At 34.6% G+C, this 57,671-nt stretch carries 52 protein-coding genes (2 of these 52 running past the window's edge); 31 read left to right on the forward strand and 21 right to left on the reverse strand.

Going from position 1 to position 57,671, the window contains the following annotated elements:
• The 3 genes from FLAK523_RS00530 to FLAK523_RS00540 form a co-directional block, all read right to left on the reverse strand.
• Window positions 1-695, reverse strand: the 5' portion of a protein-coding gene (locus tag FLAK523_RS00530; RefSeq protein ID WP_248905249.1) for a CbbQ/NirQ/NorQ/GpvN family protein. 85 nt of this gene lie to the left of the window's left edge; the window shows 695 of its 780 coding nt (coding positions 1-695); it begins with the start codon at window positions 693-695; its stop codon lies off the left edge, out of view.
• Window positions 696-807: 112 nt separating this feature from the next.
• Window positions 808-2,223, reverse strand: coding sequence for a cbb3-type cytochrome c oxidase subunit I (locus FLAK523_RS00535; protein ID WP_248905251.1), 1,416 nt, complete (start codon window positions 2,221-2,223; stop codon window positions 808-810).
• Window positions 2,224-2,326: 103 nt separating this feature from the next.
• Window positions 2,327-2,761, reverse strand: a complete 435-nt coding sequence (locus tag FLAK523_RS00540; RefSeq protein ID WP_248905253.1) for a cytochrome c — start codon at window positions 2,759-2,761, stop codon at window positions 2,327-2,329.
• 317 nt (window positions 2,762-3,078) lie between these two features.
• On the opposite strand from FLAK523_RS00540, the gene ric reads away from it, so the two are divergent.
• The 11 genes from ric to FLAK523_RS00595 all read left to right on the forward strand — a co-directional run bounded on the left by ric (window position 3,079) and on the right by FLAK523_RS00595 (window position 13,675).
• Window positions 3,079-3,810: an iron-sulfur cluster repair di-iron protein gene (gene ric / locus FLAK523_RS00545; protein WP_248905255.1), complete on the forward strand. Its 732-nt coding sequence runs from the start codon at window positions 3,079-3,081 to the stop codon at window positions 3,808-3,810.
• A 39-nt stretch (window positions 3,811-3,849) separates the two neighbouring features.
• Entirely contained in the window at window positions 3,850-5,958 is a 2,109-nt protein-coding gene (locus FLAK523_RS00550) for a ribonucleoside triphosphate reductase (protein WP_248905257.1), read from the forward strand.
• 243 nt (window positions 5,959-6,201) lie between these two features.
• Window positions 6,202-6,369 carry an anaerobic ribonucleoside-triphosphate reductase gene (gene nrdD, locus FLAK523_RS00555; protein WP_248905259.1) on the forward strand — a complete coding sequence of 56 codons (168 nt, stop codon included), beginning with the start codon at window positions 6,202-6,204 and terminating at the stop codon, window positions 6,367-6,369.
• A complete protein-coding gene (locus FLAK523_RS00560; RefSeq protein WP_248905261.1) occupies window positions 6,350-7,039 on the forward strand; it encodes an anaerobic ribonucleoside-triphosphate reductase activating protein in 690 nt (229 codons plus the stop codon). Before nrdD ends, FLAK523_RS00560 begins: the two co-directional genes overlap by 20 nt.
• 689 nt (window positions 7,040-7,728) lie before the next feature.
• Entirely contained in the window at window positions 7,729-8,199 is a 471-nt protein-coding gene (locus tag FLAK523_RS00565) for a hemerythrin domain-containing protein (protein ID WP_248905262.1), read from the forward strand.
• Between the two features lie 216 nt (window positions 8,200-8,415).
• Window positions 8,416-8,850 carry an Rrf2 family transcriptional regulator gene (locus FLAK523_RS00570; protein WP_248905264.1) on the forward strand — a complete coding sequence of 145 codons (435 nt, stop codon included), beginning with the start codon at window positions 8,416-8,418 and terminating at the stop codon, window positions 8,848-8,850.
• Between the two features lie 902 nt (window positions 8,851-9,752).
• Window positions 9,753-9,941, forward strand: coding sequence for a hypothetical protein (locus FLAK523_RS00575; RefSeq protein WP_248905267.1), 189 nt, complete (start codon window positions 9,753-9,755; stop codon window positions 9,939-9,941).
• 10 nt (window positions 9,942-9,951) lie between these two features.
• Complete coding sequence (locus FLAK523_RS00580) at window positions 9,952-11,298, forward strand: tetratricopeptide repeat protein (protein WP_248905268.1); 1,347 nt, start codon at window positions 9,952-9,954, stop codon at window positions 11,296-11,298.
• 418 nt (window positions 11,299-11,716) lie between these two features.
• Window positions 11,717-12,199 carry a Hachiman antiphage defense system protein HamA gene (locus FLAK523_RS00585; RefSeq protein ID WP_248905270.1) on the forward strand — a complete coding sequence of 161 codons (483 nt, stop codon included), beginning with the start codon at window positions 11,717-11,719 and terminating at the stop codon, window positions 12,197-12,199.
• Window positions 12,200-12,283: 84 nt separating this feature from the next.
• Window positions 12,284-12,838: a transposase gene (locus FLAK523_RS00590; protein ID WP_248905272.1), complete on the forward strand. Its 555-nt coding sequence runs from the start codon at window positions 12,284-12,286 to the stop codon at window positions 12,836-12,838.
• Window positions 12,839-12,916: 78 nt separating this feature from the next.
• Entirely contained in the window at window positions 12,917-13,675 is a 759-nt protein-coding gene (locus tag FLAK523_RS00595) for a hypothetical protein (protein ID WP_248905274.1), read from the forward strand.
• Between the two features lie 325 nt (window positions 13,676-14,000).
• On the opposite strand, the gene FLAK523_RS00600 is transcribed toward FLAK523_RS00595, so the two are convergent.
• Window positions 14,001-15,800, reverse strand: a complete 1,800-nt coding sequence (locus tag FLAK523_RS00600) for a hypothetical protein (RefSeq protein ID WP_248905276.1) — start codon at window positions 15,798-15,800, stop codon at window positions 14,001-14,003.
• Between the two features lie 222 nt (window positions 15,801-16,022).
• Between FLAK523_RS00600 and nadA the strand changes: the two genes are divergently transcribed.
• From nadA to FLAK523_RS00620, 4 genes are all read left to right on the forward strand, one after another.
• Entirely contained in the window at window positions 16,023-16,952 is a 930-nt protein-coding gene (gene nadA, locus FLAK523_RS00605) for a quinolinate synthase NadA (protein WP_248905278.1), read from the forward strand.
• On the forward strand, window positions 16,952-18,502 hold the full coding sequence (nadB, locus tag FLAK523_RS00610; RefSeq protein ID WP_248905279.1) for an L-aspartate oxidase: 1,551 nt from the start codon (window positions 16,952-16,954) through the stop codon (window positions 18,500-18,502). The genes nadA and nadB overlap by 1 nt, the downstream gene beginning before the upstream one ends.
• A 163-nt stretch (window positions 18,503-18,665) precedes the next feature.
• Window positions 18,666-19,259, forward strand: coding sequence for a Crp/Fnr family transcriptional regulator (locus FLAK523_RS00615; protein ID WP_248905281.1), 594 nt, complete (start codon window positions 18,666-18,668; stop codon window positions 19,257-19,259).
• Window positions 19,260-20,492: a hypothetical protein gene (locus tag FLAK523_RS00620; RefSeq protein ID WP_248905283.1), complete on the forward strand. Its 1,233-nt coding sequence runs from the start codon at window positions 19,260-19,262 to the stop codon at window positions 20,490-20,492. It abuts the gene before it with no gap.
• A 350-nt stretch (window positions 20,493-20,842) separates the two neighbouring features.
• Here the strand turns inward: FLAK523_RS00620 and FLAK523_RS00625 are convergent, their stop codons facing one another.
• Window positions 20,843-21,328 (reverse strand): cytochrome c family protein, encoded by a 486-nt coding sequence (locus FLAK523_RS00625; protein WP_248905285.1) that lies wholly within the window; start codon window positions 21,326-21,328, stop codon window positions 20,843-20,845.
• A gap of 184 nt (window positions 21,329-21,512) precedes the next feature.
• Here FLAK523_RS00625 and FLAK523_RS00630 point away from each other — a divergent pair, with 184 nt between their 5' ends.
• The gene (locus tag FLAK523_RS00630; protein ID WP_248905287.1) at window positions 21,513-21,926 is read left to right on the forward strand and encodes a hypothetical protein; all 414 of its coding nucleotides are present in this window, start codon (window positions 21,513-21,515) and stop codon (window positions 21,924-21,926) included.
• A gap of 44 nt (window positions 21,927-21,970) precedes the next feature.
• On the opposite strand, the gene hemL is transcribed toward FLAK523_RS00630, so the two are convergent.
• The 4 genes from hemL to FLAK523_RS00650 all read right to left on the reverse strand — a co-directional run bounded on the left by hemL (window position 21,971) and on the right by FLAK523_RS00650 (window position 27,036).
• Window positions 21,971-23,257, reverse strand: coding sequence for a glutamate-1-semialdehyde 2,1-aminomutase (gene hemL / locus FLAK523_RS00635; RefSeq protein ID WP_248905289.1), 1,287 nt, complete (start codon window positions 23,255-23,257; stop codon window positions 21,971-21,973).
• A gap of 88 nt (window positions 23,258-23,345) precedes the next feature.
• Entirely contained in the window at window positions 23,346-24,227 is an 882-nt protein-coding gene (locus FLAK523_RS00640) for a glucosaminidase domain-containing protein (protein ID WP_248905291.1), read from the reverse strand.
• Entirely contained in the window at window positions 24,220-25,116 is an 897-nt protein-coding gene (locus FLAK523_RS00645) for a 1-aminocyclopropane-1-carboxylate deaminase/D-cysteine desulfhydrase (protein ID WP_248905293.1), read from the reverse strand. The genes FLAK523_RS00640 and FLAK523_RS00645 overlap by 8 nt, the downstream gene beginning before the upstream one ends.
• Window positions 25,117-25,206: 90 nt before the next feature.
• Window positions 25,207-27,036, reverse strand: a complete 1,830-nt coding sequence (locus FLAK523_RS00650) for a T9SS type A sorting domain-containing protein (RefSeq protein ID WP_248905295.1) — start codon at window positions 27,034-27,036, stop codon at window positions 25,207-25,209.
• A gap of 1,182 nt (window positions 27,037-28,218) precedes the next feature.
• Between FLAK523_RS00650 and FLAK523_RS00660 the strand changes: the two genes are divergently transcribed.
• The 6 genes from FLAK523_RS00660 to FLAK523_RS00685 all read left to right on the forward strand — a co-directional run bounded on the left by FLAK523_RS00660 (window position 28,219) and on the right by FLAK523_RS00685 (window position 38,039).
• Window positions 28,219-33,231, forward strand: a complete 5,013-nt coding sequence (locus FLAK523_RS00660) for a GEVED domain-containing protein (protein ID WP_248905299.1) — start codon at window positions 28,219-28,221, stop codon at window positions 33,229-33,231.
• 217 nt (window positions 33,232-33,448) lie between these two features.
• Window positions 33,449-33,628 (forward strand): DUF5522 domain-containing protein, encoded by a 180-nt coding sequence (locus tag FLAK523_RS00665; RefSeq protein WP_248905311.1) that lies wholly within the window; start codon window positions 33,449-33,451, stop codon window positions 33,626-33,628.
• A 239-nt stretch (window positions 33,629-33,867) separates the two neighbouring features.
• A complete protein-coding gene (locus FLAK523_RS00670; protein ID WP_248905313.1) occupies window positions 33,868-35,850 on the forward strand; it encodes a urocanate hydratase in 1,983 nt (660 codons plus the stop codon).
• Between the two features lie 49 nt (window positions 35,851-35,899).
• Window positions 35,900-36,433 carry a DUF4136 domain-containing protein gene (locus FLAK523_RS00675; RefSeq protein WP_248905315.1) on the forward strand — a complete coding sequence of 178 codons (534 nt, stop codon included), beginning with the start codon at window positions 35,900-35,902 and terminating at the stop codon, window positions 36,431-36,433.
• Between the two features lie 59 nt (window positions 36,434-36,492).
• Complete coding sequence (locus tag FLAK523_RS00680; RefSeq protein WP_248905317.1) at window positions 36,493-36,900, forward strand: group III truncated hemoglobin; 408 nt, start codon at window positions 36,493-36,495, stop codon at window positions 36,898-36,900.
• 8 nt (window positions 36,901-36,908) lie between these two features.
• Complete coding sequence (locus tag FLAK523_RS00685) at window positions 36,909-38,039, forward strand: esterase-like activity of phytase family protein (RefSeq protein WP_248905319.1); 1,131 nt, start codon at window positions 36,909-36,911, stop codon at window positions 38,037-38,039.
• A 60-nt stretch (window positions 38,040-38,099) separates the two neighbouring features.
• Here FLAK523_RS00685 and FLAK523_RS00690 read toward each other — a convergent pair whose 3' ends face one another.
• The gene (locus tag FLAK523_RS00690; RefSeq protein WP_248905321.1) at window positions 38,100-38,393 is read right to left on the reverse strand and encodes a type II toxin-antitoxin system RelE/ParE family toxin; all 294 of its coding nucleotides are present in this window, start codon (window positions 38,391-38,393) and stop codon (window positions 38,100-38,102) included.
• On the reverse strand, window positions 38,390-38,644 hold the full coding sequence (locus tag FLAK523_RS00695; protein WP_248905323.1) for a hypothetical protein: 255 nt from the start codon (window positions 38,642-38,644) through the stop codon (window positions 38,390-38,392). Before FLAK523_RS00695 ends, FLAK523_RS00690 begins: the two co-directional genes overlap by 4 nt.
• A gap of 344 nt (window positions 38,645-38,988) precedes the next feature.
• Here FLAK523_RS00695 and FLAK523_RS00700 point away from each other — a divergent pair, with 344 nt between their 5' ends.
• A complete protein-coding gene (locus FLAK523_RS00700; protein WP_248905324.1) occupies window positions 38,989-39,495 on the forward strand; it encodes a hypothetical protein in 507 nt (168 codons plus the stop codon).
• Here FLAK523_RS00700 and FLAK523_RS00705 read toward each other — a convergent pair.
• Both FLAK523_RS00705 and FLAK523_RS00710 read right to left on the reverse strand, forming a co-directional pair.
• Window positions 39,462-39,998 carry an IS630 family transposase gene (locus FLAK523_RS00705; protein ID WP_248902447.1) on the reverse strand — a complete coding sequence of 179 codons (537 nt, stop codon included), beginning with the start codon at window positions 39,996-39,998 and terminating at the stop codon, window positions 39,462-39,464. The genes FLAK523_RS00700 and FLAK523_RS00705 overlap by 34 nt on opposite strands.
• A complete protein-coding gene (locus FLAK523_RS00710; protein ID WP_248905327.1) occupies window positions 39,991-40,554 on the reverse strand; it encodes a hypothetical protein in 564 nt (187 codons plus the stop codon). The genes FLAK523_RS00705 and FLAK523_RS00710 overlap by 8 nt, the downstream gene beginning before the upstream one ends.
• 88 nt (window positions 40,555-40,642) lie before the next feature.
• On the opposite strand from FLAK523_RS00710, the gene FLAK523_RS00715 reads away from it, so the two are divergent.
• Entirely contained in the window at window positions 40,643-41,050 is a 408-nt protein-coding gene (locus FLAK523_RS00715) for a hypothetical protein (RefSeq protein WP_248905328.1), read from the forward strand.
• A 431-nt stretch (window positions 41,051-41,481) separates the two neighbouring features.
• Window positions 41,482-43,239, forward strand: a complete 1,758-nt coding sequence (locus FLAK523_RS00720) for an aromatic amino acid hydroxylase (protein ID WP_248905330.1) — start codon at window positions 41,482-41,484, stop codon at window positions 43,237-43,239.
• A gap of 61 nt (window positions 43,240-43,300) precedes the next feature.
• Here FLAK523_RS00720 and FLAK523_RS00725 read toward each other — a convergent pair whose 3' ends face one another.
• The 4 genes from FLAK523_RS00725 to alaS form a co-directional block, all read right to left on the reverse strand.
• The gene (locus FLAK523_RS00725; RefSeq protein WP_248905332.1) at window positions 43,301-43,921 is read right to left on the reverse strand and encodes a DUF4230 domain-containing protein; all 621 of its coding nucleotides are present in this window, start codon (window positions 43,919-43,921) and stop codon (window positions 43,301-43,303) included.
• Window positions 43,922-43,923: 2 nt separating this feature from the next.
• Window positions 43,924-44,880, reverse strand: a complete 957-nt coding sequence (locus tag FLAK523_RS00730) for a GSCFA domain-containing protein (protein ID WP_248905334.1) — start codon at window positions 44,878-44,880, stop codon at window positions 43,924-43,926.
• A gap of 32 nt (window positions 44,881-44,912) precedes the next feature.
• Window positions 44,913-45,683: a hypothetical protein gene (locus FLAK523_RS00735; RefSeq protein WP_248905336.1), complete on the reverse strand. Its 771-nt coding sequence runs from the start codon at window positions 45,681-45,683 to the stop codon at window positions 44,913-44,915.
• A gap of 156 nt (window positions 45,684-45,839) precedes the next feature.
• Window positions 45,840-48,476, reverse strand: a complete 2,637-nt coding sequence (gene alaS / locus FLAK523_RS00740) for an alanine--tRNA ligase (protein WP_248905338.1) — start codon at window positions 48,474-48,476, stop codon at window positions 45,840-45,842.
• A 326-nt stretch (window positions 48,477-48,802) separates the two neighbouring features.
• Between alaS and FLAK523_RS00745 the strand changes: the two genes are divergently transcribed.
• The 6 genes from FLAK523_RS00745 (at window position 48,803) to FLAK523_RS00770 (ending at window position 52,586) form a co-directional block, all read left to right on the forward strand.
• Entirely contained in the window at window positions 48,803-49,780 is a 978-nt protein-coding gene (locus FLAK523_RS00745) for a M23 family metallopeptidase (protein WP_248905340.1), read from the forward strand.
• 61 nt (window positions 49,781-49,841) lie between these two features.
• A complete protein-coding gene (locus FLAK523_RS00750) occupies window positions 49,842-50,174 on the forward strand; it encodes a MerR family transcriptional regulator (protein WP_248905342.1) in 333 nt (110 codons plus the stop codon).
• Between the two features lie 12 nt (window positions 50,175-50,186).
• Window positions 50,187-50,774, forward strand: a complete 588-nt coding sequence (locus tag FLAK523_RS00755) for a LemA family protein (protein WP_248905343.1) — start codon at window positions 50,187-50,189, stop codon at window positions 50,772-50,774.
• Between the two features lie 153 nt (window positions 50,775-50,927).
• On the forward strand, window positions 50,928-51,365 hold the full coding sequence (locus tag FLAK523_RS00760; protein WP_248905345.1) for a TPM domain-containing protein: 438 nt from the start codon (window positions 50,928-50,930) through the stop codon (window positions 51,363-51,365).
• Window positions 51,365-52,180 (forward strand): YgcG family protein, encoded by an 816-nt coding sequence (locus FLAK523_RS00765; RefSeq protein ID WP_248905347.1) that lies wholly within the window; start codon window positions 51,365-51,367, stop codon window positions 52,178-52,180. Before FLAK523_RS00760 ends, FLAK523_RS00765 begins: the two co-directional genes overlap by 1 nt.
• Before the next feature lie 169 nt (window positions 52,181-52,349).
• On the forward strand, window positions 52,350-52,586 hold the full coding sequence (locus tag FLAK523_RS00770) for a hypothetical protein (protein ID WP_248905349.1): 237 nt from the start codon (window positions 52,350-52,352) through the stop codon (window positions 52,584-52,586).
• A gap of 84 nt (window positions 52,587-52,670) precedes the next feature.
• On the opposite strand, the gene FLAK523_RS00775 is transcribed toward FLAK523_RS00770, so the two are convergent.
• From FLAK523_RS00775 to FLAK523_RS00790, 4 genes are all read right to left on the reverse strand, one after another.
• Window positions 52,671-55,457 (reverse strand): outer membrane beta-barrel protein, encoded by a 2,787-nt coding sequence (locus FLAK523_RS00775; RefSeq protein WP_248905350.1) that lies wholly within the window; start codon window positions 55,455-55,457, stop codon window positions 52,671-52,673.
• A 287-nt stretch (window positions 55,458-55,744) separates the two neighbouring features.
• Window positions 55,745-56,308 carry a DUF4468 domain-containing protein gene (locus FLAK523_RS00780; protein WP_248905352.1) on the reverse strand — a complete coding sequence of 188 codons (564 nt, stop codon included), beginning with the start codon at window positions 56,306-56,308 and terminating at the stop codon, window positions 55,745-55,747.
• Between the two features lie 145 nt (window positions 56,309-56,453).
• The gene (locus FLAK523_RS00785; RefSeq protein ID WP_248905354.1) at window positions 56,454-57,017 is read right to left on the reverse strand and encodes a TM2 domain-containing protein; all 564 of its coding nucleotides are present in this window, start codon (window positions 57,015-57,017) and stop codon (window positions 56,454-56,456) included.
• 134 nt (window positions 57,018-57,151) lie between these two features.
• Window positions 57,152-57,671, reverse strand: partial view of a hypothetical protein gene (locus FLAK523_RS00790; protein WP_248905357.1) — the 3' portion only. The gene runs 41 nt beyond the window's last position; only the last 520 of its 561 coding nucleotides appear in the window; the start codon falls outside the window, past its right edge — the gene reads right to left on this strand; it ends in the stop codon at window positions 57,152-57,154.

The raw sequence follows: 57,671 nt of genomic DNA on the forward strand, positions 1-57,671 counted from the left end.
GATAATCTTTTTGGCAGTCCGCTTTTAATAATTTTGGCGGCATCGACTAACAAACGGGTAGAAACCGTTTCGGTCAAACCTAATTCGGTTAAGTTTCTGATTTTATTTCCTATGGCAACCAGTTTTTTAGCAATATCGTGTTCAATTTGAGTTTCGTTAACCAAAATTTCGATTTCGATTTTCGACTCTGGATATTCAAATGAAACTGCAATAAAACGTTGCCTTGTGGAAGGTTTTAATTCTTTAAACCCTCTTTGATAACCCGGATTGAAAGAAGCGACAAGCATAAAATCTTCATGTGCTTTTACGGTTTCGCCTAATTTGTCAATGAAAAGTTCGCGTCTGTGATCTGTCAAAGAGTGAATTGCCACAATTACATCGGGACGTGCTTCGGCTACCTCATCAAGATAAATAATCGAACCTTCTTTCACTGCCGTTGTTAAGGGGCCATCAAGCCACGCCGTTTCGGCTCCTTTGATAATGAAACGACCAATTAAATCAGTAGAAGAAGTTTCTTCATGACAGCTAATTGTAATGATTTTTTTATCTAATTCGTGAGCCATATATTCTATGAAACGAGATTTCCCGGTTCCTGTGGGCCCTTTCAATAAAAAAGGGATTTTGTTTTTATAGGCATGTTCAAAGACTTCTTTTTCTTTGCCTACAGCGTGGTAATATGGAATTTTTACTGACATAATTCTGTTTTTAAAAACGAAACCCATTCTACTTTCTACAGGCAATGGCAAGTGCTGTATTCAATAGTAATGGGTTTCGTTAGCTTATTATAAAGTTTTAAAGTGATCTATTTTATTTTTCAGACAAAACACCTTTTTTATTGGATATATGATTGTCTCCTATTTTTATTTTCGGAAAAGAATCACTTTCATTATTCGGTCCTTCATAGGCTTCATCTGTAGGTCTGCCATATTTAATGAAATCATAAATAAATAGCGCAATTCCAGTGGTAAACATAGTGGCACAAATAAGCAAGACTACAAAGTGAATCGCAATTTCGTCTTGGACTTCCATGAATTCCATTTTCAGTTTACGTTCCATATACACTTGAACAACACCAGCAACCCCAAAGGCAACTGTCATTCCTAACATCCCGATATTCGATAACCAGAACGCAAGATTTCCTTGTGTACTATTGTAACGTTTACGACCTGTCAAGTTAGGAAGTGCATAACTAATAATTGCCAAAACAATCATTGCATAAGCTCCCCAGAAAGCGTAGTGACCATGCATTGCCGTAACTAATGTTCCGTGAGTATAAAGGTTTGTTTGTGGTAATGTGTGCGCAAAACCTAACAATCCAGCACCAACAAACGAAACGATAGACGCACCAATTGTCCAGAATAAAGCAATTTTATTAGGATGGCTTTTTTCTCCTTTTCGGTACATATTCACTGCAAATAAAGCCATAGCCAAGAAAGCTAAAGGTTCTAAAGCTGAGAAAATTCCACCTACAACTAACCAAATTTTATTTACTCCAATGTAGTAGTAGTGGTGACCTGTTCCTAGAACTCCTGAAAGGAAAGTAAGACCAACAATTACGTACAACCATTTTTCGATAACTTCTCTGTCAACACCTGTTAATTTGATTAACAAGAAAGATAAAATACCTCCCATAATTAATTCCCAAACACCTTCAACCCATAGGTGAACAACCCACCAACGGAAGAATGAATCCATTACTTGGCTATCAAACCAAATCATTCCGGGGATATACAGTAAAGCGGCAAAGAATAAACCCATTACGAGTACTATTGCTGTAGTTGTTTTTTGTTTTCCTTTGTAAAGGGTTCCAATAATTAGAAACAAGAAAAGCAACACATTTACAACTACTAAATAGTCTAATTCTCTTGGAATTTCAAGAAATTTTCTTCCTTCCCAGTGGTTAAAGTGAAAACCAACAATGGCCAAAACCCCTACAACTGCCAAAGAGATCAATTGAACATAAGCCCATTTTACGCTTATTAATTCATGTTGTGCTTCTTCTGGAATAATATAATAAGCAGCACCCATAAAACCGGTTAACAACCACAACACTAATAAATTAGTATGCACCGCTCTCGCCACGTTAAAAGGAATAATCTCGTGTAATCCTTGTATTCCTATTCGGTCAAAGCCCATGATAAAGCCGTATATAATCTGTAACGAAAACAGAAGCATACATAAGCCAAAAAACCAATAGGCTACTTTTTGTGATTTATATTTCATATGTAGATATTTATTGTTTTTTTAAAGGTCATATGTAATTCACATAGATTCATCCGTGTTTCCATCGAGATTCAGTTATGCTCATTTCATATGTGAATTTTTATTAATTATTATCTTTTGAAAGTGGTGAAACTACTCTGTCGAATCCATTTAAATCAAGATTCCCAATCCATTTAAAATAAGCGACCATTGCATCAGCATCAGCATCATTCATTTTATAAGCGACCATTTTTCGTCCTCTTGGTGCCCAAGGCACTGGTGACATTAAAACGGCCTTGACATAACCTTCGCCACGACGGTCCAGGACTTTTGTCAACTCAGGAGCATAATAGCCTCCTTCTCCCATAATGGTATGACAACCCATACAATTGTTGGATTCCCATATTTCTTTTCCCCTCACTACCTCTTTGGTAATCTCGCTGTAATTGGTTTGATCGTTTCTAGGCATAAACGAATAAATAGTCAGCCCAATGAAAATTAAAAAGGTGACTAACGTTCCTCCTAAAAAAAATGCTCTTGCCTGTGATTTTGAAAGCATAAGTATCTGTTTTTATTAGTTAATAAAAGTTTTTGGTTTTCAATAAAAGACAAAAATATCTTTTATTAGTATCATGCAAATTACGACCTAAATAAAATGTCAAAATATGATAAAAATCATATTCTTATATTTCTTTAAAAAAAGGATATTTCGAGAATGAAAAAACTATAAAATATAAAAAAAACAATACGCTACAACACTGACAGCAATGATTTTATGAAAAACAAACGGTTAATAATTTTATTTCGGATAAATTTATCCTTTATTAAAAAATAAACGTACATTTGTACTGTTAATACAAATTAAAAAAACACATTATGGAAACTTTAGATACAAAAACAATAGGCGAATATGTCGCACAAGATTTTAGAACAGCAGCCCTTTTTTCAAAATACGGAATTGATTTTTGCTGTAAAGGAAATAGATCAATTGAAGAAGTGTGTGAGAAAAAAGACGTTAGTCCTGAAGATTTATTCAATCAAATAACTGAAATATTGGCAACCAAAAACGAAAACAACATCGATTTTAAATCTTGGCCATTAGATCTATTAGCTGATTATATTGAAAAAACACACCACCGTTATGTGGAAGAAAAAATTCCGGTTTTGCTTCAGTTTTTAAACAAATTGTGTAAAGTACACGGAGCGACACATCCAGAATTGTTTGAAATCAATGAACTCTTTATAGGTTGTGCTGGAGAATTGACACAACACATGAAAAAAGAGGAACTGATTTTATTTCCTTTCATTAAGAAAATGGTAAAAGCTAACCTTAGTCATGAAACCATTCAAGCGCCTGGTTTTGGAACTGTCAACAATCCAATCGCAATGATGATGGAAGAACATGAAGCCGAAGGAGATCGTTTTGTAAAAATTGCAGACTTGACTAACAATTATACGCCACCTGCTGATGCGTGCAACACTTACAAAGTGACTTTCTCCATGCTGAATGAATTCGAACAGGATTTACACAAACACATCCACTTGGAAAACAACATTTTGTTCACAAAAGCAGTTGCTTTAGAAAAAACCTTCACAGAACAAGTATAAAACGAGTTAAACAATGTAAAACACAAATCATCAAATGCTATGGAGAGATACGTTATAAAAAGAAAAGGCGAATACAAGCCTCTTGAAAATTACAAAATTAAGGATGCCATTGTAAAAAGCTTTTCAAGTGTCGGCATAGCATTTGACGAAAGTGTATTTGAAAACGTAATACAAGAATTGCAGTCAAAAAAATTCTGGGCTGTTGAAGAAATACAGGATTTAATAGAGAAAAGTCTTTTTGACAAAGGCTATTTTGAAGTCATGCGTTCGTTTATGTTATTTAGACATACCCGAAAATTACAACGAGAACATGTTCACGGATTAAATGACGATACCACTTATGTAGATAGCACGCAAACTATCGAAGAATATATAGAACAAACAGATTGGCGTATCAATGCCAATGCAAACACCTCTTATTCTAATGCGGGTTTGGTTAATAACGTAGCGGGAAAAATCATTGCTAATTATTGGCTGGACAAAGTATACACTAAGGAAGAAGGCTATGCGCATCGCAATGGTGACATTCACATTCACGATTTGGATTGTCTTACCGGTTATTGTGCCGGCTGGAGTTTGCGCGTATTATTGAACGAAGGATTCAATGGCGTACGTGGTCGTGTGGAAAGCAAAGCACCATCCCATTTCAGGGAAGCGCTGGGACAAATGGCAAATTTCTTGGGGATATTGCAAAGCGAATGGGCCGGAGCGCAAGCTTTCAGTTCGTTTGACACCTATTTGGCTCCTTATGTATTTGCAGATGATTTGGATTTTGATGATGTATTGAAAGCCGTGCGTAGTTTTGTGTATAATTTGAATGTTCCCGCACGTTGGGGACAATCACCTTTCACTAACATCACTTTAGACTGGATTGTTCCGGATGATTTGAAAGAGCAAATCCCGACGAAGAATGACTTGCATTTTTTCGAAAACGAATTTAGTTATGATCTCTTTCTTAGAACCAAAGAACGCGGTGTTGCTAAACCAACCGATTTACGATACGAGCATTTCCAAAAAGAAATGAACCTCATCAATAAAGCCTATTATACCGTAATGACCGAAGGCGATGCTAACGGACAGCCTTTCACCTTCCCTATTCCGACAGTGAATATCACGGAAGAATTTGATTGGAACGGAGAAAACACCGACTTGCTTTTTGAAAATACCGCCAAAATAGGTTCTTCCTATTTCCAGAATTTTATTGGAAGCCAATATAAATTGGACGAAAACGGTAATAAAGTCGACAACCCAGAAGCTTATAAACCCAATGCGGTTCGGAGTATGTGCTGCCGTTTGCAACTCGATTTACGCGAATTATTGAAACGGGGTAATGGTCTTTTTGGTAGTGCCGAAATGACGGGAAGCATAGGAGTAGTGACCATAAATATGGCGCGTTTGGGTTATTTATTCAAAGGAGACAAAGAAGAATTGTACCTGCAATTAGATAAATTATTGTTGGTTTCCAAATCCACTTTAGAAAAGAAAAGAGTCTTTATTCAGGAAATGTATGATCGCGGTTTGTATCCGTATACTAAAAGATACCTGCAACATTTCAGGAATCATTTCTCGACTATTGGTGTCAATGGAATGAACGAGATGATCGCAAATTTCACGGAGAATCAAGATGATATAAGTTCTTCTACAGGAATTGCTTTTGCTTCGGAAATTCTTGATCATATTCGGGATCGAATGAAGGAATTCCAGGAAGAAACAGGAAATCTATACAATCTGGAAGCCACACCGGCCGAAGGAACCACTTACCGCTTTGCCAAAGAAGATAAAAAACGTTTTCCTAATATCATTCAAGCGGGACAGGACAACAACATCTATTATACTAACAGCTCACAAATTCCGGTGGACTTTACCGAAGATCCTTTTGAAGCCTTGTATTTACAAGACGGATTGCAATGTAAATATACTGGCGGAACCGTTTTACACCTGTACATGAGCGAAAAAATCAGTTCGCCTGAAGCCTGTAAACAGTTTGTCAAAAAAGTGTTGTCGAATTTCAAATTGCCTTACATCACCGTTACTCCAGTGTTTAGCGTATGTCCCGTACACGGCTATTTGAACGGGGAACATAAATATTGCCCAAAATGTGATGATGCACTTATTGAAGAAAATAAACATTTAACGGTAACAATTTAAAAACCATTAAGGCATTAAGGTTCATTTAGATTTTTACTTAATTTTCTTAATCTCTTAATGGTTAAATTATTGATTGAAGAGAGAAAGCAATAGCAATTTAAAACCATTAAGGCATTAAGGTTCATTTAGATTTTTACTTAATTTTCTTAATCTCTTAATGGTTAAATTATAGTTTCAAGTTAAGCATCTACGTCAAACTTGAAACCTGAAACTTTAAACTCTTAATCCTTTAAACTAATAAACATGAAAACATCCACAAATTCAATTCTGGAACAAAACAATCATTTGAGAACCAAATGTCTGGTGTACACTCGAGTAATGGGTTACCACAGACCTGTAGAGAGTTTTAATATTGGTAAAAAAGGGGAACACAAACAGAGAACCCATTTCGATGAAAGAAAATGCAGTTAAGCCCATTTTTAGCATAACCCCTTTCACCTTATTGGATTATCCGCATAAATCAGCCTGTATCATTTGGTTTGCAGGCTGCAATATGCGGTGTTTGTATTGTTATAATCCCGAAATTGTCCTTGGCAAGGGAACCGTTTCTTATGAAAAGGCAATCACTTTTCTACAATCACGCCAGAATTTATTGGATGCCGTGGTTTTTAGCGGAGGCGAATGCTTGTTGCACAAAGACATTGTTTCGTTGATAGATAAAGTCAAAAAAATGGGGTTTCTGGTTAAAGTGGACACTAATGGCTCTAAACCGGAAATGATCCAAAAACTAATCGAAAAAAAGCTAATCGATTATGTGGCACTCGATTTTAAAGCAATGCCTTCAACCTTTGAAAAGATAACCCAATCCAATTTTTTCGTACCTTTTGAAAAATCATTGCATTTATTGCTCGACAGTGGTATTTCATTTGAAGTGAGAACCACCGTCCATTCAGATTTGATAAATGAAAAGGAAGTTGAGATGATGATTGATTATTTGGAAAAAGCGAATTATAAGGGCGATTATTACATTCAACATTTTATCAATGATGTTGTTACATTAGAAAAACTGGGCTATTCTTCTAAACAACTAAATGCCGATTCCCTTTCCACCAAGAATATAAAAGTACACCTAAGAGGGTAATGAAATTAATTAAACATATAAGTCATATAAGCTTTAAATGGTTTAAAAACATACGGGTTTTAATAGTTTATTACGCTTTACAAAACATAAAAAAACTTAAACATATAAGTAATATAAGTTCATATAAGAATTAGCACTTATTAAGTATAGCTTAAATGACCTTAAATGCCTTATATGGTTTAAAAAACTGCGGGATTAATAGTTTGTTACCGCTTAATAAAAAAATTAAACATATAAGTAATATAAGTTCATATAAGAATTCGCACTTATTAAGTATAGCTTAAATGACCTTAAATGCCTTATATGGTTTAAAAACATACGGGTTTTAATAGTTTATTACGCTTTACAAAACATAAAAAAACTTAAACATATAAGTAATATAAGTTCATATAAGAATTCGCACTTATTAAGTATAGCTTAAATGACCTTAAATGCCTTATATGGTTAAAAACTGTGAAATTAGTAGTTTGTTACGCTTTATAAAACTTAAACCTATAAGTAATATAAGTTCAAATAAGAATTGGCGGTTATTAACTTAAATGACCTTAAATGCCTTATATGGTTAAAAAACTGCGGGATTAGTAGTTTGTTACGCTTTACAAAACATAAAAAAATTCAATTAAACATATAACTTAAATGACTTATATGTTTAAAAAAAAACCATTCACATTATAAATAAATTTCACAAAATGATTTCAACTAAACCTTTAAAAAGAGCACCCGAATTACAGCCGTTAAGCCATGATCATCATCACGGATTACAACTGTGTTGGAAAATACGAACAGGATTCTCTAAGAATATTGAACCAGCTCGCATTAAATGCTATGCCGACTGGTTTTTTGAAAACCATCTCAAGCCCCATTTTGAATTAGAAGAGAAATACATTTTTACTATTTTGGACAAAGACGATGAATTAATAAAACGAGGATTAACGGAACACCGTCGCCTGAAACGTCTCTTTAAAGAAACGTCAAATTTAGAAAAAACTTTGGGCCTAATTGAGGAAGAACTGGAAGCACACATTCGTTTTGAAGAACGCATCTTGTTTGCCGAAATTCAAAAAATGGCGACAGTGGAGCAGCTAGCCAAAATTAATGAAATACATACCCCAGAAGTTTTTGTAGAAAAGGAAGACGATCCTTTTTGGAAATCAGAATAAAATTGAACAACATAGCAACATTGAAAAAAGATTAGGATAAATCTATTCTTGGTTTTGCATCGCCTGTTCGACCTTATGTCTCGAGGAACAAACCTATGATTTACTATAATTAAGTGAAACGACTTGATAAAAACTATGTTTCTATGTGGCTAAAAAAAATCAAATTGAATTACAACCAACGGCATATTTTAATATAAATTTGTAAAAAAACTGAATATGTTTTCTAAAACCTGTGAATACGGAATTCGGGCAGCGATTATCATTGCTTCCGAATCCTATCAAGACAATAGAATTGGCCTAAAAGAGATTGCCAAAAAGATCGATTCTCCGGAAGCCTTTACCGCCAAAATTTTACAAATACTTTCCAAAAATAATATTATTAAGTCCATTAAAGGTGTTGGTGGCGGATTTGATATCCCCAAAGAAACGATGAGCCAAATCAAACTAATACAAATCGTATCAGCAATTGATGGCGACCGTGTATTTACAGGTTGCGGACTGGGATTGAGCCATTGCTCTGAAACTCACCCCTGCCCTGTTCACGATAAATTCAAAGAAATCAGAAACGGATTAACCGAAATGCTTGAAAACACCAATCTAGAAGAACTGGCAATGGGAATTAAATCCGGAGATACTTTCTTGAGGTATTAGTTATTCATAAGCGCCTGCAATAGTTAGCAAACAAAAAAGTCATACGTAATTGTATGGCTTTTGTTGTTTTATAAAGAAACTGGAATACACATTCAAAGCGTCAGTTCGAGGCATAGTTTTTATTCTTAAAAATGCAATATGCTATGACGTTTAGTTTATGGAGTCGTCAGTTCGAGTGTTTTTCGGCTTGAAAATCGTGAATTAGAATATGTAACTTGAGTAAGCCAAAAATGTATCGAGAACCTTAGCGAGTGGTTCTCGATACATTTTTTAAAGCTTGAAAGTCCTTTTAAACTAAAAGGTTTTTGGAAGCTTTAAAAAACACTCGAACTGACGGCGCAAACAAAAAATGTCAATGGTAGTGTTTTTTGTGTAGTAAAACGAAACAAAAAATGTATCGAGAACCGTTTTTGATGCTATTTACTTCTTACAAAACTCTTTTCAGGAGCTGTTCCTGTTATTCGTTTCAAACGAAGTTCACTGAACTCCTATAAAAATAAAAGTATAGTGAAGTAATCTTCTCGGTTTCAAACCCTTTTTCTAGGACGTGGCAGGAGCTTCCTCCGGTCGCTCTGCCACCGCAAGAAAAAAGCGGTTTTCCCCTCTCAAAGGCTTTTCACTGCTACCAGGGCTAAGAAATTGTGCTAAAAAACAGCGTTTACGGTTTCCCGTAAAATCCTTACATAATAATGGGTTACATTTGAAAAATAGTACTAAAAACTAAATTCAATTTATCAGATTTTTCTACTATTAATTTATACATTTGAGGGAATGGAAAATGCGGAGCAAAGTTTCGTATATACACCTTAATTTAGGTAGATTGGCGAAACAAACTTTTGTGTATTTACTAGTTTTGTGATATTTTAAAAGAAAGACAATCCTCAATTTAAACAATATCAATTATGAGTAACAACGACGACGGGACAAACATTTTAATGATAATCGGATATATTTATCTGACAATAAGCCAAATTATGACATTGTATTTTTGGTGGCTTTGGGCACAAGACCACGGATTTTGGAGTTCTATTTTACTTGGACCACTTCTAGGAGAATTTAAAGGGCTACTTTGGATATTTTTTGTTTGGTAAATTTAACGATATGAAAATAAATATTCTACTCCCTTTAGTGTTAATAATAATAGCATCTTGTAGTAACCCAATACAGGACAGAAAAAATGCTAACCGTTTTTTTAAAGACAAAAATTATGAAAATGCTTTATTCGAAATTAATAAAGTAATTTATGCCGAGCCTGATAGTGTTAGTCACTACGCATTTCGTGTAATGATTTATGATGCAATGGGTAAATACAAAGAAGAGATGTTTGATCTCAATACAATAATTGACCTCGATAAGAAAAAGAATATTAAATCTCTTACTGCTTATCATCAAAGGTCCATTGTTCAAACTCAATTAGGTCTATATAGGAACGCTCTGTCGGACATCAATTACTTTATAGCAAATAGAGATACCGTTGGTTCTTTAGCAGAGGCTTATACTAATAAAGCTTCAATATTATATAAGTTAGGCGATTATAAAAACTCTCAAAAATATTATGAATTATCCGTAAAAAACATTACAAAAAAAGAAATCGTAATCGAATCACAAGCACTTGTAGGCTTAGCAAATTTATCGAAATCCGCGAAAGGAGCATTAATCCTATTAGATAAAGCAATTTCTATTGATGCAAAAAATCCAATCGCTTATGGCGCTAGAGCTGCAATAAATATTGACTTAGGAAAAATTAAAGAGGGATATGCGGATTCTAAAAAGGCAATTTCATTAAATCCAAATGACCCAATGATTAATTTTAATATGGGCCAACTTTTCATAAACATTATCAATAATGCTGATTCAGCAGTTTTCTATTTTGAAAAAGCTATTAAATTATCGCCACAATCTCCTAAAAATGACGTAATATACATGAATCTAGCGGTTTTAAAACATCGCTCAGGAAAATTGGAAAGTGCGTTAAGTGATTTTCAGAAAGCAGAAATAATCAATCCCAAAAATGATTTGCTTTTATATAATTTAGCAATGCTTTTATCGGATATGGGAAAACAAGAAGCAGCTCTTGATAAAATTTCTAAAGCCATAAAACTTAATTCAAAGGATGCTGAATATTTCAATTTGAAAGGGTCAATCCTCATAGAATTATCTTTGTATGAGGATGCTACGAAAGAATTTTTAACTGCAATTAAATTAAATCCAAATTATGGCGGGGCTTTCTACAACTTGGGATATCTTTATGGAGAACAAGATAATCATAATCAGTCTATTAAATATTACAGTAAGGCAGTAATGTTGAAGTTCGATTTAAAAGCAACTTTAGTTAATTTGGCATTACAAAAGATTAAAATCAATAAAAGTCCTTGTGATGACTTAAAAACCGCATACAATCTTGGCAGAGAAGATATTAAGCCTTTAATTAATAAATATTGCAACTAAATTACATTAACTTCGTTCCGCAAAGTGTTCTTTAAAAAATATAATTTGCTGTGTATGCTCCGCAAAAGTCTCCTGACTTTGCGTAATTTACATTAAATAAATAAATAAATCGCTCTGCCAACGCAAGAAAAAAGCGGTTTTCCCCTCTCAAAGGCTTTTCACTGCTACCAGGGCTAAGGATTTGTGCTAAAAAAAAAGCGTTTACGGTTTCTCATAAAATCCTTACAACATAAGGGGTTACTTTTGAAAAATAGTGCTAAAAACAAAACTAAATTTATCAGATTTTACGGTATAATTCTATATATTTGAAGGAATAATAAAACAGAGCAAATTATTACTTATCACTCCTAATTTGGGTGTATATACGAAGGTTTGTTTCGTAAATACAAAAGTAGGCGTCTTTATAAAAAACCGTAGAATGAAATTCGAAATTATACTAAATGAAATATTTGATGACGTCAAACTAGATGACACATTAAATCCGACTGATAATAAATCAGTTCTCGGAATAATTAATGACTTTGAAAATGGTGAATGGAGATATGAAAAATTTCAAAATTTTGTCTGGAATAACATAAAGGAAACTGCTTTAAGTCATAGTGAACGTAAAGCCCTTCTAGAAGATGGTGAAGGTTCAATTCTATCAGAGTCAGCTAAAAAATTGAGATTAATTGAATCTGTAGATGCTATAGGTAGAGGAAGTGAAATTGCTGAAATTGTATTATACGGAATAATGAAAAATCATTATTCCGCATTACCAATTGTACCTAAGATATTTTACAAACAAAATCTTAGAGATGAGGCGAAAGGCTCTGATAGCGTTCACATTGTTATTGAATCAGAAGACCCGATAGCGCGGATTTGCAATCCGTGCCCACAAAGAATTTTGCAAAGCAGATAACTAAAAACTTAGCACAAATCGATTATCTAAGATGTTCAGGAGGTTAGCTAACTAAATTAAACTATTCTAGTAAATTTAAAAACGATGTCTACTAAATACAAAGCCACAACTACCGAAGAAGCATTTTTTATTACAATAACTACTGTAGGCTGGGTTGATCTATTTACGAGACTAAATCAAAAAATCATTATAACCGAAGCTTTAAAACATTGTCAAGAATATAAAGGTTTAGAAATTTATGCATATTGTTTAATGAGTAGTCATTTACATTTATTTTGTAAAGCAACAAATGGATTTGTTTTATCGGATGTAATTAGAGATTTTAAAAAATTTACTTCTAAAAAAATAATACAAACAATTAAAGACGAGCCTGAAAGCAGAAGAGAATGGATGTTAGATTATTTTAAAAAATCATGCGAACATTTGAAAAGAGATCAGCAATATAAAGTATGGCAAGATGGTTACCATGCGGAACATATTTATAGTAATTCATTTATTAAAGAGAAAGTAGAATACATTCATAATAACCCCGTTAAAGACAAAATAGTTTCTCTTCCAGAAGATTATTATTTTAGTTCAGCCAGAAATTATGCTAGTTTAGAGAGCGAATTAGAGGTGGTTTTATTAGATTTATTTTGATATCCTTTACGGGCACGGATTGCAAATCCGCGCTATCGGTATTAATATGTTGTTCTTCAATTAAAAATTAATGTTTGTATGGGAATTTTAAAATGGCTTTTTAGTAAGAAAAACAGAGATTCTATAGAAACTCAAAGTAAAGTAAGTAATGATTTTTTAGATACAAATGTTGAAAGTGAAGCAGTATGTCCTTATTGTAAAAAGAAATTAAATAAGTTTCCTCTGAGGAAAACAAAATGTCCCCACTGTGAACAATTTAACTTGGTACGCAATTTATCGAATTTAAAAATTAAAACACTTCTAACGGAGGAGCAAGTTAAAGAAATTGAAATCGAACAAACAAACAATTATTTAAAGTTTAAAGGATTTAATAAGTTACAATCTTTTGGGGTTACGGAGGATGAATTTCTTAAGCGTAAAGAAAAATTATATCTAAAAACTGGGATTGAAAATAATAACAGTGATGTTATTTGGTCAATATTTAATGAGTTATTGCTTAAAAATGCTGGAAACCCTGATAAATTGGCAATGATTTATTATTCGATGGCTATTTTTCTAAAAGAAGAAGGAAAGAATAATTTTAAATTATTACAAGAATGTGCAAAATCAAGATTAGATAGCTTTCAGTTATTGGGCTTTGATGTTACAGTTGAAATCTTAGGCTGTTCTGATTCATGTGAAGCTTGCAAAAAAAGTCATGGAAAAATTATTTCAATGAAAGAAGCTTATTTACTCCCTATTCCTTGTGAGAATTGTAACCATACGATTGGTTTCTGTAGGTGTTATTTCGCAGCTACTTCTCTCAGAGATGATGAAGGGATGCTAATACTTAAATAATATAACCAGCTAGCGCGGATTTGCAATCCGTGCCCACAATACCGGCAAATAAAGTAAAAAGCCAAACTGGATGTGATTGCTTTCGCCCCGGCGAACAGGTCGTTCCTCGCAATGACAAATTGGGGCGAACAAAAATCATACTTAATTCCCCCAATCGTCATTTGTAGCCCCGATAGAAACGGCATCCTTTTTATCTTGAACTTGTTTCAGGATCCTGAAACAAGTTCAGGATAAAAAGATATAGTGGATAGCGGGATTTAGCTCCATAAAAAAACCCGCTCAAAAAATCGAGCGGGTGCTACTTGTTGGTTTTCTTAGGGAATCATTAGGCCAAAACTGGAATTTTGATTTCCTGTATTTCCTCTTTATAAAAATGAAGTAAGTATTGCGCCTTGGAATTATCAGCCATTGAAGCGGTTGTGGATACAAACAAATTTTGATAATACCCGATTCCTTCTTCCAAATTGTGTTTAAATAAATTCCATTTTTTAATTTGGCCAGCGGTAATCTCTTCGGAAACTGTGGCGATTTCATTCTTCAAATAATCCACATACATATTCAATTCCTTGACAAACATATTGGGACGGTTTGTAGCAGTCAATACCGAAGCATTTCCGTAAATGTGTTGCACCATATTAGAAAGGGAAACTTCCTGATCGAAATAGGCCATATTAGGTCCGGGACAAATGACTACGCCCTGAGCTTGTCCTTTGATTTTCATATCATTCTCTAAATAGGAGGCGTTTGCCAAACCTACACAAAGACAAGATTTCTCCGTGATTTTGTTTTTAGCGTTTTCGAACATTGCAGTCGTCAACGTATCTTTCTTAGCGTCCAATTCTTCCAATTTCAAGTCTTGGAATTTTTTGGAAGCAGAGCATATTCCTTTAGCGCCAAATTCTTTGCTTAACGCCAAAAACTTTTTAGGACACGAACTTCCCGCATTGTTTTCCTGGATACGTTTTTGTTTGAGCGCCTCATTTGTTGTGCCTCTCAACGTATTAAAAGGAATTCCCAATGGAGATATATGACTCAAATACAAATCGGATTCTTTGGCATTTGCCAATAATTTACGTGTTGCAACATCGACTGATGTGGCTTCAGGAACCAACAGGAAAGGCGAACCCCAACCCACAGAATCCACTTCGTAATGGTCTAATAAGAAGTCGTGCTCTTCGGCAGTTCCCACTCCGCCCTGAACGGTGATTTTTAATTCCAATGGATTTTCGGGAATGTGTTTTCCTTTAATGGTCAAGGATTTCACCATTAAATCGTGAGCCGAAGTGATCAATTGCTCTTTTTTGGCTTTGAATTCTTCCAAAATAGGTCCAAGCAAATAACCATCAGTTGCAAAGGCGTGACCTCCGCAATTCAAACCCGATTCGATTCTATATTCGGAAACCCAAAGTCCTTTTTTGGCCAGGAAATTCCCTTGTATCATAGCCGATCTGAAATCGCTTACTTTAAGGATAATTTTCTTGTTCAACTGATTTTTTTCATCCGGGAAAAAGACATCGAAGTTTTCAAAATAGCTATACAATCTCGGGTTCATACCCGCAGAAAGCACCACCGATGAAGTCAAAGTACTGTTAGCAAAACCACGAAGCGAGGCGTGCGCATCATTAAATTCCGTAGGCAATTGCTCGTCTTTAATGAAGTTGTCCTTATCGACTTTGGTCATGATGTTAACATCAATTTCCCCTGGAGCAAGATTCGTGTCAAGATAATTCATAACCGCTTCCTTGCCTTCTTCCATCAGGTTTTGCAACCCTTGCTTGATTTCGGACTTGTTAGGCAGCATAGCGATATAATTCTCTAATGCTTGTTTGCTTTCGGCCAATTCGTTTTTGAAATTTTCGAATTTATCTTTTACAATTTTGTCAACCAAATTCAGATAAGAAGTAACACGCTCAGCGCGATAGTCGTGTATTTTTTGGGTGATTTCTTGATAAGGAATATCAAATTTCTCACTGTAAAAGGCATTCATCTTCTCTATTAAATCATCATCTATAATTGATATCACTGAGGATATTCCATACTTAGCCACTCGAATAGGACTGTCTATTGTATAGGCAAGTCCCATTACAGGAATATGGAAAGTGTGTAACGGTTTAGTAAGTGTCATACAATTTATTTTATTTAAACAATCCGCAAATATTGTAATTATCAGGGATTTAAAAGCTGATAAATATCATACCTTTTTGTCCTTTATTGAAATACTTTTACATTCTTAAAAGAAAAACCCTTCTAAAATCAGTAAATACCACTTTGTTCATTATGGATATAGCGCTTAAAATGAGGTTCTTTTAAAAACAGAAATAATACAATATCAAAAACGATTAGAGGAATGAAAAATCTCAAAGAACAAATACTAGGCTTAAAAAAAGAGAAAAACGCAGTTATATTAGCGCATTATTATCAAGAAGATGCAATCCAAGATATCGCAGACTATGTAGGGGACAGTTTAGGATTGTCACAGGAAGCAATGAAGGTGGATGCGGATATTATCCTTTTTGCAGGCGTGCATTTTATGGCGGAAACGGCCAAGATTTTGAATCCGTCCAAAAAAGTGATTCTGCCGGATTTGAAAGCCGGTTGTTCCTTAGCCGAATCCTGCCCTCCGGATTTGTTCAAGAAATTCATTGACCAGCACCCAGATCATATTGTCATTACCTACGTGAATTGTTCGGCTGAAATCAAGGCTTTGAGTGATATCGTTTGCACCTCATCCAATGCGGTGAAAATTGTGGAATCAGTACCGAAAGACGTCCCGATTATTTTTGCTCCGGATAAAAACTTAGGAAAATACATTATCAGTAAAACAGGTCGTGATATGGTGTTGTGGGACGGTTCCTGCGTCGTTCACGAAGCTTTTTCATTAGACAAACTGATTGAAGTCCACAAACTGCATCCAGATGCCGCTATCATTGCGCATCCCGAGTCAGAAACTCACATCCTTGAAACGGCAAGCTATATAGGTTCTACCGCTGGAATGATTGATTATGTCGTTACAAATCCCAACACTAAATTTATTGTCGCTACTGAAGTGGGAATCCTTCATAAAATGCAACAATTGGTACCTAATAAAATATTAATTCCGGCTCCTGCCAAAGAAGACAATACTTGTGCCTGCAGCGAATGTGGTTATATGAAAATGAACACTTTGCAGAAAGTGTATGATTGCCTGCTCAACGAATCTCCGGAAATTATCGTTCCAGAGGATATTAGAAAAAAAGCGTTACTTCCTATCGAACGAATGCTTGAATTGTCCAAATAATGATCACAACAAACTACTTAATCATAGGTTCAGGAGTGGCAGGATTGACTTTTGCCATCAAAATTGCAGATCGTTTCCCGGACAAAAAAGTTACTATAATTACCAAGTCGGCTGAAGACGAATCGAACACCAAATATGCTCAAGGCGGTATCGCCATTGTTCTTGACGAAGACGAAGACTCCTATCAAAAACACATTCAGGACACCCTGATATGCGGTGACGGACTCTGTGATGAAGCCGTGGTAAAAATGGTCGTTACTGAAGGTCCTAAACGATTGAAAGAACTCATAGAATGGGGAGCCAAGTTTGATAAAAACACCAAAGGAAAGTATGATTTGGGCAAGGAAGGCGGTCATTCCCAAAACAGGGTAGTCCATCACAAAGACCAAACAGGGTTCGAAATTGAGCGCGCTATCTTACTTGAAGTACATAAAAAAAAGAACATAACGGTTTTAGACCATCATTTTGCCCTTGATTTAATTACAGAAAATAATTGCTGTTACGGCGCTTATGCCTTAAATCAAAAAACAAATGAAATCCTCACTTTCCAGTCGGATTTCACATTGCTTGCCACTGGTGGAATTGGGCATCTTTACGGACACACGACAAATCCAATTATTGCAACTGGAGACGGAATCGCGATGGCAAACCGCGCAAATGCAGTTACCAAGGATATGGAATTCATTCAATTTCATCCAACGGCTTTGTACGAAACCACAAGCGGTTCCAAATTTTTGATTTCGGAGGCGGTTAGAGGTTTTGGCGCTTATTTGCGAACCAAAGAAGGCATCCGTTTTATGCTGAATTATGACGAAAGAGGAGAACTGGCTTCCAGGGATATCGTTTCGCAAAGCATCGATTTGGAGCTTAAAAAAACGGGAGAAGAGTGCGTGTTTTTAGATTGTACCCACTTGGATCTAATCGAATTCAAAAAACACTTCCCTACCATTTATGAACGTTGTAGGAGCATTGGGATTGACATAGCCAAAGATTGGATTCCTGTAATTCCTGCACAGCATTATTTATGCGGGGGAATAAAAGTGGATCAAAACGGAAAAACAAGTGTTGCCAATTTATTTGCCTGCGGCGAATGTTCCCAGACCGGCCTGCATGGCGCCAATAGATTAGCCTCTAATTCCTTATTGGAAGCCTTGGTGTATTCGGATAAAATTTATACTTATTTGGCGAATAAAACCCTAGAAAGTGCGAAACCAAAACAGCCCGTAACGGAGTACAAGGAAATCTCAAAACCAGTGATGAAAACGGCTTACATTTCTAAAATGAAAGAAGATTTACAACATTTGATGCACAAGAATGTTAGTATTGTTCGTTATGAAACTGATTTACTGGAAGCCTTGGAAGAATTGAAACAATGGCAATATGAAATTGAATTAATCAACAGGAATTTCCAAATAAGCACTGCCATTTGCGAACTGAATAATATGATTACCATTGGTACACTTATCATTCAGCAGTCCATTAGCCAAAAAGAAAACCGTGGCGGTTTTATGAAATTCAACTCTTTTGAAATTGAAGAATATGCCAATTAAAAAGAGTCGTCTAAAATAGTAAGCAACGAAGAATTCAATTGTTTAATAAAATATCACAAGGTTGTTCTTTAGATTTCTATATATGATTAAAGTCATCTTTTTAATCAATTAACAACTTTAGCTTTGTAGGTACATATTGTACTTTAATAGTCAATAAAATAATATGCAATTAGATATAGATTTACTTTATTCCTGGGGAGCTGTTGTTAAAATTTATAATAAAAACGAAGTGATTTTTGATGAAGACGAAATGGCTTATTTTTATTATCAAATTATTGATGGAAGTGTACGTATGTATAATTCAAATACGGAAGGAAAAGAATTTACACAAGGCTTGTTTTATAAAGGAAATGGATTTGGCGAACCTCCATTGTTTATCGACGAAACATATCCTTCAAAAGCAATTGCATTAGAAGAAAGTAGTATTATTAAGTTATCAAAAGACAAGTTTTTAAAGATATTAGATGAATACCCGTCACTTCAAAAACATTTCTTGACCGTGCTGGCTAAAAAAATTCACGCCAAAACAAATACCTCTAAAGAAATTATAAATCAAAAACCAGAACATCGAGTTCATGCTTTTTTAAACTCATTCAAAAAGAAATCTGGAACTCCAACAGAAAGAATTATAATTCCTTATACCCGTCAAGAAATTGCCAATCTAACTGGTTTAAGAGTAGAAACCGTAATTAGGGTATTTAGCAAAATGGGTAAAAACAACAAGGTAGATATCATCAATCATAAAATATATTATTAAATGGCATTCAATATAAAACCATGGCTTAAACTTTCCTTGCTGAATCTTTGCATTGTCGCCTTTCTTGGCGTTTTGATGCGTTATAAAATAGGCTTTGAGTTTCCGTATCTGGATCAAAAACACCTGCAACATTCCCATTCCCATTTTGCCTTTTCAGGATGGATTACCCATACTTTGATGACGCTTATGATCTATTTTCTTCAAGCCAAAATAGTGGGTTTTTCCGGTAATAAATACAACAAAACTATTATTGCTAACTTGATTTGTTCTTACGGAATGCTTATTTCCTTTATCATTCAAGGGTACGGAATGTATTCCATATTTTTCACCACGTCAACCATTGCAGTTTCCTGTTTTTTTGGTTATCAATACTTTAAAGATTTGAAACGTATTGACAATGATTCTCTTTCAAAAAACTGGTTTAAAGCCGCTTTAGTCTTTAATGTTTTTTCGTCCATTGGCACCTTTTATTTGGCCTATATGATGGTAACAAAAAACGTCATTCAAGATTTATATTTGTCTTCTATCTATTTTTATTTGCATTTTCAATACAACGGTTGGTTTTTCTTTGCCTGTATAGGTTTGTTTATTGGACTTTTAGGGCTTAAGAAAACGGATCATCCCTTTTATGAAACCACTTTTAAACTGTTTGCTTTATCCTGCGTACCAGCCTATTTTTTATCGGTATTATGGCTAGAACTACCTTTATGGTTGTATCTAATCACGGTTGCTGCCGCAATTATCCAAGTGTATGCCTGGTTTAGATTTATTACAATCGTTATTAAAACGAAAACTAAAGTTTTTGAAAACTATCCCGGTTTCCTTCGATACATTTTAATTTTTGCAGGCGTTGCATTAGGTCTAAAACTACTACTGCAGCTGGGCTCGACGATACCTTCATTGAGTGAGATGGCTTTTGGGTTCCGACCCATAGTTATTGCTTATTTACACTTGATATTATTAGCGGTGTACTCCTTATTCCTTTTGTTTTACATCTATGTTAAACAAGTATTTATCATTTCAAATAAAATAAAAACGGGGGTATTGTTATTTGCTATTGGCGTTTTTTTAAATGAAATTGTATTAGCGATTCAAGGCATAGCTGCCTTTAGTTATACATCAATACCATATGTAAACGGAATGCTTTTTTCTATTGCATTGCTTTTATTTTTCAGTATTGGATTTACGCTTGTCTTTACCTTGAAAAAAAATAAAAATAGCGCTATTGTATGATTCGAATCATATTATAAATAGTCTAAAATCAAGTACTTTGACTAGGTGAAATTAGGTTCGCTATAATAATAAATAACTACTGATAATTAGTTTTGTAATTGTCATTAAATGAACGAAAACAAAGAATAAAGACTCTTGTTAACGATTCTGAGATTGTGACTAAAACAGGAAGTTCTAATGGTTTAACACCCGTTGTAAATGATGTGTTTCTTCCATAATAAAATTATTAATTCATTTTACTAAAGGTGAAAAAAGCGTAAGATAAAATTCATCTTACGCTTTTTTTTATGTGGTTTGGGTCTCTTTACTGGAGATGTATAACAAACATAAGGATATCTATGTTTTACGTCTTATTTAACACCGTCAACTTTACGCATGTATTCGAGAATATCTCTTGCTTCACCGTCATTCAACCCTTGATTAGGCATACGTAATAAACATAATTCTAACTGTGCCTGTAACTCGGGATCTTTATCAATCATAGGGTCAGGATTAGTAATGAAGTTCATAATCCATTCAGGAGTTCTACGCTCAGTAACGCCTTTCCATCCCGGTCCAACTAATTTTTCGTCAGTCAATTTATGGCAAGAAGTACATTTTGCATTCGAAACACCTTCCCCTTTAGAAGCCATTGCTTGATCTAAAGAAGCTCCAATTTCAACTGAAGTGTATTTCCCTTCTCCCCTTTTTGGATCATAAGAAGACGCATCAGTAGTTTCTGCAGGCATTCCTTCTTCGGTAGCAGCTGCTGGTGTGAAATCATCGTTGGATTCATTTTTCTTCCCACATGACGTTAGCACTACAAATGCAACTATAAATAAAGATAATTTACGCATAATAAATATTTTAAAAGTTTCTATAGCAAATTTCCTAAAACATTACCTCAATAAATATGATTCTAATCATACTTGACCTTTTTATTTAGTAACTATTTGATCATTCCAAATAATAAACTTTTGTTAATGGTTAAACTTTTAAACTCCATTTAGGTCTTATCCATATAACTTAAAAACAATAAAAATGAAAAAATTAATTATCGTAGCAATATTGGCTGTTAGCCTGACAAGCTACGCTCAAGACAAAAAAGAAATGCCTCATAGAGATAAAACAGAAAAAAAATCTCCTGAAGAAAGAAATGAGATTAAACTAAAAAAAATGACTTCCGAGTTAAATCTGGACGCTAAACAGCAAAAGGAAATGGCGGATTTTATGGCCGAAAGAAGTAAAAAAAGAGAAAGCTTCCGTGCAGAAAAACGTGCAGCCCATAAAAAACAAATGGATAAAGACAAAGAAGTAATGAATACTAAAATGAAAGGCATGCTGTCTCCAGAACAATATAAAAAATGGGAAGCCTCAAAGGAAAAACAGCACCAAAAAGGAACGCACCATAAAAGACATAAAGAAGGAAGTCCTAAAGAAGAAATGAAAAAGTAAACAAAAAAAAACTTCCGGTCAAGGCCGGAAGTTTTTCGTATATATTATAAAGTTTTTGATACTTTATCAATCGCTTTAATGGTAAAGTCTAAATCGTCATAAGTTAATGCATCACTGATAAACCAGGTTTCATAAGCTGATGGTGCAATATAGATCCCTTCTTGCAATAAACCGTGAAAGAATTTATTGAAAGTTTCATTGTCTCCGTTTTTCGCAGTTTGAAAATCAAAAACAGGATTGGCATCAAAATGAACAGAAATCATAGAACCAACTCTATTAATTGTAAATTCAATATTATTTGCTTTTAAAACCTTCTCAATACCTTCGTGCAAGTAAGCTGTTTTATCAGCCAAACGCTGAAATATTGCTGCATCATCATTTAAGGTTTGAATCATCGTTAATCCAGCAGCCATTGCTAATGGATTTCCTGACAAAGTTCCCGCTTGATAAACAGGTCCAAGTGGCGCCAGATAATTCATGATTTCTTCACGAGCTGCAAAAGCACCTACCGGTAATCCACCACCGATTACTTTTCCAAAACAAACAATATCAGCTGTTACGTTGTATAGTTCTTGCGCTCCACCTTTTGCTAATCTAAATCCTGTCATTACCTCATCAAAAATAAGTAATGCATCATTAGCTTCACAAAGTTGTTTTAATTCCTTTAAGAAACCATCTTTAGGTGGAATACATCCCATATTACCCGCGACAGGCTCAATAATAATAGCTGCAATCTCGTTTTTATTTGCTTCGAATAAGCTTCTTACATTCTCAATATCATTGTAATTTGCAAGCAAGGTGTCCTTAGCTGTTCCCGCAGTAACACCTGGGCTATTAGGCACTCCAAAAGTACTCAAACCACTTCCCGCTTGTATTAAAAACGAGTCAGAATGACCGTGGTAGCATCCTGCAAATTTTATTATTTTATCTCTTTTTGTAAATCCGCGTGCTAATCTTACCGCACTCATACAGGCTTCGGTACCTGAATTTACAAATCTAATTTTATCAATATTAGGAACCATTGAAACAGCCAAAGCTGCAATTTGAGTTTCTAATTCTGTTGGCATTCCAAAAGATGTTCCCAGTTTAGCTTTTTCAATAACCGCCTGAACAACTGGTTCAAAAGCGTGCCCTAAAATCATTGGCCCCCATGAATTGATGTAATCAATTAAACGGTTTCCGTCCTCATCATACAAATAAGCTCCTTTGGCGCTTTTTGCAAAAATAGGCGTTCCACCTACTCCTTTGAATGCTCTTACTGGTGAATTTACTCCTCCTGGTATTACTTTTTCTGCTTCAGCAAAAAGCTGACTACTTCTTTTATATAACATTATTTATTTATGCTTTTGAATTGTTTATATCATTAGGTTAAGATCCCGCACAAATACTTCTTGTGCATAATCTAAAGTTTAGAGTTTCTTAATTCACTATCAGTCTCTGCCCAATAGAAAGAATATTTTCCGTTAGCTTGTTTTTTAGCTTTAAGTCATCCACCATAACATTGAATTTTTTAGAAATGGAGTATAAAGTGTCTCCTTTTTGGACTTCATATAAAGAACCATTATAACTATCTACACTGGTAACTTTAATAGCTTTGTTTTCTAATGGAAGATAATTTGTCCCTAAAACCTGAGCGTCATATTGTCCCAAATCGTATCGTTCTATATAGGAGATTAATTTTTCAGGGTATCGTGGATCAGTGGCATACCCAGCTTTTCTTAGCCCTTTTGCCCAAGCCTGATAATCATCTTTGGCCAAATCAAACAAACTGGAATACCTGCCTCTACCTGTTAAAAACAAAGCATGATCTTTAAATGAGTCAGCTGACTCACTGTATTTCCTAAAACATTCCTGTCTGGCATCATCATCATGTCTAACACTTTCACCCGTCCAGTCCGCGTGGCATTTAATTCCAAAATGGTTGTTGGCATTTTTGGCTAAATCCCCTCTTCCTGCACCCGACTCTAATATTCCTTGGGCCAGAATGATACTTGCTGGAATACCATAACTTTTCATATTACTCATGGCAATATCCTTGTACTGATATACATAATTACTTACTATATCATTTCCAACTATCGTTCGAGAAGTGGACTCAATGACTTCATCTTCTCTTTTATTCGATTTTTGTGTTGGTTTTTGGCTTACAATTACTTTTGTGCTAGTTTTCTTTTTGGAAGTTCGTACCGCAATTTTTTTAACTTTTGTAGGCGCTGCTTTAGTGGTCACAATAACTGGTTTTGTGACATTGCAACTTATTAAAGTCAGCAGTATTAAAAGTAGTAGTGTTTTTTTAAACATATATATTTATTGTTGGTAATTTTTTGTTTTTCAATTTCAAATTCATTCCCTGAATTCCTTGAATTCCACCTGTGTGAATAAGCAAAATTTTAGAATGGGGCGGAAAATAGTTTTTGTTTATTAAATCTATAACGCCAAAAACCATCTTTCCAGTATAAATGGGATCCAATGGGATTTGATTTTCAGCATAAAACTGGTTTATAAACGCAATTAAATCCTGATTTATTTTTCCGTATCCTCCAAAATGATAATCAGTTAGTAACTCCCAATTCTCATTTTGAGCAAAAATACGAATTTCATCTTTTAGAAAATCCCCTTTTAAGGCAGGAAATCCTAAAACTTTCTGATGCGGCAGTGCGCTATTAATAATTCCCGAAATGGTACCTCCAGTTCCTACTGCGCAACAAATATAGTCGAATTGAGAATCTTTCTCAGTTAGAATCTCCTGACAGCCTTTCACTGCTAACTCATTTGTACCTCCCTCAGGGATAAGATAAAAATCACCGTATTTTTCTTTTATGTTTTCCAAAAAAGGAATTTCATTTTTTAAACGGTATTCTTCCCTGCTTACAAATTCCAGTTGCATTCCACAACTTTGGGCAAACTCTAATGTGGGGTTTCCCACGATTTTATCTCGCAATTCGTCCCCGCGGATAATCCCAATGGTTTTGAAACCATTTTCTTTTCCTGCAAAAGCAACGGCAGCAATATGATTCGAATAAGCACCTCCAAAAGTGAGCAGCGTCACCGCCTTTTCTTCTTTGGCCTGAAGCAAATTGTATTTTAGTTTTCTGAACTTGTTTCCCGAAACAAATGGATGAATTAAATCCTCCCGCTTAATGTGTACGGATATTGAATTCGGAAACGGAATTACTAATTGCTGATTCAAATCGAATTTGTTTTTGGCAAAGGTAAAATTTATAAACAAAAAAACACAATCCCTATTGATTGTGTTTCTTATTTAACATCTATTAACCAACTAATTTCTAACAATTATTTTCTGTCCTGTTTCAATTTTTTCATTTGTAATTAACTTGACGATATAGATTCCATCACTTAGATTTGAAGTTGAAAAACTATAGTTAACATCTGATCCCAAATTTTTCTTTGTAAAAATCATTTTTCCGGCAACATCATATAAAGAACAACTTTCAAGATCTTTTTGCAAAGGGTTGTTAATAGTCAAATTTTTTGTTGAATTATTTTGAAACACCATAAATTCTTTATTAACCACATCATCAAGTCCTAAAGTAGTGTTGTTTTTAAAAGTAATTTCAAACTGGGTATTATTTACTCCTGGTTCTAATATTAATTCGTGAAAACTATTTTTTATATCATAATATACATCCGCTGTTTTATCGTGAAGAAAGACGTTTTCTGCTTCTGAGAAATTCTCAATATTCTTAACTGTAATTTTAAAACTGGCTTGATTTGTATTTTTAAACCCTATTGCAATTTTTTTATTTATGTCAAATTTCAAAGCGTTTATTACAAATTCTGTATTATCAATAACAAAATAAACATCAGCAGGAGCATCATCGCTTGTAGATGAAGCATCCATTGCACGATCAACACCATCAGTAGCTCCTGGCACAAATGCCAATACCATTTGTCGAACCCCATTATCATTTAACAAGGTATTGAATCTTATTTGAGGCACAGGATCAGTACTCACAGTCGTATAATCAAATCCTGAAATACCCGCAATTGCATCCATATACCCTGACTTACTAGCCGTTTTTGAACTATTGGCATTCTTTGCAAATTGAGTATATATATCAGCGCCTTCTTTAACAAATACGCGATAACTATTTTTCATTTCTACGGTTCCATTAGCAGTCCCTTCAATCATAAATCCCTGTCCTACAGGCGAAAAACGTCTTTCATAAATAGCACCTGTACCCGTTGCTACTACTTCATTACCGGAACCATCGTAGGAATAAAAAGTAGCTGGGGTATACACCCCATTACCCCCGCCTGCTGGTGAAAAAGCTCCATATCCTCCTCGATAATCTGCAATGTAATGAGAATCAGTTGTTTTGTCTTGTTCCCAGAAATATGCGATACCTGTAGAATTTACAGCATTTGTTAAAAAAGCTGATAAATCAATCGCTGATGGATAAGGGTTACCTGTTAGTATTAACTCTTCAAAAGCAACAGGAATAGAAATAGTGCCATCATTAGGTTTTCCTCTAAAATCATATCTTTGTTTACTGCCTGAATTATTTTGAACACTATTAACCGTAGTTGCATTTGTCCCTGAAGTCCCTTTCATTGTAAATCCTTCCCCAGCATTTATTGTAGATGCTGATCCTACAGACACCCATTGCGTATTAGAAGTTGAAGGCAGTTTCCAGATCCAATAAGGAGCTATCGCTAATGGAGAAGAAGTTCCATTATAATTGTTCGAAGGCAAAATAACAGGATTATTACTGTTTGTAACATCAACAATATCCTTTAATTGACTTATTCCAAAAGGAGAATTCCCAGCTGATGCTACATTCCCACCTACTGGGGAACACCAATAATTGTATTCGAAATTATCAGCACTTCCTTCTTGAAATACAGACAAATCACCAATTCCTTTATTAGCACTTGCCCCTGTAGTACCTTGCAGTAATTGAGATTCATTTCTCAAATAAAATTTACTGCTAGCGGCATTTAACTCTAATTCCTGTCCAATATAAACAGCGGCATTGTTTGCATACACATAACTATTTGCACTTACATACATTTGGGCGTTTATTTGGTTTTGAAAGTAAAAACAAACTGCAAATAAAAATAATCGTTTAAGTAGTTTTGTGTTCATAGGATTGTAATTTAAATTAATTTGAAAACAAATTTTTCTACTAATTCCAGAGTATGGATTTACTAAAAAATCTACCATTTTCATTTAATCAAAATTACAAAAAAAGAAAGTTCCATACTTTCATTTATATCCATTAAATACACATTTTATCGGCAAACTACATCTTTTTGAATTTTACTTGCATTTTTTCCTACAATATAAAAAGCTTTTCAATACCCTAAAACAGACCTTTAGAACAACCATTTATTAAAACATAAATGAATCCTTACATCACAATAAATAATTAAGCTTTAAAAAACCAATTGATTGACAACTAATGTTGTAATAAATCAGACGCTAATAAAAATAATTATGACTATCCGTGTCTCGCACCAAGTTTTCTTTTCATTGAATTAGACTTGTTTAATTGAAATCTGTAAAAATCTGCCGAATCTGCGTGCTATTCATTCAACAAATTTTCCTAAGTTTTTTGGTAAACGATGCAGACAGTCATAAAAAATATTTCAAACCATTAAAAACTAATTATACTCTCAATTACAAATATTTTACAAATCTAAAAATAGATCTGTTTTTTAAATAATCCAGATTAGTTTCATTTGCATAAGCCTCCCTTTCAAAACTGATGTTTCTGTAGGCTAAATTTCTATTTCGATATTGTACCAAACGAAACAAATACTCAAACACATACCAAATAAAAAAAGGAATAATTAACAATTCCATTTGCTGACGAAGATGAATTTTTTCGTGATTTAAAAAAACAAGGTTTTTTGTATCCACTTTGTACCTAATTAGCACAAAAGGAAAGAGAGTCAATCCACGAAATCCCCTTGGAATCAAATATTTAACAACTATTAATAACATTATAAATAAAAATTTAAAAAAGTTTGTTCAAAATCTAACAAAAATTGAAATTTAAAAACTAAAAACAAACACAAACCACCTAATTACAGACACATACAAAATAGTATTTTTTTTCAATAAAACAATTTATTAAAAAATAAACAAAAACAGACTCCGTAAACCGCTCATTATTAGAACATAACCAACGAAATCACATAAAACATTCATTTTCAACAAACATACTGATAAAAAAATACAATATAATTATAACATTTATAAGGAAAAAAGTGAATAAATATTAAAAAAAATATATTTTTGCTGCAAAATTTACACTAAGAATTTATGGCTCAAAATTACTTCTCCAAGAATACTGATTCTCATAATTTTAAAACACAAACCGCTTTTTTGGCTCATTCAGAGACTTCAAAAAAGAAATACTATAACTTCCAGTCCATAATTGCTTTTTTTAGCTTGTTTATGATGTTGTTTATTACAGGAAACACAACCGTTGCCCAGACGTTATTAATTGATCCTGCAGGAGATGGAGGTTTTGAAACAGGAACCACATTTGTAGCAAATGGATGGACAGCAGACACCGGATCAAACAGGAACTGGTATGTAGGTACGGGACAAACAGGATATACTGGAAATAGATGTGCTTTTATTGGAAACAGCGCAACCACTGTTGGCTCAGATGGTAGTACAAGAACGGTCCATTTATACCGTTCGATAACCATCCCTGCAGGAGCGACAAATATCCAGCTTAGCTTTAAGTACAAACAAGCAGTATCCGATTTTATAAACCCTATTTATTATGACTACATAACGGTTTACACAGATAACACCACTCCATCTAGCGGGAGTTTCCCTGGAGGAACTTTGCAATTTGGCCCATATCCAAATGTTAGTGTCTCATCTTTTACTACTCAAAATATTACCTTCCCAAACACTTTATCCGGAACGACAACAAATTTAATTTTCACATTTAAATCAGACGCTGTTACTCCTATAGGTTATGGAGCTATTGATGATGTCTCATTAACTTATACCCCGGCAGCAGCACCCCCAACAATTACCAGCTTAGGCTCTACCAGCGGTTGTATAGGCACAAATATCACTATTAACGGAACCAATTTATCAGGGGCAACAGTAGCTAATGTAAAAATTGGCGGCACAGCCGTTTCCTCAATAATATCAAATTCAGGTACCGTATTAGTTGCAACAATAGGAACTGGAACCACCGGTACGGTTTCTGTTACAACACCTGGGGGTCCAGTCACAAGTACGTCCACTTTTACAGTAAATCCATTACCTATCATTACCACTCAACCTGCTGCAAGATCTATTTGTACGAATGGATCAGGGACATTTACTGTTGCTACAACAGGAGCCACGACATACCAATGGAGAAGAAATACCGTAAATTTAACGAATGGTGCTCTTTACAGCAATGCAAACACAGCCACCCTTACCATAACGAATCCAGCAGCAGTCGATGCCGGCAACTTTGATGTTATTGTAGGTAATGCAGCATCATGTACCATTACCTCTAATCCAGTAGCCTTAACAATTACAACAACGCCTGCCATAACAACAAACCCAAACAATGCCGCTGTTCCGGCTGGGACAAACACTTCATTCACAGTTGCTGCTTCAAACAGCCCTACAAGTTACACATGGGAAGTAAGTACCAATGGAGGCACAATATGGTCAACTGTATCTAACGGAGGAGTATATACAAATGCTACTGCAGCTACTTTAAACATTACAAATGCTTCTATTGGCATGAACAATTATAAATACAGAGCCAGCGGAACTAATAGTTGTGGTACTTCGGTAGTTTCAAGTACAGCCACATTAACAGTTTCATTATCTTATTGCAAACCTACTACTACCAATGGAGGTAGCAGTCTTTACATTTCACAAGTTAACATTATAGGAACGTTAAGTGATCCTGGAGTAAATAACTCAACATACAATACTCTTGCATCTATTGGATACCAAGATTTCGCTGCTCTCCCTAGCAAAGCGAAACAAGCAGCCGGAGAAGGAATCAACATTGTGTCTACTTGTGACGGAACAGTAATGGGACGTGGAACATGGAAAGCCTGGGTAGACTGGAATAACGATGGTGATTTTGTGGATGCAGGAGAAGAAGTCTACAACATACAGGGCTGGGTAGGTCAAACTCAAACTTTTGGTTTTGTTATTCCTGCTGGGCAAACACCCGGAGATTATAGAATTAGAATTAGAGTAAACAATGGGGAAACTTATTATGGCCCTCCTACAAAAGCTTGGGTTGAAAATTATGGTTTCGACTTTAACCCATGTGAAAATTTTGGTTCACCAGGAAGCGCTAAGTATTATGGAGAAGCAGAAGATTATTTATTCACCGTAATTTCCAGTTGTGCATCGAAAATTACAAGTATAACTCCAAACTTTACCTGTGGTACGGATACAGTTAATTTAGCAGCATCCGGAATAGGAGCTATTGGATACAACTGGTATGACAGTGAATTTGAGGGGAATCTTCTTGCAACAACGGCTACTGGTAACTGGAAAACGTCGCCTATTGCAACAACAACAACGTATTGGGTAACTTCATTTAATGGCGCCTGCGAATCTGTAGCGAGAACACAAATAACTGCAACAGTAAAACCTATAACAACACTAACCGTTTCAAACGCAACGCCAACAGTATGTGGTGAAGGTAGTATTATCGATTTATCCGCAGCTGGAGGGGACGAACGATACCATTTAATAAATGAAGATTTTGAAGGGGGTGCTTTAGGAGTATTCAGTAATATCAATAACGATGCAAGTTCAGATGCTGGAAAAGGGTCAAGATCATGGACTAACAAAACAAGTACCTATGTTCCAAACTCAACAGACGGAAATACTTGGTTTCCTGCACTTTCTTCTGGATTTGGTGTTAATAAATTCGTAATGACAAAATCCGATTCTAATCCATATCCTAATGCTTCTATTCAAAATTCGTTAACCTCAAACGCCGTTCCAGGAACAGGTGTGACGAATTTAAAATTGAAATTGAAATTATATTATTCAAGATACTGGGCTGATGGAACCCATATTAGCCCAGCGGCAACTACTGACCCAAATCCTGAATATGTTACTATTGAAGCAACTTATAACAATTGGGTAAACGTAACTACATTGGCAACAATTACATCTGATACTGGAATTGGATCACGTTTTGCGACATTACCAATTTACAGTCTACCAGCTGCATTTAACAATCAAGCAGCCATAAAAATAAGAATAAAACACCACTCTTGGGCTTCAGGTACTGGTTATTTAGCTGATGGTGTTGCTGTAGATGATGTTGAACTGTATGGAGACAAACCGTTAAGCAATCCTAACTTTGTTTTATCTGGATCTCCAACACCTGTGGCATTTACGACTGCTCTATGCACACCAGGAACTGAATACCTAGGTGGACCTGTGCTTAAAATATGGGTTAAACCAACGTTACCTCAATTAGAATTAACTACTTACTCATTTACTGCTACGGCAACCTTGTCAAATAACTGTCCGATTAGCACAACTATTAACGTAACCAACACTACAAAAGTTTGGAAAGGAGATACAGATAATGACTGGAACAAAGCAAGCAATTGGCTTCCTACAGGAATTCCTACACCTAGTACTTGTGTAATTATACCGTCAGGAACTACTTCAAAAATCATGAATTCTCCTGATGCTGAAGCCAAAACAGTAGCTGTAAAAGCAACAGGAAATCTAGAATTACAATCTGACAAAAACCTTACAGTTACTGATAATATAATTGTTGAAGATAAAGCAACTTTCAACGTGAGAAACAATGCCAGTTTAGTTCAAAAGAACAATACCGTCAATACCGGAATTGTCAATGTCGAAAGAATTACCCAACCTATGAATCGGTACGACTTTACCTATTGGAGTTCTCCACTAACGGCAGCGTCCAACTTTACATTGTGGCATTTATCCCCATTGACTTTGTCCGACAAATACTTCAGTTGGACCCCTTCCATTGGCGGAGCCAGTGGCAACTGGAAATACGAAAGCACTGCCACTAAAATGGAACCTGGAATAGGCTACATTGTTAGAGCGCCACAGAACTTTAATATAAGTGGTACAAAATCTCTTCAAACCGCTAATTTCATTGGTACGCCAAACAACGGAGATGTTACTGTCCCGATAACTTATGGAGCTATGGGAGCACTCGAAACGGATGATAAATGGAATTTGTTGGGAAATCCTTATCCTTCGGCAATAAGCGCAGCCACCTTCTTGGATAATGCAACTAATGCCGCATTGCTTGATGGAACCATCTATTTCTGGACTCACATTACGATTCCGCTTAATACCACACCCGATCCTTTTTATGGAGATTTTGTCTATAACTACACAGATGAAGATTACGCCGCTTGGAACAAAACAGGAGGAACGGCAACAGCAGCTGCTCAAAGCGGAGGTGTAACCCCCAATGGTTTTATTGCTTCGGGACAATCTTTTTTGACACTAAGTTTAGCTACAGCTCCAAGTGGAAACAATGCCATTTTCAAAAACAATATGCGTCGCAACATTTCTACTGGAGCTACTTATGACAACAGTCAATTTTTCAAACAAGCAAACAACAATAAGACTAATAAAAACACGGAAATAAACACCGAAGCCAGCGAAGAGAAACATAGAATTTGGTTGAACCTAACCAATAATTCCGGAGCCTTTAGCCAAATATTAGTGGGTTATGTTCCGGGTGCCACGCAAGATCGTGATCGAAGTTATGATGGGGAATTGTTAGGCGGAAATGATGTTAGTTTCTACTCTATTATACCGGATGTGAATCTAACTATTCAAGGACGAGCGTTACCGTTTGATGAAAATGATCAGGTTCAATTAGGTTATAATTCCGAAATTTCAGGGGAACTTTCGATTAGAGTTGATCATATTGACGGGCTTTTTGACACTCAAAACATCTATTTAGAAGATAAAGAACTGTCTGTAATTCATAATTTAAAAGAAAAACCGTATGTTTTCAACACAGAAAAAGGTGATTTTAACGAACGATTTACACTTCGTTACACTGACAAAACATTAGGAACCGATCCCTTTAATTTATCTAAAGCCAATGAAGTAAATGTGATTATTAATCAAAACGTGACGGTTCAATCATATAACCAGCCGATAAAAAATATTGTTGTATATGATTTATTAGGCAGAAAAATTGACAGTTATAAAAAGGTGAATACTTTGCAATTTACCTTGAATCGTTTAAACAAAACGACTGCAGGTTTGATACTAAAAATCACACTTGAAAATGAAGCGGTGGTTACCAAAAAAATAATTTTCTAAGTGTACAAATACATTTTATAAAAAAGCATCCGCAATTGCGGATGCTTTTTTTTTTAGTTTAAAGCAACCCTAATTCACACAATACCCATTCGTGATTAAATAGTTAAAAACAAATAGACGCATTCGTTTTAAAATTTATAAATTTGTAAGGATAAAATCATTCCATTTGAAGAAAAAACTTCCTGAAAATGATTTTAGAACTGAATAAAACTGATTTATGGCTGAGCCAAATGATAACAAAAAATTAATCGAGGGTGAAGATTTTTATTACACTCCCGAAGGATATAAATGTTTTACGGAAAAACACCACCTAAAAAGAGGCTATTGTTGCAAAAGTGGCTGCCGTCATTGTCCATATGGTTATGATAAAAAAACAGGTGATTTCAAAAAACAATAAGCATTCAATGTTTAGACTGCAATATTCAGCAAATTAGTATTCAGTCACAAAAAAACTAACCAATAAAAATGGACAATCAATCATTAAAGTATAGGGTTAAAATATACAAATCCTACCATCGATCGGATATACGTTATCCATAGTGGCATTGTCCTATCTATTTGTCTGAGGAAGCAATTGTTTTCCTTGACTCATTTAATATTCAATCCCTTATACCAATTAACGAAACTACATTCGAAATGACTTTTCAAGAACAAATCCAACAAGGAATACCAACTATATTACCTCAACCAAAACCGTATGAGGTAGACATCAATCACGCTCCAAAACGTAAAGAAATATTATCAGCCGACGAAAAAAAACTGGCCTTAAAAAATGCGTTGCGTTATTTTGAGCCACAACATCACGCTGAATTAATCACAGAATTTAAAGAAGAACTGGAAACTTACGGTCGGATTTACATGTACCGTTTGCGTCCGGAATATGAAATGCGCGCCCGCCCTATTCAGGAATATCCTGGAAAATGCGAACAAGCAAAAGCCATTATGTTAATGATCCAGAACAATCTGGATTATGCAGTGGCGCAACATCCTCATGAGCTAATTACTTATGGTGGTAATGGAGCAGTTTTTCAAAACTGGGCTCAATACCTATTGACGATGAAATACTTATCGGAAATGACTGATGAGCAAACATTGACTATGTATTCCGGTCACCCAATGGGATTATTCCCTTCTCATAAAGAGGCGCCAAGAGTAGTAGTGACAAACGGAATGGTAATCCCAAATTATTCTAAACCGGATGACTGGGAGAAAATGAATGCTTTGGGAGTGTCTCAATACGGACAGATGACTGCAGGTAGTTATATGTATATTGGACCACAAGGTATTGTCCATGGAACAACTATTACCGTTCTAAATGGTTTCCGTAAAATAAAACGTAGTACTGAGTCAGGCTTATTTGTCACTTCAGGACTGGGTGGTATGAGTGGTGCACAACCAAAAGCAGGTAATATTGCAGGTTGCATCACGGTTTGCGCCGAAGTAAACCCAAAAATCACACACATTCGCCACAGTCAAGGTTGGGTTAATGAAGTGATTGAAGATTTGGATTTATTAGTAAAAAGAGTCGCTTTGGCGAAAGCCAATAAAGAAGTGATATCGATCGCTTACCTGGGTAACATTGTTGATGTATGGGAGAAATTCGACACTGAAAACATCCATATCGATCTAGGTTCTGACCAGACCTCATTACACAATCCTTGGGCTGGAGGATACTATCCAGTCGACATTCCTTTTGAAGAGGCTAATGTAATGATGGCCAATAACCCCGAATTATTCAAGGAAAAAGTACAGGAAACATTACGCAGACATACCGAAGCCATCAATAAACACACGGCGAAAGGAACTTATTTCTTTGATTACGGAAATGCTTTCTTACTGGAAGCATCACGTGCTGGTGCAGATATTATGGCTCCTAACGGAATAGATTTCAGGTACCCAAGTTATGTTCAGGATATTATGGGACCTATGTGTTTTGATTATGGTTTTGGTCCATTCAGATGGGTTTGTGCTTCCGGTAACCCGGAAGACCTTCAAAAAACAGATAACATAGCTTGTCAAGTTTTGGAAGAAATGGCAAAAACAGCACCTATTGAAATTCAGCAACAAATGCAGGATAACATCCAATGGATCAAAGGAGCTCAAGAAAACAAACTCGTTGTAGGTTCACAAGCTCGAATTCTTTATGCTGATGCTGAAGGTCGTGTAAAAATTGCAGAAGCTTTTAATCAGGCTATAGCCAAAGGTGATATAGGAACAGTAGTTCTAGGTCGTGATCATCATGATGTATCAGGTACAGATTCTCCTTATAGAGAAACGTCTAACATTTATGACGGATCCCGTTTTACAGCCGACATGGCGATTCAAAACGTGATTGGGGATAGTTTCCGTGGGGCAACCTGGGTGTCTATCCACAATGGAGGCGGTGTAGGATGGGGAGAAGTAATTAATGGTGGTTTCGGTATGGTTCTTGATGGATCTAAAGAAGCATCAAGACGCTTAGAATCAATGCTTTTCTGGGATGTCAATAACGGAATATCAAGAAGAAGTTGGGCTAGAAATGAAGGCGCTATTTTTGCAATTAAAAGAGCAATGGAGTCACAACCTTTATTGAAAGTCACACTTCCTAATTTAGTTTCAGACAGTTTATTGGATTTTTAAGAAATTGAGCGTATCTTTAATATGTATTTAGTAATTAAACAACTACACTATGAAAGCAATTAAATTACTCCCGGTACTTATAATCTTTCTACTTAGTTCTTGCAGCTCAGTAAGAGTATATTCTGACTATGATAAAAACGTAGATTTTAGTCAATACAAAACCTATGCTTTTCATAAACAAGGAATTGATAAAGTTCAAATATCCGAACTAGACAAAAAACGAATTCTTCGAGCCATAGATGCCGAACTTAGTAAAAAAGGAATGAGCAAAAGCGAAAATCCAGATTTATTGGTAAACATAATGACCAAAGAAAGAGAAAGACTCGACGTTAACCAATTCAACGCAGGATGGGGTTATGGTTGGGGTTGGGGTTGGAACCCATACCTTTGGGGCGGTCAATCTTATGTTACCTCTTCAACTGAAGGCACCTTATTCATTGATTTAATTGACGCCAAGAAAAAAGAATTAGTTTGGGAAGGGGAAGGAATTGGTTATCTATCTGAAAACCGTGATAATAAAGAAAAACAAATTAACGAATATGTTGCTAAAATATTAGAATTGTACCCTCCAAAATCTAAATAGTAAAACATTATTTCTATATAATAGCCTACCTTTGTGTAGGCTTTTTTTATACCTATATTATGACAGTACGTACAGACATTACAACCCTAGAAGACATAAAATTACTGGTAGATGGCTTTTATTCGAAAGTTCAAATAGATGAATTCATTGGTCCTATTTTTAATGAGAAAATAGCGAATCGCTGGCCAGAACACTTGGAAAAAATGTACCGCTTTTGGCAAACCATCTTACTGGAAGTACACTCCTATTCAGGAAGTCCTTTTCCTCCACACAAACAATTACCGGTTGCCAAAGAACATTTTGACCGCTGGATGGAAATTTTTACCGAAACAGTAGATGGATTGTTCACGGGCCCTATTGCAGACGAAGCAAAATTACGAGCCAAGAATATGGCGGAAATGTTCAATTACAAAATTGACTATTTTAGAAATGCAGAACAAAAAGGGGATCTTTTAAATCCAAAATAACTTACTCCATGCGCAAATTATTATTACTGGCTTTTTTACCGCTTGCCTTACTATCGTGTTCAGGTTTAAAAACTACCGAAACAGCAAAAACAATTCCCTCTTTTAAATTGGTAAACACGGTTGAAATTCCATTCAATCAGGTATTTAAAAACACGGTAATTGGCGGATTATCAGGTATTGATTATGATGTTAAAAACGACCTGTATTATTTAATTAGCGACGACAGATCCATATACAATGATGCCCGTTTTTATACCGCCAAAATTCATTTGGCTTCCAATAAAATAGATAGTATCGCTTTTAAGAACGTCTTGTTTTTTAAAAATGAAGCTGGAGAAAAATATAGCAATTGGGAGAAAAAACCAGCATCTTCAATCGATCCTGAAGATATGCGTTACAATCCTAAAACAAATAGTTTGGTTTGGGCCAGTGAAGGAGCTCGTGTAGTTGCCAAAGATTTTTCGGTAATTCAAAACCCTGCCATTCAAACATCTGATTTGAACGGTAACTTTGTAAATGAATTTGATTTACCAGCAAACCTAAGCATGCAAAAAGAGGAAAAAGGACCTCGCAGCAATGGTGTTTTGGAAGGAATTACATTTGATAAAAACTACACTACTTTATATGCTAACGTAGAAGAGCCTTTATACGAAGACGGCAAAGCAGCAACAACGGAAAAAGGGGGCTTGATACGGATCTATCAATTTGATGTGAAATCAAGAAAAAACACGGCGCAATACGGCTATCTTTTGGATCCTATTGCCTACGAACCCAACCCGAAAACTGCTTTTGCTGTCAACGGAATATCAGCAATACAATATTATGACGAAAACCGACTTTTAGTAGTTGAACGCTCCTACTCGGTAGGTAGGCAAGCCTGTACTGTAAAAGTGTATTTATGCGATTTTACCAAGGCAACCAATGTAAAAAACAACACTTCCTTACAAGACCAAAACATTACGCTGGCTTCTAAAAAATTGATCCTGAATATGGATGATTTGGGTATTTTTATCGATAATATCGAAGGATTGACTTTTGGTCCTAAACTCGCTAATGGCAAGCAATCGCTGCTTTTTGTATCGGATAATAATTTTTCAGACAAACAAAAAACGCAAGTGCTACTTTTTGAAGTGGAGTAAAAAGAGTTGTTTTACTTTAAAATTATTAAAATCCGTAACAGTGGTGTTGCGGATTTTTTTTTAATATTTATTTAAAAGACTTGGATTTTGCTTTCCATTGAAGATATCAAGAATCAAGACCGAATCTTGTTTTCGCTCATAAATAATCTTGTAAGACCAGATGCTAATATGACGAAACCTTTCTTTATTAATAATTGGGTCCATTGCAAATTCATAACGGGAATCATTTAGAGACTCCGCTAATGTTATTATTTTATCTAAAACCATTTCAGCATTTTGAGGACTATCATCCAGAATATACAAATATATTTTAGAAAGGGAATCTTTTGCTTCCTTTGACCAAACTACAGTCATTTCTTTTTCGATAAAATAGAAGCTCGAACTTCCTCAGATGTATATGTTGCGGCACCATCAGCAACCGATTCACTTATAGACTCTATATGCGCAATGTATTGTGACTTTGTCAAAGACACACCGTCAATACTTTGAGCAACATTGAAATCACTATTTAAAATAGCGTCAATTTTATCCAAGAGTTTTTCGTCTTGAACATCTATTAGTTTTTTTATCAACTGGTTTTTATGAGCCTCAATATTCATCTCCATTTATTTTATATTGTAAAGATACAATTTTCAGTAAATTAATTTATAGATACTTAAATAGTATTTCACTTTGTAAAAGTAAACCCTGAGATAATTGTAATCACAAAACGGTGTTTACGGTTTCCCGTAACATTACTAAACGAATAGTTACTGCTTTTGAAACAGGCTTAAAACAAAATTTAATTTATGAGATTTTTCGGTAAATAAATTTTACTTTTAAAAAATAAAAAAAGAGAAATAGAACTTCGTATAAGCATCCAAATTTGGGTAGATTTGCGAAGTTTACTTTCGCCAATATACAAGTTAGTAGCAAAGCTAAAACAACGACCTTTAAAAACGATAAATCGATGTCAAAAGAATTAACATACGAACGTCGAATAATTGCTTTCATTGATATCTTAGGCTTCAAAGAAATAGTTAAACAATCTGAAAATGATACTGCAAAAATTACTTTGCTATATTCTGTACTTGAATATTTAAAAGATTGGGAAATATCAGATAATTGGGGCTTAAAATTTGTAGAAATAGAAGAAGACGCGCAAAAAAAAGGCGTTGATTACTTTGACATCCGTGGCAAGACAAATACAACGGCATTTTCAGATAGTATTGTCATATCAGTAAAAGTTAACGACAATGTAAATGAAATGGCTTCGACATTAATAGTCAACTTAGCGTATATTGGTTCCGTTTTAATGGAAAAAGGAATACTATTTCGAGGTGGACTAACGATTGGAAATATTATTCATAACAACAATGGAACTGTGTTCGGGCAAGGTCTAATTGATGCGTATTTACTTGAAACTAATACCAAACACATGTATTATATGGCCCAAATTTTATCTAAAAATACATAGCTATATCCACAGATACTCATTACCTCTTTTTTGCTTGTAGCTTTTACGACATTAGTAATGAAATCTTCTACATCTTCCAATGAATTATAAAATTTATTAGAAAATTCTCGTTTGTATTTTGCCCACATTTTTTCAGCGGGATTAAGTTCTGGACTATATGGTGGTAGAAAAACCAAAACAATATTTTCAGGAATGATTAATTTTTTTGCCTTATGAAACCTTCCATTATCCAGCACCATTATTTTGAGTTCTTTCGGATTTTCCTTTGAGAAATTATCTAAAAAAACTTGAAAATTATCAGCGTTGCAATGTGGGAGTATTAATTGAAAATGGTCTCCAGTTATGGGCGAAAAAGCTCCAGAAAGCCAAGTTGATTTAAAAACTTGTTGGAAAGCACAAATCGGCTTAACACTAATAGCAGTAACTGATTTTCCGTTTCGAGTGAACAAACCAAAACGCGATTCATCTTGAAAATACAAGTTTACAGAGTCAAAATCACCCACCGTATTTAGTGCTATTTCTTGACAGATTCGTCCGAAGTCTTTTTAAAAGAGATTCCCTGATCTTCGTCTTTTTGTGACTTTTGCGGGCTACTTTTACACTTGATTTAAAATTCCTGATGCAATAATAAAGCAACGTATTGTAATTGAAAGTCTTCCCTGATTCTTTTTCAATCCAATCTTTAAGCTCAACATAGCCTTGAAGTCCATTTTGAGGGTCGTTGAGTTTTGTTTCCAACATATTGTGTTCAATAGCATTAAAAGCCGACGGCTTAAAACCTGTTTTTTGATGCTTCATCAAACCCTCAATTCCAGAATTAAGGTATAATGTCCTCCAATTCTGAACGCTATTAGGGTCAACCACAGCTAATTTAGCAACCTCACGTTTAGAAATCCCTACTTTTTCGTTTTGCTTCAAAATCAGCAGAACTCTCAAACGTTGACCAATAAACGGAATAGATTGTTTGAGCAGATTTTTTATTTCTTTTTCGGTTTCCTTAATTACCAAAATTTTTGCATGCGCCATGATTACTTTTATAATATAGTCCAAATATAACATAAAAAAACCAATTATCAAAATTGGTATATATTATATTTTCGTTTGGTATAAAAATGCAAAGTACCCAAGAATAGTTTTGTCGGATAAATTGATAAAAGAATTAAATTATCCACTTCAAGAAAAAAGACATAGATATCCATATCATCAATATGTAAATAGATTTCAAGATGGTTGCATAGGTTTTCACCAAATGATTTATTACCAAGTAATAGACAGTTGGGAAGAAATGACTAATGAAAATATGATTTCAAGTTTGAAAAATATTCGTAATGTGATAGTAAACGGGTTAGATTCGAGCTTCGAGAATTCAGATGTTTTTGAGAAATATAAATGGCTAAGAGAGCAATATAATGATTTGATTATTCTAAGTGATTTTGACTTTGATACTAAAACACATGAAAACATAAAAAAACAAATAAGAGATATTAGACAAGATCACGCTATTCATTATTCTGAAGTTGATAAATATAGCTTACGGAAAAACACAAAAAAATAAAACCCATCCCCCCACTGGCTCTCGTTTGTAACGAGTGCCTGTCTTAATTTATAGCACAATCGTAGCGTTTGCAACACGGTTTGCATTAATCTATTTTCATCTTTTCTTAGTTCATGCAAACATAGGACATAGGATGACAGGCTAAATCAAAATCATCTTGAATTACCAAATCTCAAATTAAACCCCACCACCCCTAGCCCCGAGTGAAATGAAAAGCTTTTTACAGAAACCCTTTTGGTTTTTGTTGTTGCCGCAGAGTGACTCCTCTCCCCAACCCTCTCCAAAGGAAAGGGAGAAATTAGGAATACCCCTTTTTATTAGCTCCTGCGGGAACTTTAGAAAAACAAAGGGGTTCAAAAAAACTTGCAATGAAAAACGGGAAATAGCTCCCAGAATTCGTACTTTTACAACTTAACTACAACGTTTTCGACATGAATGCAACTATTGAAACTAATCCATTATTAGACCGTTTGCCTAAACACTTGAAGCAATTTATTAAGCCTCAGGATTATAGCGACTACACTCCTATTAACCAAGCGGTTTGGCGTTATGTGATGCGTAAAAACGTGGATTATCTATCGAAAGTGGCGCATAGTTCTTACCTAGAAGGATTGAAGAAAACGGGGATTGAAATTGACAATATTCCAAGTATGTACGGTATGAACCGTATTCTTACGGAAATTGGTTGGGCTGCCGTGGCTGTGGATGGATTTATTCCGCCTAACGCTTTTATGGAGTTTCAAGCATACAATGTACTCGTTATTGCGTCTGACATTCGTCAGCTAGAACATATAGAATACACGCCCGCACCGGATATTATTCACGAAGGTGCTGGACACGCGCCTATTATTGCTAATCCGGAATATGCGGAATATTTACGCCGTTTTGGAGAAATAGGTTGTAAAGCGATTTCTTCGGACAAGGATTATCAAATGTATGAAGCGATCCGTTTGCTTTCGATCGTGAAAGAAGCCGAAGGCACTCCGCAAGCGACTATCGACGAAGCTGAAAAAGCGGTGGAAGATTTACAAAACAATATGGGTGAACTGTCAGAAATGGCACAAATAAGAAACCTGCACTGGTGGACCGTGGAATACGGACTGATAGGAAGGGTGGAAGACCCAAAAATTTATGGCGCTGGTTTGTTATCCTCCATTGGCGAAAGCGCTTGGTGTATGACAGAAAACGTAAAGAAAATACCTTATGATATTTCGGCAGCCTATCAGAGTTTCGATATTACAAAACTGCAACCGCAGTTGTATGTCACTCCTACTTTTGCCTATTTGAATTTGGTTCTAGAAGAGTTTGCCAATAAAATGGCCTTACGCACAGGAGGTTTATCAGGAATAGAAAAATTGATCAACTCTACTGCATTGGGAACTATTGAATTGAGTACTGGTTTGCAAATTTCAGGTGTTTTCACCAATGTAATCGCTTATGAAGGCAAACCAATTTACATACAAACTACTGGAAAAACGGCTTTGGCTTCTCGTGAAAAAGAGCTAGTAGGTCACGGAACGACTTCTCATTTAGAAGGTTTTGGAAGCCCAATAGGAAGACTAAAAGGAATCAATCTTGCCATTGAGGAAATGAGTCCGAAAGACTTAAATGCTTATGACATCCTGGAATCTAAAAAGGTAAAACTTGAATTTGAAGGCGGCATAACGGTAGAAGGGGAAATCATTACTGGTTCCAGAAATTTACAAGGAGAAATTATCCTTATTCGTTTCAAAAATTGTACAGTGACTCACGGAGAAACTATTTTGTTTCAACCGGAATGGGGAGTATACGACATGGCAGTTGGAAAAAAAGTGGTTTCGGCTTTTTCTGGCCCTGCTGACATGAATAGTTTTGATTTGATCTCGCATATGCCATCTAGCAAAACCATTAAAGCAACTCACACTAAAGAACGTGATGAATTAGAGAAACTATACTTGGAAGTTCGTGCCATAAGAGAGTCAAAAGATATGGACACATCATTAGCTTCTATTTTCAATAAACTACAATCAGAGCATCCTAATGACTGGTTACTGTCCGTTGAAATCACTGAGCTCTTGAAAGACAGAAACGAACCTCAACTTTTAGAAAAAGCATTATCACATCTTGAAAGTCTAAAAATAAAAAGACCTGAAGTAGCTCATTTAATTAGCGGTGGACTGGAGTTGATTTTAGACACACAAAAAGCATAAACAATTCTATATAAAAAATGAAAGGCTGTCTTTGTAATAAAGACAGCCTTTTTATTTAAAGTTACAATTTCACTTTCTGATTGAAATCCTTTTCGGATTCAATGACATTCCCTTTATATTTTAAAGTCCAGCCTAAACTATTAGTTGTAATTAACAATTTAGACAACTCACTTATCAATCTATTTTGAGCATTCGATTTTAAAGTGGATTTCTGGATTTTCTTAGTCAAACTTGCTTTAACTGATTTGTTTATTTTATTATAATCATCTCCCGTGAAAGGATTCAGTTTGCTTTGTTCCACATCATAAAATTTAATATCAGGATTAATTTTAATTTCTTCTTCAGGAATATAGATTATTGTAATAACTTTATTTTTCTCATCAATATCGTATTTCATTAAATGTAAATCATACGCAACAGTCACATCAGCATTAACGACAATTAATGCTTTTTTATCGAAAGACACCATTCCCATCAAGTATTTTTCTTGATTTTTATATGTAATCACTTCAGAGAAATGCCCTTCGGTTACGACTAGTTTGCCTACATTAAGTATTTGTTGCTGTATCAAGCCTGTGCCATCAATACTTGTTGAATCATCCTCTTTTTTAAACTCACAATATTTGAATGATAACGCAACTGCAGCTATCAACGCGAAAAAAACAATAAATCTTTTGAACATAATTAAAACTTCATAAATGAATATTGAGAAAGCAATTTAGTGATTTTAGACTTGAGTTTTTCTTCGAATTTCAAGTGACTTTCTGATTTAGGGTTAAATGGTCTATGAGACAAACTTTTTTGAATATTTTGAACTTCCTCCATAGTAGAAAAAGCGGTTTCGGAAATAGTAGTATCCTTGAAACGTTGCCAAATATAATCTATTGCGGCTTGGCTTGGATGCAACATATCCTCAGCATAAAAACGATAATCACGGAGTTCGTCCATCATAATTTCATAACTAGGGAAATATTCAGTTTGCAGTGTTCCGTGTTCAGTGTTTAATACACTGTGAATCGCAGCTATTAAATGTGATTTGCTTAACTGGTTTTCGACAAAACCGTCTTTGATGTGTCTAACAGGGGAAACGGTAAAAATGAAATTTGCTTTTGGATTAACCGAAGCAATTAATTGTATTGTATTTTCAATACTTTTCTTAATCACGGCAATAGACAACAACTCTTTGGTAAATTGTTTTTGAGGTACTTTATGACAGTTGGCTACAACTTCAAGGCTCTCCACATTCTTATAAACCCACGAAGTTCCGTATGTAATAATGACATGAGAAGCGGTCTCTATTTGCGTTTTGGTTGATTTTAGAATCGAATTCAATGACTCCAATAATTCAACTTTACTTTCATTACTCAGATCAGAATGCACATCAAAACAATGCCAGCTTTCGTTATGATAAAAAACATCATTTTCAGTGAATAATGTTTCAGATACTACTTTTTTAATAATTTTCTCAATCGAAACAGGATTGAAAATTATCCCAAAAGGATTAGTTGTATTTCGAAATTGAAAATACTGGAATTTATCCGCCATATTTTCTACAAAACAAGAACCTAGAGAGACCACTCTAGAATTATAATCTATTGTATTACTACTTTTAGATATGGGTATTTCGGTTCTGAAATGCATACATTTTTTATTTCTACAAACTTAAGTATTTATTAGTAGAAAAATTGTGATTTTATATAAACGGGTGTTGTATTATTTAAATTTCCAGTCTCTGAAATTTTCTCAATAGGATATCCTTCAGCATCATATTTATAAGTGCTTTTGTAATACTTGGCTGCCGTAATAACTTGGTCATTTTGTTCGACGCTATTAATTTCGGTACTTATCAAACTGTTATTAATCGACACCGCATCTTTAAGATCGTATAACTTATTGAATCCTATAACATTTAACATTGGACTTTTCTTATCATCATAATCAAATCCAATACTGTATTTTGCGATAACTCCCACTCCTATATTATCTAATATCCTTTCGTCTTTCGTGAAATTCTTATTGTCAAAAAACAAAACTCCGTGATACTCTCTAACAAATAGATTTTCAGGGTTTTTTACCAGTTTCTCATAAGAAATAGTACCATCTGTATTGTACAGATAATTCATTACATATTTATTTATAAAGTCGGCCTTTACTAATCTCCCTTCTCTATAACTATATTCAACTGTACCCTTTTCTTGATTTACCTTATTTAAGGTTACAATTTTTGTAATCAAATCAAATGTATAGGTAAACTCAATTTTTTTATGAACGCCATCAATACTAACAATATTATTATCGTCATAAGTATACAAAGTAGTTTCTGAAGAACCATTATCAGACACTTCCACCACCTTTTTCAATAGCTTTAGGTTATTATCCACACCATCAGAGCACGAGTAAAGCACTGACAAAGAGATTAATAAGAGTGAGTATATTTTCTTCATTTTTTTTGGCAAAGGTAATTAAAATTTATTTGTATTATATTGTTTACAAACGAAAAACCAAATAATCATCTTGAGAAATGATAATTTGGTTTTTTAAACTAAATATTTAAAGAAACAACTCTTTTAGAATTTAAACTCTGAAAAGGTTCCTTCGTATTATTTCACAAACTCAATCGCCTTTTCTAAAGCTTGTTGAATTCCCGCTTCGTTTTTTCCTCCCGCAGTTGCAAAGAAAGGCTGTCCACCTCCACCACCTTGGATGTACTTACCTAATTCACGAACAACTTGTCCTGCGTTTAAGCTTTTTTCGGCAACTAATTCCTTAGATATATAACAACTCAACATTGGTTTCCCTTCTTCGGCTGTAGCCAAAACTAAAAACATATTAGTCCCTAAATTTCCTAATTCATAAGCCAAGTCTTTTGCTCCTTCAGGATTTAAATCTACTTGCTTAGCTAAAAATTGAATTCCGTTTATTTCTTGTATCTCTTTCGCCAAATCACCTTTCATGTTCTTCGCTTTTTCTTTCAATAGAGCTTCCAACTGTTTCTTCAATTTTACATTCTCTTCTTGAAGAGAAACAACTGCTTTTAGAGAATCCTGTGGATTTTTTAAAGCGCCTTTGATTTCGTTAAGCATATTTTCATGAGAAGCAAAATATCCTTTAACAGCATCACCTGTAATCGCTTCAATACGACGAATTCCTGCAGCAACTGCTCCTTCACTCGTGATTTTAAAATGCCAGATTTCAGCTGTATTCTTAACGTGAATTCCTCCACACAATTCCATACTGTCACCAAATTTAATGGCACGTACATAATCCCCATATTTCTCTCCAAACAAAGCCATAGCACCTTCCTCAACCGCTTGTACGAAAGGAATGTCCCTGCGTTCTATTAGAGATAATTGCTCTTGAATTCTTGCATTTACAAAACTTTCCACTTGTTGTAATTCTTCATCAGTAACTTTAGAAAAATGAGAAAAGTCAAAACGCAAATAATTTGGGTTTACCAATGAACCTTTTTGTTCTACATGAGTTCCTAAAATACTACGCAATGCCTGGTGCATTAAGTGTGTCGCCGAGTGATTCTTAGAAGAGTCAGCTCTTAACTTAGTATTTACCTGAGCAACAAATACTGCATTTACGTTTTCAGGTAATTTTTTAGAAAAGTGAAGAATTAAATTATTTTCCTTTTTTGTATCTAATATATCTATTGAATCGTTTGCAGAAACTAAACTTCCTTTATCACCTACTTGGCCACCGCCTTCAGGATAGAAAGGAGTTGAACTAAGGACGATTTGGTATAAAACCCCGTCTTTCTTGCTGTCAATTTTTCTATAACGAGTAATTCTAGCTTCAGATTCTACTTGATCATATCCTACGAAAGTTTCCGTATTTCCTTCCACAAGTATGGTCCAGTCATCTGTTGTCATTTCTGAAGCAGCACGTGATCTTGTTTTTTGAGCAAGCATAGCTTCATCAAATCCAGCTTCGTCTAACTCCAAACCTCTTTCTCTTAAAATCAAGGCAGTTAAATCTTTTGGAAAACCAAACGTGTCATACAATTCAAATGCTTTAGCACCTGAAACTTCGTTTCCTTTTGTCTCTGCAATTACATTTTCCAACAATTGCAAACCTTGATCTAATGTTCTCAAGAAAGAAGCTTCTTCTTCCCGAATTACATTAGTCACTAAATTTTGTTGTGATTTTATTTCCGGGAAAAACTCTCCCATTTGGTTTGCTAAAACTTCCACTAATTGATAGATAAAAGCTTCTTTGATATTCAAAAATGTAAATCCATAACGAATTGCACGACGCAATATTCTACGAATTACATATCCCGCTCCGGTATTTGATGGCAATTGCCCATCAGCAATAGCAAAAGCTACAGCACGAACGTGATCAACAATTACACGAATAGCGATATTCGTTTTATTTTGTTCCTCGCTTATGTCTTTTACTTCGTTTGAAGTATATTTTAGTCCTGTGATTTGTTCCACTTTTTCAATAAGTGGCGTAAACACATCCGTATCATAGTTTGAAGTCACGTTTTGCATAGCCATACACAAACGCTCAAATCCCATTCCTGTATCTACGTGTTTAGAAGGTAATTTTTCTAATGAACCATCGGCCTTACGGTTGAATTCCATAAATACGTTGTTCCATATTTCCACTACTTGAGGATGATCAGCATTTACTAAACTTCTACCAGTAACAGCAGCTCTTTCTTCATCAGTACGTAAATCGATATGAATTTCAGAACAAGGTCCGCAAGGTCCTTGATCTCCCATTTCCCAGAAATTATCTTTTTTGTTTCCAAGGATAATTCGGTCTTCAGGAACAAATTGTTTCCAAATATCAAATGCTTCTTGGTCAAAAGGCACGTTTTCTACTTCGTTTCCTTCAAAAACGGAAACATACAAACGGTCTTTATCTAATTTTAAAACTTCGGTTAGGAATTCCCAAGCCCAAGGTAAAGCCTCTTCTTTGAAATAATCACCAAAAGACCAGTTCCCTAACATCTCAAACATGGTATGGTGGTACGTATCGAAACCTACATCCTCTAAGTCATTGTGTTTTCCTGAAACACGAAGACATTTTTGGGTATCCGTAATTCTATTGCTTTTTGGTATGGCGTTTCCTAAGAAAAATTCTTTGAACTGAGCCATTCCTGAGTTATTGAACATCAGTGTTGGGTCGTCCTTTAAAACTATAGGAGCCGAAGGAACAACTAAATGTCCTTTAGATTGAAAAAAGTCTAGAAATTGTTTACGTACGTCTTGTGATTTCATTTTTTTTATTTAAACATTTAAAGATTCAAAAATTTAAAGATTTTTTTAATCTTTAAATCATTCAATCTTTTAATTTATTTGCCCCAGATAGTAGTGTAAAGCTTCGCTGTTTTGAAATTTATTTTTTCTTGTGGTGGCAGAGCGACCAGAGGAAGCTCCTGCCAGCGCAGCAGAAAAAAAGATTTCAAGACGAGAACTTGAAACGAATAGCTGGAATAGGCACATTATTATATTTATTCTTCAAAAAAGGGCTGAACAACTGAAACATTTATTAAATTTGTTGGACTAACACTTTATAAAGGTGCAAAAATAGTGTATTTTAAAATATGGCGAAAGTAAAATATTATTACGATTCTGAAAATCTAGCGTATCGAAAAATAAAAGTCCGAAAAAGAAAGAAATTTGGCTTTGCAGCCTTGTTTTTAGTGGCTTCGGGGTTGTTTGGATTCCTTAGTTTTGTAATTTTACTTAACACTCCTTATTTTGACACTCCAAAAGACCGACTATTAATTCGGGAAATGGACAATTTAAAGTTAAATTATTCCGTTTTGAATACTCGAATAAATCAGCTCAACAACGTAGTTGCTGCGATAGAAGATAGAGACAATAATTTATACCGCACCTATTTCAACACTTCCCCCATTACTATTGAGGAAAGAAAATCAGGTTTCAAAGACAAAAACAGATATGAAGCTTTAGAAGGATATGACAATACTCAACTTGTATTGAATACTACAAAAAGAGTGGACATTCTTGCTAAAGAATTAGCCATTCAATCTAAATCACTAGATCATATTTTAAAATTAGCTAAAGAAAAAGATAAATTATTGTCGGCTATCCCTGCCATTCAGCCAGTAAGAAATGAGAATTTAAAAAGAATGGCTTCTGGTTTTGGATACCGAACAGATCCATTTACTAAAGTTAGGAAAATGCACGAAGGGATGGATTTCACTGCAAAAACGGGCTCTCCTATTTATGCCACTGGAGACGGAGTTGTTGCAAGAGCGGATAACACCGCATCTGGTTTTGGAAATCATGTAGTAATTAGGCATGGTTATGGATACGAAACTTATTACGCTCATTTAAGCAAATACAATTGCAGACCTGGACAAAGTGTCAAACGAGGTGACATTATAGGATATGTAGGTAGCACAGGAAGATCTGAAGGGCCACACTTGCATTACGAGGTACATAAAAACAACAAAGTGGTGAACCCACTTAATTTTTATTACGGTAATATATCGGCAGTGGAATATGTTGCTATCTCACAACTGGCAAACCAAGAGAATCAATCATTAGACTAATAGAAAGTGTTCAGATAGCAGTATTCAATTAAATAATAAAAAAGTCAAATAAAAAAACAATATGCATATTGAACTTTCCAAAGACAAAAGATATTTCAGCATTGGTGAAGTTGCCAAAGCATTTGATGTGAATGCTTCTCTTATTCGTTTTTGGGATAGCGAATTTGACATTCTCAAACCAAAGAAAAATGCTAAGGGTAATCGAATGTTTACTCCTGAAGATGTAACTAATTTACAACTCATTTATCACCTAGTTAAAGAAAGAGGATTTACGCTGGAAGGTGCCAAAACACACTTGAAAGAAGGACAGAAAAAAACATTGGATAAGTTTGAAATTATCCGAAAACTAGAAACAATAAGAACACAATTAACAAATATTAAAAATCAAATTTAAAATTAAACAACTATGAAAAGATTTTTGCCTTGGATTATCGGAGCCGTTATTATTTTTGGAATTTACAGCTGGTCTACTGGAATATATAATAATGCAGTGACACTTGAACAAGATGTAAAAGAAAGTTGGGGGAATGTTAATACGGCATACCAAAGAAGAAATGATCTAATACCAAATATAGTAAGTACTGTAAAAGGGTATGCAGAACATGAAAAAAGCACCTTAACAGCAGTAATCGAAGCAAGAGCTAAAGCAACTGCAGTAACTATTGACCCAAGTAAAGTAACCCCAGAACAATTAGCTGCGTTTAATTCGGCTCAATCTGGTGTTTCTTCTTCTCTATCTAAATTATTAGTAAGTGTTGAGCAATATCCAAATCTGAAAGCTGATGCAAGTTTCATGAAATTACAAGATGAACTAGCAAGTACTGAAAACCAAATTTTGACTGCCAGAACCCGTTTTAACGAGTCGGTTAAGCCATACAACAACAACATTAATACTTTCCCAAGAAACATTTTGGCTGGAATGTATGGACTTAAAGAAAAACCTTATTTCGAAGCTGTAGCTGGCGCTGAAAAACCTGTAGAAGTTAAATTCTAAAAAAACCTAACCACCAAATGGGAATATAGGATAAACCATTAAGAAATTCAGAACATTAAGCCTTAATGAATCTTAATTTCTTAATGGTTTTTAAATTAATAATTCGTCCATTCCCTTTGATCTATATTAATTGTTTTAAACAAAAATAAGCTTATGTCAAAAGTAGAAGATTTTTTAACCCCGGAAGAAGAACATGAAATTGTAGAAGCGATTCGCGTGGCTGAAAAAAACACCTCTGGAGAAATTAGAGTTCATCTAGAAAAAACAACTGCCCTAGACCCTTTTGATCGTGCACTGGAAGTTTTTCATGATCTTAAAATGGACGAAACCCAACTTAAAAATGGGGTTTTAATTTATCTAGCTGTAAAAGACAAAACATTTGTCATTTGTGGTGACCAAGGCATTAATGACATTGTTAAAAATAATTTTTGGGACAGTACAAAAGATACAATGGTTGCTCATTTTAAAAACGGAAATTTCAAACAAGGTTTGGTAGATGGTATTTTAAAAGCTGGCGAAGAATTAAAGAAACATTTCCCATGGTCTGAAGATGACACGAATGAATTATCAAACGAAATCTCAAAAGGATAATGATATTACAAAAAAAGAATACAACAATTTTCCTGAAATTACTTATTTGTCTATTTGCTACACAAATAGGTTTTGCACAGTTTACTATACCCGAAAAGCCAAGTTTAGCGACATCAGTTTACGATTATGCTAACGTATTAAGCGCATCAGAAAAAACGCAATTAGAAGATAAATTAATCCGTTATTCTGACTCAACCACGACTCAAATTGTAATTGTTACCGTTGAAAGCCTGAAAGGGGAAGATGTCAGTCAACTAGCGACTAGATGGGCACACACTTGGGGTTTTGGTCAAGCAAAAGAAGACAATGGAGTTATTATTTTAATTGCCAAACAAGAAAGGAAAATTGCAATTAATCCCGGTTATGGATTAGAAGATCGATTGACAGCTGGAATTGGAGGAGAAATAATCCGAAATATTATCACACCTGAATTCAAAGCCGGAAGTTACTTCAAAGGCTTAGATAAAGGAACTGATGCCCTTATTGATGTATTTAAAGGCAAATACAAAGGTGAAAGAAAAAAGCAAAACAAAGGAAAAGATTTTCCAATAGCACCTTTCATTATCATTATCATCATAATCCTTGTTCTTATTTCTAAAAACAAAGGCGGTGGTGGTGGAAATTCTGGAAACCGTGGTGGCGGTGTCGGGCCTAGTTTACTGGATGTCATTATTCTAAGCAGTCTTGGACGTGGCGGCGGAGGCGGTGGTTTCGGTGGCGGTTCATCTGGTGGTGGATTTGGCGGAGGCGGCGGATTCGGTGGTGGATTCGGTGGCGGCGGATTCTCCGGTGGAGGCTCTAGTGGAGGTTGGTAAAAAAAAATCAATTTTTCAATTTATAAAAACAAAAAAAGCTGCAATTTGCAGCTTTTTTTGTTTTTATAAATTAGTCAACCCTATCTTATCATAAATATTAATAATTGATTACCAATGTATTAACTATTTATTTAGTCTATTAAACGTAACTTTAATAGAAAATAAGGCTATGAAAAATTATGCAATTAAACTCGTGTGGTTTACCACAGTATTTGTTTTTGTTTTTGCTGGTTTGTGCCAAACAACTGTCATTCTACCAGTAATAATGGGTTTACATATAATAGGATTGTTCTTGATCCCTTATATGGTTTATACCGTATTGAAAGATGATTACACCACCACCAAAACATTCAAGGATTGGTATGAAGACAATCCCGTGAAAACGTTGGATGAAGATGAAAATTAGCACCATTCTTTCGAATATAAATCGCAATTAAAATTCCAAAATAAAAAACCAATCCTGAAGAGTTTCGGGATTGGTATTTTTTCTTTAAAAGAACATAAAGTGACCTCCTTTTGACGATTTTTCTTTACCTGCAAATTTTTCTAATTTATAAGTCAGCGAGAACATAAGGTATCGTTTTAAAACAATATTCTCTTCGTCTTGGATAGCTGTTGGTGTTATTGTTCTTGTGGCGTTCTGATTTTGGTTTAGCAAATCATATACTTTTACTTTGGCAGTTATTTTTTTATTATAGAAACTATAGGCTAAACTAGTATTCCACAAATAGAAATCCTTTTTGAAACCATCCGCAATATTAGAGTTGAAGGTATATCCAAAATCATTTCCAAACACCCAATTTTTAGGCCAATAATTAGTGGTTTGAATATTGAATTTATGAGTTACATTGGATGTCGAGCTCAACAAGTAATTGGTGTACTTGGTATCATTAAAGCTCACATTATAAGTTGGATTGATAGTCAACAACTCCCCATATTCATAGGTGAAATTTGCTCTAGGGGTCAATCTCAATGTGTTTGCCTCAAACAAAACCCCATTTGTAAAACCTTTTGACAAACCAAAATTCGCACTCAAACCAAATCCAAATTTGAAATTATGGGCATCCTTTTTTATGGATTTATTCCAATTAAAACCAAACCAAGAGGAATAGGTTCCTGATACGTTTTCATAAGTAGTTCTCCTTTTTCTATTTGCATCGAAAACCGTTGAGGAAACCACCTGACTGTCAAAATAATCACCACCAAAATAGACACTGTATCCTGAACGACTGGCATAATCATAATCTCTAAAGCTAAAATATCCTCTATGACTTTTATTAGGGTCTAAATCTACATTTCCTATATAGGTGTTTAACGGATTAGCAAGGTTCTCAACCGGCAAAATCTGGCTTGCTGTTGGAAAGTTAATATCATATCCATAACTCATCCATAATGATTTTGACTTAGTGAATTTGTAACTTATTTGTCCTTCCGCATAAGGCAAAACATAATTTCTGCTGAGTACTGTTTTTGTATTAAGGTATAGAGATTCGTTATCGAATTGAGTAATCGAAATACCGGTATTCAGACTAATATTGTACTTTTTTTTATTCAGGCTAATTCCCGTTTTTGGTTTAACGGTTATAATATTTGACTCAAAATAATTAGTTAAACTTGCATTCAAGTCTGAGTAAGATTGAGAACTTGAATTAAAATCGTGAGTATCCCTATCTTCAGTCGTTTTTTGCCAAGAATAATCGGCACCTATTTTAATTTTCAAGGAATCAGTTATAGGCTCCGCATATTCAATTTCAGAAGTATATTTATCATTGAAATTTTTGTTAACTCTAATTTGATCACGGATAACATCGGGATCGGAACCCTGGTAAAAAAAGGTATTCGTTTTATTCAACGAGTTCAGGTTCTCCTTAGCGTTTACATTCTCAAACGACAGACTCATATGCCTCCCTTTTTTATTAAAAGACTTATTGTATTCTATCAAATTGTTAAAATTAGCCTTGTCACTTTCGTCAAAAACCAGGGACGTATTTTCGTTTAATAATTGGTTGCTCTCATCTTTGGAAAACTCGAAAGAATTGTTTCTGTATGTAGAATTAGATTTAATAAATTTCGGGGAAATTACAATTGATGCGGTAGAGTCGATCTTATATTCAAATTGAAAATTAAAATTATGTCCATTATTCTCTTCATCCGATTCAGCACTTGATTCAGTTGTGAAATTTCCCGTTGGCAAGAAGACAGTCTGTTTTGATCTGTTTTTATTTTCAGAATTGGAATTGGTAAAAAAGTAACTACCACTTGGTTCAAATCCTTTAAACCATTCATCCGAGTAATTCACACCTACCATATTCGAGCGAGTAATTCCTTTCCCTCCACCAAATCGCATACTCCCTATTCCAAAAGAACCGTTATCAGAATAATAAAAAGAAGTATTTCGCCCTCCTTTCATATTATCAAATATTTCATCCATGGAGAAACCCGTCGAATTAATATTGTTAGAGGACGCTAAGACGCTTATTTTTCTTTTGTTTTTAAAATAATTGACCAACGCACTGCTTTCATAGCGGTCAGCCGTTCCAAAACCACCCATGAATTTCCCAAAAAAACCTTTGTTTTTATCTTCATCTATGGTCAGGTTAATACTGGCGTTATTAGAGCTTGCAGCTTGATTTGTCAACTCCTCTTTTTTGGTTTTCGTGTCGGTAATCTGAACTTTATTGATAATGTCTGAAGGCAGATTTTGAAGAGCAATTTTTCCGTCTTTGTCAAAAAACGGTTTGCCGTTTACCAGAATTTGATTTACCTCTTTACCATTTACAGTGATTTTCCCGTCGGTGCCAATTTCCACCCCAGGCAATTGCTTTAACAAGGTTTCGACATTAGCATCAGGACGAACCTTAAATGAGGAAGCGTTAAATTCCAAGGTGTCTTTCTTTATTCGAATAGGCGGCACCTCGCTTTTAATTACTACTTCAACTAGGTTATTTGGATTTTCAGACAAGTGCAAAATACCAAAATCTTTGCTTTCCAATAGGGACACAACTTCCTTCTTAAAGGTTTGATACCCCATATAAGATATTTTTAGAAAAAAAGGAGTAGTGATTTTTTTAGTGTCAAATTTAAAAAAACCGTTTTTATCGGAAATCGTATAATCAATTACCGTGGAGTCTTTTACGGAAGAGAGATAAACGGTGGCTGACTCCAGTGGAATCTGAGTGTTCTCTTCCAGAATTTTACCTTTTATAGTAATATTGTTTTGAGCAAATGAAGAAAAACATAATGAGAAAAAGAAAAGAAAGAAAAAGACTTTTGACATAAATAAAAAATTCGCTGTTAGTGATTGAAACCAACAGCGAATTAAGGCATTTATTATGTAAATACGTAATTTCTTACGAATTTTTTAACATTTTTATTTCTCTCTGATATAAATATTACTATCTAATTTACAATTGATTACAACTTTAAGGTACAAATGAGGTACAAATATTTACAAGATTTTTCTTTTTAGAATGAATACCTCTTACCTGTGGTTGGCTATTTTAACAAAAAAAAGAGCAACTTCAACAGTTACTCTTTGTGTTATAAAACTAGTTTAATTATATTTTACCAATCACTTTTTTTACTTGGTATAGTATCACTTTTCAAAAAATCCTTTAATGATGTATTTAATGAATTAAATTCCGTTTCTATTGATGTTGGATATAATTTAAAAAGGCTTCTTAAATCGCCATTTTCTTTATAATAGACACTTGTATTTGCTAATCCTACTTCACTCCAACCGCTTATAACGGTGTATTTTGACGGTGGTGTATATTGTTCAAGTTTTGTTAAATCAAATTTATATTTTCCCTCTTTTAATGATATTTCAATTTGGTATCTAACATCATTACAAGTTAGCATACCTAAAGCTTTCATACATATCATATTAGACTTAGAACCTTCAATTCTTATGTAATCATTTTCAATTTGTGCTTTGATTACTTCTTTTGGGTTCTTGTAAGTTATCGAAACCCAATCCAAAGTTTTTTTGTATAATTCTTGTGCTGTTTTACCTTCAACAATTCCGACAACATAATCCGTAAATCCTTCTTTGGCAAACTTGAATTCTGTTTCCTGTGCATTCATAATACCTGAAGCAAAGAATAGTAATAGTAATATTTTTTTCATATTTTTTATAATTTGGATTATTAATGCTATCAATAACTTGAATTAAATCATTTTCACAATACCCGCTTTTAGTGATATTTCATAATAAAACCGCTCATCTCTGAAAGGTTATAAAAAAAATAGTCTTGATATTTGAAAATGAAGTTTACCAGTTAGATACGTAATTATCTTCTTTATCAGTAAAGTTCCCCATAATGAGTCTAACTAAATCAACTACAACACCTATTCCTAATCCTCCCAATGTGAACATGTATAATAGCCCTGTTTTCCATTTACCAACATAAAATCTATGCAAACCAAGCCATCCGAAAAAAATAGCAATTAATAAAGTTATTGTTAACCCTTTTTCAGAACCTCCCTTGACAACAATTTCTTTTCCTTGTAGAAATTTAGAAACGTTACTTAATAATAGTTCAACATTCTGTTCATTCTTTTTTGTTAATGCACCGCCTGCCAAAACTCCTGTTTTTGATTTGGACACTATAGAAATTTCAGTTTTATTTTCATCTTTTTCATTTAACTGAATTGGAATAGATTCCCCCCAAGAAGTTGCAGAAGCTGAAGTAGTGAGATTAATTCTTCCCAACATTCCATCTGAATCTTTTATCTTAAAACCCTTCATTTTTTCTGCTACGGATAAAATAGCTTTGAAAATTTCTGCCTTTGAGAATGGCAATGTTGCAGTAGTTGAGTCTGAACTTCCTAACATAATTTATTGATTTAAATTAATTGCCTACTCTATTAAGTTTTCGGCTTACCTCATTTTTAAAAAGTAATAATGCTCAAATGTAATCTGTTAAAAATCATTTACTTTACGGTTTCCCGTAAACGAGTAAATTTATTTTACATCATTAGCAATCTTTCAAACGTTCCTGACGGGAAACTCTCGGCTAATTTTATTTTATCCAAAATCTTTTTATATCGTTTCGTTTCTTTTCCGTTGTAGTGGGTTTTAAAATGCTTCTTATAAATCTGTGCATAAACCTCATCTTTTATAAATACCTTATCGAATATTGAAACTAAGAAACGGCTCTTTTTGGACTCTAATTGCTTTTCATAATACAAGTATCGGTACGCTTCTCGATGCAAAAAGTATTTAGAATTATGATACAATTTTCTGCAATGCTTTCCAGTATTCGGACAAACAAAATATAAAATTTCTCCTTTGCCTAAATTCGACGGTATAGAAACAATACGAACATTATAGTTAATACTTTCCCCGCTTTGTTTGTAGTCAAGTGTTATAAATTTTTCGTGTTCCAAAATAGTTGATTTTATACCTATCCTTGAAAGTACTTCTCCCGAACTACTCCAACTTATTATACCCGATTTTATACCGTAATTCAAATAACCCCATTCTTTG

Source organism: Flavobacterium sp. K5-23 (genome assembly GCF_023278045.1).
Taxonomy (GTDB): domain Bacteria; phylum Bacteroidota; class Bacteroidia; order Flavobacteriales; family Flavobacteriaceae; genus Flavobacterium.

Coding starts and splice junctions, on each gene's coding strand:
- FLAK523_RS00535 (WP_248905251.1), bottom strand. CDS start 2,223: ATGAAATATAAATCACAAAAAGTAGCCTATTGGTTTTTTGGCTTATGT.
- FLAK523_RS00540 (WP_248905253.1), bottom strand. CDS start 2,761: ATGCTTTCAAAATCACAGGCAAGAGCATTTTTTTTAGGAGGAACGTTA.
- ric (WP_248905255.1), top strand. CDS start 3,079: ATGGAAACTTTAGATACAAAAACAATAGGCGAATATGTCGCACAAGAT.
- FLAK523_RS00550 (WP_248905257.1), top strand. CDS start 3,850: ATGGAGAGATACGTTATAAAAAGAAAAGGCGAATACAAGCCTCTTGAA.
- nrdD (WP_248905259.1), top strand. CDS start 6,202: ATGAAAACATCCACAAATTCAATTCTGGAACAAAACAATCATTTGAGA.
- FLAK523_RS00560 (WP_248905261.1), top strand. CDS start 6,350: ATGAAAGAAAATGCAGTTAAGCCCATTTTTAGCATAACCCCTTTCACC.
- FLAK523_RS00565 (WP_248905262.1), top strand. CDS start 7,729: ATGATTTCAACTAAACCTTTAAAAAGAGCACCCGAATTACAGCCGTTA.
- FLAK523_RS00570 (WP_248905264.1), top strand. CDS start 8,416: ATGTTTTCTAAAACCTGTGAATACGGAATTCGGGCAGCGATTATCATT.
- FLAK523_RS00575 (WP_248905267.1), top strand. CDS start 9,753: ATGAGTAACAACGACGACGGGACAAACATTTTAATGATAATCGGATAT.
- FLAK523_RS00580 (WP_248905268.1), top strand. CDS start 9,952: ATGAAAATAAATATTCTACTCCCTTTAGTGTTAATAATAATAGCATCT.
- FLAK523_RS00585 (WP_248905270.1), top strand. CDS start 11,717: ATGAAATTCGAAATTATACTAAATGAAATATTTGATGACGTCAAACTA.
- FLAK523_RS00590 (WP_248905272.1), top strand. CDS start 12,284: ATGTCTACTAAATACAAAGCCACAACTACCGAAGAAGCATTTTTTATT.
- FLAK523_RS00595 (WP_248905274.1), top strand. CDS start 12,917: ATGGGAATTTTAAAATGGCTTTTTAGTAAGAAAAACAGAGATTCTATA.
- FLAK523_RS00600 (WP_248905276.1), bottom strand. CDS start 15,800: ATGACACTTACTAAACCGTTACACACTTTCCATATTCCTGTAATGGGA.
- nadA (WP_248905278.1), top strand. CDS start 16,023: ATGAAAAATCTCAAAGAACAAATACTAGGCTTAAAAAAAGAGAAAAAC.
- nadB (WP_248905279.1), top strand. CDS start 16,952: ATGATCACAACAAACTACTTAATCATAGGTTCAGGAGTGGCAGGATTG.
- FLAK523_RS00615 (WP_248905281.1), top strand. CDS start 18,666: ATGCAATTAGATATAGATTTACTTTATTCCTGGGGAGCTGTTGTTAAA.
- FLAK523_RS00620 (WP_248905283.1), top strand. CDS start 19,260: ATGGCATTCAATATAAAACCATGGCTTAAACTTTCCTTGCTGAATCTT.
- FLAK523_RS00625 (WP_248905285.1), bottom strand. CDS start 21,328: ATGCGTAAATTATCTTTATTTATAGTTGCATTTGTAGTGCTAACGTCA.
- FLAK523_RS00630 (WP_248905287.1), top strand. CDS start 21,513: ATGAAAAAATTAATTATCGTAGCAATATTGGCTGTTAGCCTGACAAGC.
- hemL (WP_248905289.1), bottom strand. CDS start 23,257: ATGTTATATAAAAGAAGTAGTCAGCTTTTTGCTGAAGCAGAAAAAGTA.
- FLAK523_RS00640 (WP_248905291.1), bottom strand. CDS start 24,227: ATGTTTAAAAAAACACTACTACTTTTAATACTGCTGACTTTAATAAGT.
- FLAK523_RS00650 (WP_248905295.1), bottom strand. CDS start 27,036: ATGAACACAAAACTACTTAAACGATTATTTTTATTTGCAGTTTGTTTT.
- FLAK523_RS00660 (WP_248905299.1), top strand. CDS start 28,219: ATGGCTCAAAATTACTTCTCCAAGAATACTGATTCTCATAATTTTAAA.
- FLAK523_RS00665 (WP_248905311.1), top strand. CDS start 33,449: ATGGCTGAGCCAAATGATAACAAAAAATTAATCGAGGGTGAAGATTTT.
- FLAK523_RS00670 (WP_248905313.1), top strand. CDS start 33,868: ATGACTTTTCAAGAACAAATCCAACAAGGAATACCAACTATATTACCT.
- FLAK523_RS00675 (WP_248905315.1), top strand. CDS start 35,900: ATGAAAGCAATTAAATTACTCCCGGTACTTATAATCTTTCTACTTAGT.
- FLAK523_RS00680 (WP_248905317.1), top strand. CDS start 36,493: ATGACAGTACGTACAGACATTACAACCCTAGAAGACATAAAATTACTG.
- FLAK523_RS00685 (WP_248905319.1), top strand. CDS start 36,909: ATGCGCAAATTATTATTACTGGCTTTTTTACCGCTTGCCTTACTATCG.
- FLAK523_RS00690 (WP_248905321.1), bottom strand. CDS start 38,393: ATGACTGTAGTTTGGTCAAAGGAAGCAAAAGATTCCCTTTCTAAAATA.
- FLAK523_RS00695 (WP_248905323.1), bottom strand. CDS start 38,644: ATGGAGATGAATATTGAGGCTCATAAAAACCAGTTGATAAAAAAACTA.
- FLAK523_RS00700 (WP_248905324.1), top strand. CDS start 38,989: ATGTCAAAAGAATTAACATACGAACGTCGAATAATTGCTTTCATTGAT.
- FLAK523_RS00710 (WP_248905327.1), bottom strand. CDS start 40,554: ATGTTATATTTGGACTATATTATAAAAGTAATCATGGCGCATGCAAAA.
- FLAK523_RS00720 (WP_248905330.1), top strand. CDS start 41,482: ATGAATGCAACTATTGAAACTAATCCATTATTAGACCGTTTGCCTAAA.
- FLAK523_RS00725 (WP_248905332.1), bottom strand. CDS start 43,921: ATGTTCAAAAGATTTATTGTTTTTTTCGCGTTGATAGCTGCAGTTGCG.
- FLAK523_RS00730 (WP_248905334.1), bottom strand. CDS start 44,880: ATGCATTTCAGAACCGAAATACCCATATCTAAAAGTAGTAATACAATA.
- FLAK523_RS00735 (WP_248905336.1), bottom strand. CDS start 45,683: ATGAAGAAAATATACTCACTCTTATTAATCTCTTTGTCAGTGCTTTAC.
- alaS (WP_248905338.1), bottom strand. CDS start 48,476: ATGAAATCACAAGACGTACGTAAACAATTTCTAGACTTTTTTCAATCT.
- FLAK523_RS00745 (WP_248905340.1), top strand. CDS start 48,803: ATGGCGAAAGTAAAATATTATTACGATTCTGAAAATCTAGCGTATCGA.
- FLAK523_RS00750 (WP_248905342.1), top strand. CDS start 49,842: ATGCATATTGAACTTTCCAAAGACAAAAGATATTTCAGCATTGGTGAA.
- FLAK523_RS00755 (WP_248905343.1), top strand. CDS start 50,187: ATGAAAAGATTTTTGCCTTGGATTATCGGAGCCGTTATTATTTTTGGA.
- FLAK523_RS00760 (WP_248905345.1), top strand. CDS start 50,928: ATGTCAAAAGTAGAAGATTTTTTAACCCCGGAAGAAGAACATGAAATT.
- FLAK523_RS00765 (WP_248905347.1), top strand. CDS start 51,365: ATGATATTACAAAAAAAGAATACAACAATTTTCCTGAAATTACTTATT.
- FLAK523_RS00770 (WP_248905349.1), top strand. CDS start 52,350: ATGAAAAATTATGCAATTAAACTCGTGTGGTTTACCACAGTATTTGTT.
- FLAK523_RS00775 (WP_248905350.1), bottom strand. CDS start 55,457: ATGTCAAAAGTCTTTTTCTTTCTTTTCTTTTTCTCATTATGTTTTTCT.
- FLAK523_RS00780 (WP_248905352.1), bottom strand. CDS start 56,308: ATGAAAAAAATATTACTATTACTATTCTTTGCTTCAGGTATTATGAAT.
- FLAK523_RS00785 (WP_248905354.1), bottom strand. CDS start 57,017: ATGTTAGGAAGTTCAGACTCAACTACTGCAACATTGCCATTCTCAAAG.